A 57,671-nucleotide genomic window follows, 5' to 3' on the forward strand; every position below is an offset into this window, starting at 1 on the left:
ATTTTAAATGGTTTATCGCATAGACATTTTAATTGGGGAATAACAACAACTGTAAGCCCCAAATAGAAATGTCCGGTTTCTCCAAAGTAAAAATGTCCGCTTTTAGAATATGCGTATTTGCAATTTTCTTAGCGGACTGTTTGATATGTTGGTGTCTATGTCGGATAAGGATTAGAGTTGTGAGTTTGGTGTGGTAACTCAACTGATGGCTCTAGTCCTTCTCTTTTTCAAGTCAACTGCTTATCCGCTATTCGGGTTGTGTTTAGTTTAAATACTAAACTAAACATAGCACAGTTGAAAAATTTAATTCATATTTCTATTTGTTAAACTTCAATTCGTAATATGCTTTTAGCATATAAAACAGCTTATATTGATTAAATTCACTTGAATAATCATAGGTTTTATCGATACCAAAATGCCTTTGGATACATTGAATAAAAAGTATACCATTAATACGTTTTTGATCAAAAACTTGATTAACAATCATTGCTGCAAAATTTCCAATAGTATCGCCATTTGGAAACCTTTTATAATCTAAATTACAATCACTACAAATGATCTCTAAATCTAACTTAGAACTAGTTATACGAATTAAACAACTCTGAAATGTATTTTTCCATTCAGAATAACCAACATTTATATCAACCATACCATCTGGATAACATGCTTCCAACTTATCCTCAAAATTCATATGATTGAGAAAGGTAACACTATGATAAGGTAATATTTTCTTATATTTATCTTTTTTACTTGCTTTAAATGCACTTATCAACTCTTTGAAGATATTCGGCTTTTTCTTAACATTTTGAACATACATCTCCATTTCTACTTTAGACATATACGATGAAAGTCTATGTAAGACTACTTCATGTTTTAGAGAGTAAATGGTTGGTGGATTTTTCAAGTAATTGACTAAAGAACTACTAATAGCAATAGATGAATCTTTATACAAATAATTATCTATCTCATAAAAAAGTACATCTTCAATTTCAGCAATAGGTTTATTGCTTTGAATACAAGCAACTGAGGTGGATTTAAGATAATTTTTAGAGCCGCTTTTACTCCAAATTAACTTTCGATTTCTACTACTTAGATTGTATAAATGAAGTCCAGAAACATTAGCCAAATTAATTAAAAAAACAGAAACATATTCAATAAAATCTTCATTTATTATATAAAACAAGATTCTATCAAAAAAGTTTTGGTCGAATATTTCATTTTTTTCATCAGCAGATAATTTTGGTAGAATAATTAGCCATAATTTTAAGACAAAGTGACATAGAGGCTCTTTAGACAAGTGTGATAAATTCTCTATTAAAAATTCCCAAAATGACTCAACAAAGATAAAATGGTCTTTTTCTGCATCATCTTTTAAAAAATTCAAATATAAGCTAATAAATTTACTTGTCCCCCAAGTACTTCGAATAATCCCCTTAAACCTATCAATATTTTCTTCGCTTTTATATATTTCGTCTAGAATAAAAGGCAGCTCAATTTGATAACCATCCGCATTATGATGAACCAATAGTATAGAAAAAATTAAACTAAACTCAGACCAATTATTTTTATAGAAAACATCTTTTAAAAACAATAACTCATCTAACTTAAACTTTTTAGGATATAGAGTCACATTTTCAATTAAGCTATCTAAAACTTTCTCTCTAAATGGAGATAAAAAGCTAAACCAAAAAGTTAATCTCTCATCACTTAAGTCTTGATAGAGAGTTAGAATCAAAGAATAAATACAATCTTTTTGACTCAAGTCCAAATCGTTAATAATATCAACAATAATTTCTCTCACCCATGAGAATTTCATAGCATGAGCCAAAATCGATTTATTAAAACTCTGCCCTTTAGAGACTAACTCTTTAATTTTCACCTTTAGAGACTGTATGACTTGATTATCAATCAATTTATTTTTATCAGCAAAAATCCTTTGTAATTCAAAAAAGTTGGTTGCATGCTTAATCTCCTGCAACAATTTTTCAGAAATAATTTCATACTGGATATCAAAGAAATGTTTTGAAATATAATTATCGCAAAATAATTCATTTATATAATAGAGTGCGCTCATAAGATTAATTATCCTAACATTAACCTCATTACCACTCTCAGCAACACTTAAACTATTGAGAAAACTAGATAAGAGATGAAATTCATTCAAACTCCCATTAAAATCTCTAAAAATCACATTAGGATTACCAACAGATAAATTTTCAAATGAATTAAAATAATTAATAGAAAACTGATTGTCTTTATTACTACCTAACGGTAATACTTTCCCCAATCTTATATTCGTTTCCCATTGCGAAGTGAAATTTTCTGTAAAAATAAATCTAGTTACTTCTTTAAAAGAAATATCAATATACTTAATCAAACCTATCCAACTAAAATCTTTTCTTACAGTTGGAAGGAGTTTCATCCAAATTTCATTCAAAAGAGCTGTATATTCAATTAAGGTTTCCACCTCATCAACAGCTATAGGTATTATATTAGAACGCTTTTTAGAGTAAACATCACATATAGTTGAAATAATATTTTTTGACTTAAGAATTACTTCACCCCTAGAATGTTCATCTAAAAATGAAAAATTTGAATCATTTACAAAAATCTGGGAAGGCTGTTTAGCATCAGAAACTTCTCTTAGGTAAATGGCATCTTGGGTAAGAAATTTTAAGATACAGGAAATGTCATTTATTTTTTCGATATTTTCACTATCTAAAAATATCATGAAAGTTATATAACTTGTACGTCCATCGACTGGCAATATCTGAGTACATCCAATAGCAAATTTATTCAGTGAGTCAAACCATTTACCACTAATTAAAGGTATCTTAGGAAAATTACTAGGAATATAGAAAAAGTTTTTTAGATCAGTTTTCTGCTTTTGCTCTAAAATTAAAGAACTATTTCTATACTGATGTCCTTTAATTCTGGCACTGTCATCAGAATAAATACATGCCCAGTCTAAATACATCTTAATTACCAAGTCTTTTAAACATCCAAATAAATGGAATACTTAGATCATAATTTTTAATAGTCGGGTTATCATTCGTAACTACCCATGACTGTTTCTGTAAGTTTCTTAAAAACTTCTGTCTTGCGTCTGAAATCTTCTTTGAAGGGTCTTCGGGATACTTATCTCTAACACGTAAACTCTCTGCTAAACTACCCAATGGACTAGCGCCATAAACCTGAATATACTCCTTATCCCAATTACACATAATAAAATTATAAAACCATGGTAATACGCTTTCCAACTGGTCTTCGGGTGTAATATTTATGCTAGTTTTATCTAGTTTATCCCAAAAATTCATGATTATAACTAATGGGATTTTTTTTACTTCTTTTCTTGATATTTTTTTAAGCAAAGCTACTTGTTGAAAAAATCTAATATAATTAAAATCACTACCTACTATATTTTCAGCATCCTTTTTTTCAAATTTTTTAGTTTCAACCTGCTGCTCACATGGTTTTGCTAAATCATAAACTTCATCTTTATCAACTGGAATCATTAAAACAATTCCTTTTGAATTTATGATTCGTTCATTCCACTCTATCGTCCAATTTGCATGTTGAGTAATATCTAAAAATTCCTCACCATTGTATTCTGGTAATTCAATATTAATTTCTTGGTTTTCAAATTTTAAATCCCAAGTACCGCTTTTATAGTCACTTTGAGTTCTATCTACTACATAACCCTCAAATATATCTTGATCTAGAAGCATACTTGGTGTTTTAATTTGTTTTACTGCTGAATCAGCTAAAGTCCACTTATAGGCCAACATTCTAAGAAAATTCGACTTTCCAGATGCAGGTTCGCCTAAAATTAGAATTTCATATTTCATTAAATCCACTCTTTTAATTCTGAATAAACATCTTGAACATTATATTTAACAAGATTTAAATCTTCGTGGGTATTTTTCCCTGTTTGCGCAGCCAAACATGTGGTTATTATTTCACCAACCCCTACAGGAAACTCACCTTGTTTTGCCGTAATACTTATAGTCTTAATGTGTTTTAATATATTTTTGAATCTATCGAAAAAATATTGATTCACTTGTTCATGATATTGATAAACTTTTTTATTATTTTGGACAAGATCATATTTAGTTTCAATGAATATAATATCAACATTAGGGTTGTATTTTGCAATTATTTCTGAAACTCTATCTATAAATATTGTATGATTATCTTTTGAAAGCCATAACTTATCCGTGTAGTATTCTGAGCTATCTAAGCAAATCAGTAGTATTTTTGCTTCTGTAATCCACTGAACAATACGTTGATATTCCTGACTTTGCTCATCAGGATTGCCAATTAGGCTAGAAAAGATTTCCCCAGCTGTATCACCAAGAAAAAGATCTGAACCTTTCCCATTGTGTTTTGCTAGAAGATGTAAATATCGGGTTCCAGGCCTATCAATTGTCCTTTCAGGATGCTGTGGTGTCTCACCATGGGCATAGTGTGTTAGGTCTATTAATTGATTCCATGCATTTAATGTGGACGATCCCATAAATCCTAGATCAGCGTCATTTCCCATTCGCAATGCATAAATTATTGAAGTTAATAAACTAGTCTTACCCACATTTGGTAAACCTATGAATGTTGCAATACTTGGCTCAGCCTCAAGACTAAAAAACTTAATTTGATCATAGTTAATATGAGTATTGCATACTAAAATCTCTTTAAGATCAATATCCTTAGATTGACTATCTTCATTTTCCTCTATGTTTTCATCATTTGATACTTCATAGAAATCCTCACAATCTTCATGCGTGTTTCCTATATAACATGGAGGTATGTCTTCACATGAATTTTTTACAGGGCAGTCAGGGTTTTTACACGTATATAATGTCATTTAACCAACCCTAATTTTAAGCTTTGAACTAATGACAGCATCTGTAAACTAAATGCTGGAACTGAAACTTCTAGATCTATATCACAGAATTTTTCCAATATACTAAGAATATATCTAATGTTATCTATCTCAGGTAGTACATTGAATTCGTCTTTCTCGATTTCTTTGAATGTGCTTAATATAACTTTATCTTTTAGAACTTCTGGAAAGCACTTATATATTGACTCTAATAATAAGGCTTTAACCTTATCAGGTAATGGTAGTATTAAGGGTGAATTTAAAGATTCAATTGAACACAAATCTAAAACCATAAATGCAGAACTTACAAATGGATTTTCTATCAGCTTGTAAGAATAAAAATTTTGGTTAGGATACTTTTTTGTATGACTTACATTTAACCACCACAATAAATCCTGTTCAATATCATATTGATTTTGTTTATCTATTATTTGTTGATAAAAGTTTTTAGAGATATTTCTGAAAGAAGATAGGGCATTATACATTCCTATGATATTTGCACTACTTGCTTCTATATTTTCATTTTGAATTTGTTCAACGGGATGGTCTTCATCAGATTCCTCATCTGGATTTACGATATCCTGTAATTCAAAAAGATCTTCTATTTTAGGTGCAACTAGATTAGCATCTTTCCAGTCCTCAGAAATTATCTCTTCATGGAACTTCAGAAGAATATCGATAAAATCTTGACTAAATTCATTTTCTTCATTTCTTTTAGGATTATAAAAGCTGATAAACTTAATACTTTCACTGAGTATGAGTAGTTTACTAATATCAGTTTTTTCTAGAATTTCATTCTCAAATAGCTTAGTTATAGCTAATAATAAAATATTATTAGCAAATAATTTTGGCTTCTCACCAAAATCTGACATTCCTTGGAAAAGTAATGGGTTATTACTACTTATCTCATCAAAAACATCACCTTTTACTTTTTCTATCAATAACTTATCTTTCGGAACATAAATTATTGAAAATATAATTTCAATTAATTCAGAAGGTGCCTTAGAAAAGATTTGATTTGAATAATCTTTAGCAAAACTAACAATGATATTTGTATCATCTGTAGTTAATTCTTTTTTCCCCACCCATTTTAATAAAATTTCACGTTGAATTTTTTCAGAAATATTTTTACAAACCGTTAAGATTTCCATAAATTTTATTCTCTTATTTTCAAGATACAGAAGAAATTAATTGTGATACTACTTGTAGCCAAGCTGCCCCCCCGGCTATGGCAATCATTTCTCCCGCCTTATTAGCAAATGATTGCTTGAAAGACTGACTAATAGGATCAGCATTCCTATTATCCAAGATATTTGGCTGAATATTTTCTGTTAATGCAACTGTCACTGCTGCGGCTGCATGTTCTACAGTAATATCATTTAAAAGGACTATCGAACTTTGATTCTGATCGATAATAAAATTTTGGGCATTTTCAAGTGCACTATCTGATATCAGATTCTTTAGTTCACTTAACAAAATTTTATTAAAAGGATAAATTTCAAGAGCAACTAAAATCAATTTTATTGGTTCAACTGCACCAGCTTCCATTTTACGAAATAAATCACCCCATCGAACATTGGCATCATGAGTATCAGAAATCATGAAGGCTTTACCTCCAGCCTCTACCCACAAGTTTTTAGTTTCTTGATAAGAAGCAAAGCTTTCTTTAATAAACTCTTTAGTATTTTTTTTAAATAATCTTTCCATTTCTTACACTTATTAAAGAATTTAATTGATTCAAAGATATGGACTATAGATAGGTTTTTCAAGTATTTTTGATATATTTAACTTATTTTAGATTAAATAATATTCAAAAGACTTTTTTATTGGGTACGGATACAGACACCAATATTGCTGAATAAATACAAATAGGCAACCACCTCATTCGATTATGGCTTAAGCAACGAGGCATTCCCCCATATACCGATCATACACCGTGTAGCGGTTCAGTCATCCCTCGCCTTGGAAAAAAAGGAGATCGGATAGCGCTAGAAATTGGTGTTTCAAGCTCTACCATTGGAAAGAAACGCAGAAAAATGAGGATTGATCCGTATTATCCGGGGGAAGCCTAATTCTGATTACAAGGTGCCATTCACGAATTGGGTTAAGGTTGCCGCCATATCTTTAAAATGAAACAAAACTCTTGAGTCTAAGTTTGTGCTTTCGATGATTCTTTCCATACTAACATCGCCCTGATGGGTATTTCGAAAGTAACAGCTCATTAAGATCCATGTCATGCTTAATGATGTTAAATGCTAAAAACACCCCAAGTCTCTTTTCGTGATGCTCCTTGAATACATCGTAAAAATCTTTCCTCACCCATCGATTAAAGAAATTTATCAAGATATCTGTGCCTGCTTAGGCGGTGTGGACCGCTCCCAGTGTCCTAAACATTGAAGTAGCTGTTGGTCTCGAGAAGTTGGGATCTAAACTCAATAAACTGGCACTCAATAAGTTCTTATCCCCTTTAGATATCCTACCTTATAATGAGGATGCCTTCTGGCACTATGCTAAATTACGTCAGAAACTTTAATCTACTGGAAAAAACATTAGTAGCCCAGACATGCTTATTGCAACACATGCACTTGTCTTGGATGTCGTATTAGTCACCAAAAATACCACTGGGTTCGAACGTATTGTGGGTTTAACGTGTTAATTTGTTAGAGGGAACTGTATGAATCCGCAGTTATTTAAAGACTTAATTGCTTCGATCAAAGAGACAGGGGCAATCCAGAGTAAAAAGGTTAAAGCCAGCCGAATTACTCAACTGGAATGGCCTGATATTAAAAAATCATGCGTAAAAACAAAGAATCATAAAACTCTAAATAATAAGTGAAAAATGGGAGCTAAATGCTCCCATTTTTTATTCAATATGTTCTTTATAGTACTGATTTTTCCGCTTGGAATTGTGCTTCCAGCTCTTCGCCCATTTGTAGACGTAGGTTGGAAAATCATCCCAAACACGCGGAAGCCCCTTACCACGTGCAACACGGATATTGAGCGGATAATCTTTATATTCCATACAATGCATGAAATAAAAACTTCGCTCCTGTTGTGTACTAAACTTTTTGAAATACACACTTCTCATGCAGGGATATTGCTTCGAGAAATAATCATGAGGGCGTGTTTTGACAGATTGTTGGTACTGGTATTTCAGTTTTTTCATTGTTCCTCCTAGGTGACATTACCTAGAAGGGATCCTCTGCAAAGTAGAACATTGTCTTTAGTCCTATCTAATTCAGAATGATTTTCTACAGCATAACGTAAAATTGTATTCAGACCTATCTAATTGCCTTGTTCTTGTACTGTTAAACTTGCGAATAAATTGGCAGCAAGGCGAACAGCCGTTTGAGTTACTCCACTGGAAGATCAAATTACCCATGACCAATTGCATTGCTCTAGTCGATAACTTCAGGACTATCAGCCAAATCTAATCACTTATCTACGATTAAAATTAGCTATATAGCTAATTTTATAATTTTTATTTAATATATTTGCTATATGGCTAATAAAATGTGGTCAAGTTGACATGGCGAGTAGAGTTGAAATTGGTAAAAAAGTTCGTATAGAACGAAAAAACCTTGGCTATACACAGCAAAAACTATCCGAATTGATTCGAATCAATAAAACTACAATCTCTGAAATTGAGAATGGGAGATTTACAGGTTCTTTTGACATATTTGAACGTGTACTTGATGCAGTGGGTTTGCAGTTTAATGTATCCCCAAAGCAACATTCACTGCCTCATTGGGATGAGATTGAAAAGATGTTTGCGGAGGATGACGAGTGAGATATCAAACCAATCTTCCTGCCAAAATCAGCAATATCACGGTGTGTGCCAATCAAGCTGAATTAGGCGTATTGACCTATGGTTCCACTCATCACTATCAGCCGACACAAGAAACACGGCATGTGTCACTCACCATGACTCAACGAGGCATAGATGGTTATTCTTCTAGTGCATTACATCCAATCTTTGCTCAAAACTTACCAGAAGGCTTTAATCGACGGTTGATTACTGAAAAGCTAGCCAGATATGCTCAGGTCAATGACATGTATTTATTGGCACTGCAAGGTGAACAAGGAATAGGAATGCTCTCTTATAAAAGTGAGCTAAATTTGCCCGAAGCTGAATCTTTGAGCTTAAGTGAAATTCTATCCTACCGTAGTAAAGAACCTCTTTTCCCACAACTCTTAGATAAATACTCTCTCAGGACTTCATTGGCTGGGATGCAACCCAAGGTTAGCATTCCGAATTCGAATACTGTTCAACAGAGGGATTTGATTGTAAAGTCCTTTGATTCCGAATTTCCATTGCTTACGGTCAATGAGTTTGTCTGTATGCAAGCGGCGCAGCATTGTGGACTTGAGCCACCAAAGGCTTACTTGTCTGAAAATTTAGAAACCTATGTGGTAGAACGGTTTGATCGGTCCTGCAATGGTACAAAACTCGGCTATGAAGACTTTACGACGCTCATGAAAAAGTCAAATGATCCATGTGCAAAATATACCAGTAGCTATGAAACTCTGCTGAAAGCAACTTATCTATATACGAGTAGCGTAGCTGAAGTTGAAAAAATGTATAAATACATCGTATTCAACTGTCTAATCGGCAATGGCGATGCGCATCTTAAAAATTTTGCTCTACAATATTCCCCAGATATGAAGAACATTTTTGTCTCACCACCGTTTGATATTACGCATACCCTGATCTATGCATCGATTGATAATCAGATGGCACTCAAACTGGCGGGTAGTAAAGTATTTCCAAAACTGTCACATCTCATTAAATTGGCTGAAAGTGACCAATTTAGAATCAGAAATCCCAAAGCAATTATAGAGTTCTTGAGCGGAAATATCTTGGACTATCTTCGAACCTCAAATGAGGTTCAGCTATTCGATGGATTACGGACATCTATAGAACGTTCAATTTCAAATGTGATGACGACAGGCCTCGGTACCCAAAATTATCGACTTGATTAAAAGAAGAAATTCGAATCATTAATGAAAAATCATGTAAAAAGACTCAAAATCTTGCAATAAGTACTATAGCAACGTAAGATCAGTATTGCAGTGAAGTCATTTTAGGTTCCGTGTACGGCTATTTGCATTACATGGGACAAACCCACAATAGTGACAACTATTGTGGGTCATTAGCCCCTCTTCTTAACTAAGTTATAAGAAAAAAACCTCTATCATTCGATTGATTCTTTTATATAAATAATAAAGTAAATCTCTGTTTTCGATGAAATTTTATAAAATTCAGTATTAGACCTGTAGAGAAAACTGATCAAAAGAAGTATTGGTTAATCCTTTTCTTCAACTTCTTCCTTAAACTCAAACAAATCATTCATCGTACAGTTAAAATATTTACATAACTTATCGGCAACTGGTAATTCAATACGTACAGCACGGTCATAATACATACTTGTCAGCGTATTACGATTGATGCCTGTCGCATGTACCACATCACTTAATTTTAAAATTCTTCGATCGCCCATGAGGCTGGATAACTTACAAGTAATCATATATCAATTCATTTACAAAAAAATAACCTACTAAAAGTCATTTTAAGTTGTTGACTGAGTAATACTCTGCTAAAATTAACCTACAGCAGATCATTACAACTTATAGAAAGCATAATTTATCTATTTCAACTAAATTATAACTTTTTAAATATAAGGATTGAAGCTGCATTAGATTATTTTGTGGAGATGACCGCCGTGTTACCAAATGAGTTATTGATCAGCCAGCAAGCTCGTGACTTAGGAAATCAATTAATTAAAGAAATGAACATCAATAGAAGTTATGGAATGGCGAGTTTTCTTGGAGTCAATTCTTGCTATGATAATCATCAGGCTGTACTTATTTGGACATTTCAACTGCTTGAAAGGGAACCTGCCTTAAATGAATTAGCAGAAATTAAAAAATATTTTCTTTTAATCTTTCCAGATAGTGTTTATCAATTAGCCTAAGTTGTTTTTAAAATTAATTTATTAAATAAAAAGCACTAAATCAAAGAAAGCTTTATTTAAAAATACCTATTAATTCAAAAACATACCATTTACTGAATATATGAAGCATAAATTCTTGCTCCTGCTCTATCACTCACTCGTACTAGACATTAGTACAGACTAAAATTACATCGCTCTTTTTACTGATACTAAACAATTTATGTCCACGCCACGTTCTGCGGCTTCGAGGGCTAGTTTTTGTTGAACCATTGAGAACAAGGACAATAAACTGCCTACTATATTTTCCCGGAGAGTGGTGTAGGAACTTTTTCATTATTGCTAATCATATCAGCGACTACATCAGCAACGAGCCCCTCTATTCCTGAGAATGCTTTAGACTGATCCGCATCAAGCCAAGACAATGATGGAAACTCAGCACACAACCCAACATACTCATTATCTTCTGCTGACCATGTAACACGGTAAGTATATTGTTTGCTATCCATTTGCTACCTCACAATGTTTTAAGCTTAAGGTTTCGCTATAAAAGTACGATTTTCACTTAGCCGTACTTAAATAATTACCCCACCACTGCATCATTTCAGTCCGTTGAGCTAAATAGTCAGCGTGATTATAGCTAGCACGGGTACGGTTCTTATCAATATGTGAAAGTTGTGCCTCAATCCAATTATCCTGGAACAAACCTGAGTCATTCAAAATGGTACTAAAAGTGGAACGTAGTCCATGAGAGGATAATTGATGTTTTCCATAGCCCATCTTACGTATAGCCATATTTAATGTATTAAAATGAATTGGTTGATTGTGTTTACGTGGGCTAGCAAAAAGGTACTTTTCACCCAATGACCACTGCATGACGTCTTTTAAAATATCTAATGCCTGATCTGAAAGTGGGACTAAAAAATCTGGAATCTCATGGCCTAATATGACTTTTCGTCGAAACTGTTTAATATGCAAGGCAGGTATTTTCCAGATTTTTTCATTTAAATCAAAATGATGTGGCTCAGCCAATAACAATTCAGCCCCTCGCACGCCAGTATGTAATTTGAACAGCAGTGCTTTTTTAATAATCGGATGGGCATCCAATTTTAATAAATTTTTCTTAAAATCAGATATATCCTCTGCTTTCAAATACGGATAATTCTTCTTGATTTTACTGTTAATGGCGATTTTATTTAAACCATGCGCGATGTTGAATTCACAATAACCCATCGCTACAGCGTAGTCATAAATTTGGTTCAAATAACTACAAGCTTTCTTGACAGGTTCTTTTACTTGGCGTCCCTCTATTTTTTTAATTACTGTAACCAGGTCATAGCGCTTGATGTTTTGAAAAGGTAAATCCTGAAGGTCTGGATAAATATCTTGCTGTAAACATCTTTCTGCTAACTGTAGTACACCGCAGCGGGGTGAATCATTAAATGCATTTTTCATTTTGAACTGCAGCCACTCCTCCCCTACCTTACGAAAGGTGATGACATTAGAGACAGTATCATGCTCAAAACAATAATTATTGTCTTTAAAGTCATCTCTGACTTGTCGTGCTTTTTTCAGTGATAAATCAGGATAAAGTCCTAATTGAATGCGGCGACGTTTTTTTGTTTGTGGATCTGTATAGCGATAGCACCAAGATTTTCTTCCACTCGGCTCAATCTTCAGGCTAAGTCCATCTTCATCGGATAAAAAACAAGTTTTTTCCTTGCAATGAGCTTGGCGAACTTTAATTTCAGTAAGACTCATGAAATTTAAATGAAACCTATCAGAGGATTGATTGGATCAATTATATCAAAATAGGAGGTTTTTTATATGATGCGTAACCTACGCATCATATATATTTGTAAAATATTGTTTTATATATTTATTATTAATAGAAATCTGTAACTAGTAACCAGTTTAAGTACCACCTCTACTTTTAGTTCTCAATAACTTTGATAAAGTGTATGCATGAACAGCAACTTAAGGAAAAAGGCTAGGCTATACTGACTCAAAACAAAATCGAGTAATTACCACTCATGGTTTTAGGGCGACATTTCGTGACTGGTCTGCTGATATGACCGATTATCCTCGTGAAGTTTGTGAACATGTCCTTGCACATAAATTACCTGGTGAAGTTGAAGCCGCTTATTTACGTGGAGCTTATCTCGAAAGACGTAAAGCATTAATGGCTGATTGAGCTAAATTTTGTGAAAATAAAAAATAAATAGCATAAATTAATGCTTCTACCCTATTGGGAGAAGCATTGATAGATTAATTTCATTAGTGATGTAAACTAAATATCTCTTTCGAATTTCATCTGCATTATACTTATTTAATAATATAATAAGTTTCAGCATTCAAGGTCTGTTTAATAATACATGCCAACTGTCCTAATACTGATTCAACACGAGAGTTTAATTCAGAATAATCAAGGCTTGGTTGGACTAATACTATTTCTATAGTAACGTCATAAGTTCTATACTTTTTAATCAAAGCATCTAAATCTGACATTTCACCTAATATGAATCTACTATTTTTAGTCTTTTTATAAGTGTTATTCTCTCTAATCTTTAATTGTTTTAATGCTTTTATTGCATCAGATAATTTATCACAAGTTGAAAGGGTTTGCTGAACCAGCTCATTCACAGCTCCAATAGAAGATTTTGTACCTATAGCATATTTACAATGATATAAACGCATACATACTTTTTGCTGTTCTTCATCAATCCAAAATCCAACTAAATCTGCAAGTTCATTACTACCATCGTCATAGAACAATATGTTCGGCTTATTTTCTTGAGATTGAAGTACATCAATTATTTTACCCTGAACAGAGTTTTTCACTGCCCCAAACTTCCAACTCTCTTTATTTATCTCCACCCCATTCCAGTCCAACTCAGTTACATTATCTTTTTCTAATGTGTAAGAATATTTGTTTTTATAACCAATTTTTTCATTTAAACTAATTACTTCAAAACCTGAAGTCCAAGCAACAAGCCCAAGTTTTTTTGGAAGTTCCTTAATAAAATCTGACTCACAATTAAGTTTTATTCCATTATAAGACTCGGAAACTAGAATAAAACCATGAGTTAAATCATAGATATAATCAAGTGTACAAAAATAATCATCTTCAAAATAAATTTTTATGGAAAAACATATTTTCTCTTCAGCTTGTTTAACATTTAAAACCTCATAAAAGCTAAAATTTAATGTTTTTAAGCCCAACTCTCCTCTAATCCGTATCAAATTAACAGCCTTAGAAATTAAATCAACAGGTGAGATGCTGAGAATTTTAAAGTTAGCTAAGTTTTCAACACTAAATGGCTCAAGCATATTATTAACAAATGAATCAATAGGAATATTTTCATTATGAATTTTGTCATATAACGATTCACACCATTTGACCCATTGATAAATGTTAGCACTAGACATTGACCATGTGATACCCTTCCTAGAGCACCCCAAGCTAGCTTTCTTACCGTCAATGTAACCATGGCCAAACAAATTTGATAATGCATTATTATTTAAATCTTGCTGTGTTAATTCTTTGTAGACATCTGTACCAGTAAACATTCTAAATCTTATATTTCTAGATGTTGATAACATGCCTAAATTTGCAAACGCTGAACGTTCTAGATCATAAAACATTCTAAATAACTCAGGAAAACTAAAGTTAATATAGCCTAAATCTTTTGCTAAATTCTGGACTAAATCCTTATTACTTCCATGAATAAATAAGTCAGCACCTTTTCTCAGAAATATGAATATATCGAACAAATCAAATTGTAACTCATCACTAGACACCCACATAGGGGTAACTTTCTTTCTTGACAAGATAATTCCTAAATTTTCTTCCCTAAAAATTGCAGAAATATAATTATCCGACAACTTATTAAAATATTTTTTAAGATTAGTTTTTTCAAAAATCTCGTTAATATCATCATCAATTTCTTTATAAATTGTTGCACTATTTTTAATATAGAATGAATTTGATGAGAACAATTTTCTTATCAGTTCATGATTATATTCACCATCAATTGAAGAACTAAAAAATTCATCTGTCATTTTTTCTTTACTTAAACTCCCAATCAACAAGTTCCAATCTGCATCAGCCTGATAAAGCTCTTGAAATTGCTCTCCAATATCATCTGCAACAACATTTGAGATGATTGTTGCTTGACCTAGTTTTTTTGTTCTATTAACCCTTGTGAAACGACCCACTAATTGCATAAATATTGGTAAGCTCTTACATTTTTTATGTAAAGCTAATATTTTTAAATTAGGTAAATCATATCCTTCTCCAAACATATCAACACAAACAACTATTTGTGTTTTTCCTTCCTTTAATTTAATTTTATCTTCTTCATTTATTCCATCTTTGCTGGTTGCTAATAAAACTTCCATTTTTTCAGGGAAATATTCTTTTATTAGAGAGGTATATAATTTTTTTAATTCTTTTGCATGCTTAATAGTAGAAGTTTTAACCATAAGAACATGCTCTAGCCCTGCCAGAATATCTTTCTGTAATACTTCCAATGCTTTCCTTGCGACAACTCCATCGGATTTCTCGTCATAATATTCATTGACAGCTTCAAATTGAATTTTCTCAAAAATACCCTCATCAAATGCTTTTGCAATTGAATATTGATATATAAGTTTTCCTTCTAATTTTTTACCATCTCCTCTGTAAGGGGTTGCGGTAAATTGAAATATCTTCTTTTTTCTTTGGGTGAAATTATCACGAAGTTTTTTCCATGTTGGAGCTTCACTATGATGAGCCTCATCAAAGATCAACCTATCAAACTGATTTAAAAAAACCTTCAAATTTTCATCTTGGAATGAATTAAAAATTTGCGATGTTGCAACGACAATAAACTGTTCTTCTAAATCATGTTCAACAATTTTATCAATATCTCTTGGCTCTAACCTAGAAATAATAGGTTGTTCACTATTTTCAGGAAGAATCCCCCAATCAATATATTTTTTAAAATCAATGAGATCATCACTTATTTGTTTCCGTAAAGAGTCGGATGGAACAACGATTAGCGTCCTCTTAAATATTGCTTTAAATAACAATGATGCAATGACGCCCGTTTTTCCTGTCCCTGTAGGCATATTAATTATTACAGGTTCTTCTTCATCATTTAAATCATAGTCTAAACATTTAAGTAATGCTGACTTTTGAGGTAGCCTTAAGTCTGTTTCATGAATAGCTAGGGTAGTTTTCCACGATGAAATTATCTGCTCTTTTGACTTATCACTTCCAGCATCAACTCTAACTAGCCCCATATTTAACCTATTAAATTTATTGAAATAAATTCCATAATGATAGAATAAACCCTTTATAACAAGAGCTAATACTCCATAAAAATACATTGTTACAATCATGAAAGACCGCACCAAGCTAACAAAGGAAAGCCTCCTTTAATGGCTGCTGAAACTCTACTTTTAACTTCGGTTATTTATGGGAGGATTACCAATACACTTACTGTTTATCTAAATCTATAAAAATAAAGATAAAATAATCCAATGAGTTTGAGACAATAAAAAACTGAATAAATTTTCTATAAACTCTATAATTAACTAGAAATCATAAATTATTAAAAATCATTTTTTAAAACATATGGATATCAGACCAAATTTACTCAGCTACATCTTTGCAGATTCTACCAAGTGGCGAATCAATTATACTTTTCCTGAGCTGATACTTGAACTGGATACCAAAATCATAAAGCTTAATCCTGAACAAGTGCTAGAAACACACATTCAGAAAGGTTGGATATGGTCATCATTAACACTGGAAACGCTCGATCAAAATTTTCAGTTCAAAGGTATATTCAACTCACAAGCTGAAGAGTTTCAAATCAAACTTCATAATGATGCAGAATTCCTGAGAAATAAAAGGAATGCTGAAAAAATTAAGGAAACTTTAAAACCATTTTTAAGAGAATACCAAAATTTTATCCAACAGAATATTTACCTATCCTATCGTCTATGCAACCTGTTTAGATCAGATTTATTACAAAGATCAAAAGCCCTAGTAGAACAATTTGGCAGTCTCATTCAACGGGATAGCTCTTTTGCATTTGAGCCAGTATTACAAAACCAGTTTGAACAACTACGGCAGTTTATTGAATTATCTATTCAGGCAAACTACGCTATTGATGCCAAAAATAAGCGCTTCATTGAAAGTGAGTTAAAAGCTTTCAAGAAATTTTTCGATCAGGTAGAGAGTACTCCCCTAACTGATGAACAACGGGTTTCCTCTATCATCTTTGAAGACCGCAACCTATTGGTCGCTGCAGCAGGTTCGGGGAAAACATCAACGATTGTTGGAAAAGTAGGATATGCCCTATTAACTGGACTCTATAAACCAGAAGATATTTTGGTTCTTGCATTCAATAAAAATGCAGGCGAAGAACTAAGTGAACGTATTAGCTTTAGGCTAAAGGATATTCTCTCCAATTTTGGTACTACTGTTGAAGCACTTAATTTCCATAAATTTGGCGTTAAGGTCATTGGAAAAGCAACAGGTAAAAGCCCATCCGTATCCAACGATGCAGGAAAGCCTAAAGCCCTCCTGAATCGGATTATTCAACAATTAATCGAAACTGACCCAGACTTTCAGGAAAAGTACCTTTTATTTAAAACTGCTTATTTAAGAGCTCCGTTGTCACCTTTTGCTTTTAAGACTAGAAATGATTGGCAGAAGGCACAGAAACGATCATTTGATAGATTCAAGGATGGCTTCGAAACCTATCAGGGAGAGATTGTTAAATCACATGGTGAAAAAGCAATAGCCAACTGGTTATATAGCCAAGGAATTCCTTATCAGTACGAAAAAAACTACGAGTATGAAACAGCCGATGAAGCCCACCGCCAATATAAGCCTGATTTTTACCTGCCTGAAATAAATCTATATCTAGAACATTATGCTGTAGACCAATATGGCAAAACACCTGAACATTTTGGGCAAAAATATATGGATGACATGAAATGGAAGTCAGAAACTCATCAAAAGTATAAAACTGATTTAATCAGTACAACCTTTCATGAATTTATTACAGGTGCTATTTTTAAGAAGCTGGAACAGGAGCTAAAATCAAGAGGACAGGTATTTAAGCCACGTAGCCTTGCTGAGATTAACTCCAAGGCACAGTCTATTTATGAATTTGATGCGAATGATCTTTATGTCAGCTTTTTAAGTCATTACAAATCGAATCAAGCCAATATAGCCGACCTATTAGCCAGACCCTCACTCAGCCTTCGCGAAAGTCTTTTTTTACATCTATTTTCCAAGGTTTACCAACAATATGACCAGTTCTTGAAAATTAATAAAGAGTACGACTTTGATGACCTCCTGATTGAGTCTGCTCAGTTAACTAATGAAAAGAAATACAAAAGCCCTTTCAAGCTTATTATCGTGGATGAGTTTCAGGATACATCACAGGCTAGAGCTAGACTCATTCTGTCCTTATTGAATCAGGTACCAGAAGCAAAGCTATTTTGTGTTGGGGATGATTGGCAAGCTATATACCGCTTTGCGGGTTCAGACATCAGTATTTTCACACAGTTTGAAAGGGTCTTTGGTTATACCAAACAAACACAACTTACCCAGACCTTCCGCTCCAATCAGGGTATTGCCAATGTTGCCAGTGGCTTTATCCAAAAAAATAAATCGCAGCTTCAAAAAGTCGTCAATGCCGTTGATAAGACCAGTAGTAAAGTGGTTGAAATAAACTTTTTAACAAAGACTCAGGAAATTAATGAATACCTACTTAAAACCATTATGGCAATCAATAATGCCAATACTGGCTCAGACAAGAAAAAAACCATTTATATTTTGGGTCGCTATAAACACCACAAACCTAATTTAGACAGTATTTTGCCATTTCTTAAAAATTGTACTTTTGAGTTTAAAACTATTCACTCTTCAAAAGGCTTACAGGCAGACTATGTCATCCTTCTAGGCTTAAATAGTGGTAGTAGCGCATTCCCTGCTGAAAAAGAAGATGATCCTCTTCTCAACTTAGTCTTACCACAGCCAGAAATACATGCCTTTGCTGAAGAACGTCGCCTATTTTATGTGGCACTGACACGTGCAAAGGAAAAAGTTTATTTAATTGGCGAGCGCAGTTCAGTTTTTCTTGAAGAAATTACCAGTAATCAGATTTTTAAAGAATTCATCTATATACCTCAGGATCAAAATACATCTATTAACCATGATATTCCAGAAAAATGGCGATGTCCGAAATGCAATCAAGGACGCATTTGGAAAAAAACAGGGCCATATGGTGAATTTATGGCTTGTAACCGCTATCCAAATTGTGACTATAAAAGAAATTTAAAACAACATTAAATCTTATTCATACATAAGCATCTAGTGAAGCCCGCTTGAATTCAAGCAGGCTTCCAGTTATGCGGCAGTAGTGTTTCGATATCTTTCATTTTATGTGTTGGTAGTCTTTTTAATACATCATTCAAATAAGCATAAGGATCTAGCCCATTCAGCTTGACTCGCCACTGTACTGAGACCAGCATGCTTTTACACCATTGGGATTCAGTACTCATCCCATGCGGGGTCATGAGGGTTAGCAGCAGCCTTGACTTGATATGTCGTACAATTGACGTATCCGTGGCAGACACGAATGTGTATTGTCGCTTCAACCATCGGCGGACTGTTCATCACATTAAAACACTCATCGACGCGCTCCTTGTACTTTGAAATACCGATCTTTGATCCATCGGAGTGTTTTGTGAGGATGGCGATCATCCAGTCATGGCTGATATTATCGAAACAGCCTTGAATGTCACCCTCTAGTACCCATTCCGCATTTACTTTTCTTGACAGCACACCAAAGCACTGTGCTGCAGCATCCGCGATTGAGCATTGCGATCTGAACCCATAAGAGTTCCGATCAGCGGTGGTCTCCGCGATGGGTTCCAAAGCCAGCAGGTGGAGCGCCTGCATGGCCCGGCATTTCATCGCGGGTATTGCAAGTAGAGAGAGTTTTAATAATTAAAAAAGCACTTAACGGCGCTTTTTTCTTTCAGATTTTTTGCATGAATTCAATCATTAAATCCCAAGTATTTTGGTAATTCATTTTTGAAAAACCAACTTGAGCGGCTAGCACCCACATCACGATACTTAATATTATGAATAGATCCGCAATGGATACACTCAAATTGCTTCCATTCCGTACCGCCACTTAGATCGTCAACCCAGCCTTCTTTTACTATTGTATTCCAGCCTAACGGCATACTATCTACAGATAAAACAGTACATTTTTCACAATTATTGTTCATACCATCTTCTATAAGTAATTTCAAAAAATTCTAAAATTGTGAGACGACATCAATGAAAATAAACTCTCTAGAATGTTTAGTTGGCATTCCTACGAATGTAAATTCAACATTCCTTTCTACATCATTTCTTCGTGTTTCCGCATGAACAGTAGAAACATGACTGACATCAAAGAATCGTACCATGTTGTTTAGGCCAATGATCTCATCCTCCTCATTGGCAATTAAAACCTCTAATTCAGGATCGAACTGTTCTAATTTTTTAATTAAATCTTTAACCTTCATTCCCAACCTACTTATACATAACAGTATATTCTTTTTTATCCAATGGATGAACTATGGTCTTATTCCCCCACTCAAATCTTTGAGGAGTCGGAAAATCTATAAACCTTATAAGATCATAAGTCCAATAATCTTTGCTTTTTTCAATTGCTTGCTCTGGCGTATACTGCGAAAAAAAATGGATTTCGATTATATTTCCTTCAAGATCTCTAGCATGCAATAAACATGAATAATTAGGTATGAATCCTTCAAACATGTTAATACTCTACCTATAAATTATTTAAAAAAATTGCAGAATATAGCTTGCGAGAAAAATGGATTTTCACAGATGTTTTTTGTTGAGAAATACATAACAAGAAAGAAAATAGCACCAGCAATCATCAGAAATATGCCTGTAAATTTCCAATTTACGACATCCTGATTCCCACAACGGCCACAGTAATAATAATAACCTTTAATACGCCCACCACATTCAGGGCAATTTTTGTGATTGATTAAGTAATTAGACATATTTAATACTCCATTGTTAATTTTAGAAAGCACACAAGCACGAATGCCTGTGCACCAGATCACTTAAGTTGCACATGGAACTAGAAAAGCCCATGCCTCATAACCATACTCATGCGCATCTAACACCTTGCCAGAATTGCCTCGTACTTTACGGAATCTACAAAAGATCCATTTCATGCCTTTCGGCGGTTCTTGAGTACCTAGTTTCTTAAGCACATAGCTCACCTCCTCTCCCAAGGAGATTTGAAAAGCTGACTTAAATGATCTACAATGAAGTTCTCACGCTTTATAGTAGTCATCTGAGTAAGCCGAATAGCCCTTGGGTGTACTATCCGAAACTGATATGAGAGATAGCTTTCATATCAGTTTTTTCATTTTAAAGAACTAAATTTATTTCTAGCTGCTTTATAGCCAACTTTGAATTTTTCTTGAATGTCTTCAATAGTCAAATTAATACATGCTTGTGTTGGCATCAGTAACTCTGCCGCAAACGTATCAGCTTGCCATTCAGAATCTTCATAATGTTTATGCCTGACTGCACCACGTGCTAAGGCAAAACCCTCATGAAGAATTAAGTGCCCTATTTCATGTGCTACAGTAAATCGCGCACGGCAATGTTTTGGATCAGATACATCGCATAAAGCATCATAAGTATCTGCACGAAGAATAATAGTCATAGCATCTGGATTAGTTAAAGCCTCAACATCAGGCATATCCTCAATTTCCCAGACTTCTAAAATGACACCTAATTCATGCAATCGATGTTCTAAGCCTCGACTTAAATCTATTGACTGATTTAGTGACAGTTTAAAAATCTTGTCACGAATAATGAGTGCTTTTTGTTTTATGCTTTGTTTACTTAAAGGCGCGACTTTAACACCTCTAGGCATACATCCAGATGTCATATATCAATTCTCCTCAAGAATTTTTCTAAGTTGCGCCATATTCAAAGTATCGTCCTGAATTCGTCTAGCAAACATCAAAGCAATTTCTGCTTCTTCTGGGCTATTTGTTCGAACAGTAACATTATCAACACTTTGACTAGCAGCATGTGTAAGCAAATTTTCCTCTGCTTTACTTAAACCTAATGCGTTTGTAATTTTTGTAATTAATTCAGCACTTATTGGCTTTTTTCCTGTTTCCACAGCTGATAAGAAAGCTGAACTAACGCCAATTGAAGTCGCTAGTTCATTAAGATTGGTATCATAATCAATCCTAAGTTTCCTAATCGCTTTTCCAAAATCTGTTAGTTTAGACATTTTCGTAACCCTATTGCGTTACTCATTCATTATTGAAAGAGTAAATACTATTTACAGTATTAATCAATCATATATTAATTTCATCTTTAATTCAACACAATGGATTATAAAATCAACCTAAAGGTTAATTTATTAATATTACTACTAAGAATAGATACCGTGCCATGAAATCCAACTATACACATTTAGAATCGGAACATTTACCTCTCTTTTTGATCAAGTAAATCTGTCTAAAAAAATGTCAGAACAATTTTTATTGATTTCAATATCTTGCTTTTTGATTCATTCTATTTATGTCAAAACTTATGTCGAAATAAGTAAGATTTCTTCCTAGTTAAGCAAGCAACAAAAAGCCTAATCATGTGACTGAACTTTAGAATTTGGGTGGTGGCATTCAACTGAAACCACTAAGAATAAGAATGTTGCCATAAAAAAAGCCTGCACTACGGATAAGTACAGACCTAACTCGAGAACTACCAGAGCAAGAAATTAGTCATAATTTTTCACAAATGTGAATATTCTAGCAAGTTAAAATTTATTAAATATCAATACATAGCCAACAAAAAATAAATTCTCAATTTGCACTTCTAATGCTGCTTTTATAATATCCAACCATGCATCATAAAACCTAAATCTAATGTCAGAACCTCAGTTTTCCTTAAGCGAATATTTATCTACTATTCAGGAAGTAATTCAAGTTGCTTTCAATGAACCTGTATGGGTAAAAGCTGAGATCCGAAACCTAAGTATAAAAGGTGGTCATTACTATTTAGAGCTTGCTGAAAAAGACGAACATACGGATAAGGTAGTCGCCAGCTGTAGAGCAACCATCTGGAAATTCTCTGCAGCTAAAATTGTTCTTAAGTTTGAGCGTGAAAGCAAAGTTGAGCTTTCTAAGGATCTCAACGTACTAATCAAAGTTAAAGCTCGCTTTGATCCTCAGTACGGCTTTTCAGTCAATGTCGAAGATATTGATTCAAGTTACACATTAGGTGACATTGCACGGCGCTATCAGCAAATTATTGAAAAGCTAACCACTGAAGGATTGGTCAATAAAAACAAGAGGCTTCCAACACCCTTCGATATTCAAAATGTCCTGGTCATTGCCCCAGAGAATGCTGCTGGACTTGGAGACTTCCGAAAAGATGCCGATGTGCTAGATCGCGCTGGTGTATGTCACTTTGTCTATCATTCCGCAACATTCCAAGGTAATACAGCCCCTACAAGTATCATTGAATCTTTAAGTGCAGGTTTAAGGCAATGGGCAACTGATTTTGATTCCCCACCTGATCTGATTGTGATTATCCGTGGTGGTGGTGCGGTCAATGATCTATCCTATTTGAATGACTATGATTTGGCTGCCCTACTCTGTAAACGTTCAGTACCGATCTGGGTAGGTATTGGCCACGAAAAAGACCGTACAATTTTAGATGAAGTGGCCAACCGTTCTTTTGACACCCCGAGTAAAGTGATTGGCGGGATTCGAAATCTGATCCAGGAGCGAGTTCAGAACGTGCTTGAATCTCTACAGAAGATAAAGCTGCTCTCTCAACATCAAATCACGGCGTATCAAGGTCAGAATGATCAATACATCAAAGTGATTAAGACGCTTGCTCAAAACCAAATCAATGAAGCAAACAGAACACTCGAGTTAATGAAGAGTGATACCCAATACTTTGCTCAATCTCAATTGAAACTTGCCTCTACTCAAATTGAAGGCTTACTCCGCGAAACTCTTTTACAAAACCCTAGAAATGTAATGGCCAAAGGCTACGGGATTGTCCGTAGTGAAGGAAAAGCTATTCGTTCTATCCAACAAATATCAGGTGAAGCCATCCAAGTAGAACTACAGGATGGTCTAATCAAAGCCAATGTGACACAGGTGACTCAAAATGACTAAGAAAGAATTAAGCTTTAAAGAGGGATTCGATATTCTGCAGAAAAATGCTGAATTGCTTGAATCTCAGGAACAGCCTGATATCGATAATTTAATGAAGATTGTGGAAGAGTCAATGAATGCTTACAAAGCCTGTAAGTCACGCGTGGATGCTGTGCAACAGGCCCTAAATGATACGTTTAAAGATCAAAGCTAAAAGTAAATTACTGTTTCACTCCTCACTTAAATATTCCTGAAATGAGATCAGCTTTCATGCACTATTCACTTCTCAATCAAATAGAGAAATTATGAAAGACTGGTACTACCTTTAAATTGAATACACATTTTAAATTAGTGCTATAAAGAAACCGCCCTTTAGGCAGTTTCTTCTACAATTCTTAAAACTCTTGGTTTTCTTGGAATTTCCATACCAACCAAATTTTCTAGGAAGCCCACATTCACACCCAAAGCTTGAGCTATATCCTCTGCAAAAATTTTCTTTTTCGCAAGCATAGCAAAGCAAGCTTGGAGGAGCTCAGGCTTCTCCTTAAGGATTAAATGATCTTCTTTTTCAGTAATGCCCTCACCTGTTTTTTTCAGGTAAATCACACCACTGGTATATTGCTCTTGAGTTAATAAACCCAATTGCTTGGCACGGTACAAAATTGCAGCCTTACTGACCTTCCAAGTTTGTTTAAACTCACTCAACTTAGACCAATTATATCGACCATTCTTGTACCAAGTTGGAAAGTGCGTACGCATCATAACTTGAGGGATTAACAAAGCAGAAGCAAAGTGATTTGCTTGTGACTCAGTTAACTGATCCCCTGTAACAATACCATCATGAAGAACAAGATGACCAAGCTCATGAGCCAAGTCAAAGCGCTGACGGCATATACTTTCCTTCGCTTCATTACGCACAAAAATTGGACGCTTTGTAGCTAAAGATAAAGCATCTACTTCTTTCGAAATAGAAGGAAATGTTGTCACTATAATGCCATGAGTTTCGCAAAGCCTAACCATATTACTAATTGGTCCTAAGCCCAAGCCCCACTTTTCACGACATTCCTCAGCAATAGACTCAATTACAGGATTCTGCGTCATTGGCTCATCATCTGCAGTATGAATATCATATTTTGGTAGTCTCAATTTTGAGTCCAAATATTCAGTCAATCGATTTATATATTCACCTCTAGCAATAACAATCTGCTTAAAGGAAATTTTAGCAGTACGATTACTTCTAAAATTGATCTGCTCTTCCTGTAAAACAGGTTTTAGTTGCATAAAAAAGGACTGTGGCACATTAAAATAATGCGCCACCTTGTCAATAAATTGATCATTGGGTAGAGTCTGCCCAGTTTCAACTTTATGAAGATATTGACGTGTATAGTCAGAATCCAGCTTGCCACCTAACTCTTCTAAAGATAATTCATGAAATTGTCTAAGAAGTTTTAGTTCCAAGCCATTAAACTGTGTTGTCATGGCTAGTCATCTTACAATTAGTTGTTTACAGCTTCGGAATCGTCGTCATCCTCGTTATCCATGTCTGGATCTTCTACCAATGGTGAACCTAATTCCACAGATGTCGGAGTTTCTGGCTCATCTAAATGAATATAATTCATACCAGAGATACTACTAGAGTCCCAGTACGCAACCACTTCATTTGCCAAGTTATAACCTACAAATACCACTAATGGTTCATCATCTAACGTTTTCGGTTCATTTAAGATAAAGCGCCAATAGTGAGGTTCTTGCTCATCAAGTGGAAATAAACTCATACTTTGCAATTGCTGCATAAAGTATTTCTTTTTCTTTGGATTCTCAAAGTCATCTTTTAAGAATCGGATAGTTGCACTACCAATTTGAAAAATAAACTTTAAAGAACCATTGACCAAATGAACATCTACAGGGCACTCTTTCTTCATAATCAGGCTTAAAAAACGATTGCGTGTACGATCAAAAATACTTGTTCCACGACCATAATTTGAATCGTCTTCTGTACTTAGTACATAAAGAATATCTCGATAAATATTCAGCATATGCTGAGCAAAGAAACCTATTACTTCATCATTTAGCTGTGGTTCAAAATAAGAAGGATGACGCCAATCCATAAAATTTTATCCGCAAAAGTAGTGAAATGTTGAGTTAAAATCAATTTATTGCTAAATACGACTTATGTCAACCAATATTTATTGCTATTTAAGGAATCTGTCAACCAAATCTATTCTATTCAAATAAAGAGAGTACTTCACTTCTAAATATTCTTGTAACTTTTTCATATAGCCCTATAAACCAACATCATAAAGTCCTCATGTTCACAGAAGCAGGTATATAATTCTAAGTAATGCTTTGAGTTAAAATTATTCTATGTGCTCAAATTACCTATTTCCAAGTAAAAGAAATTTGACACTTTTGGGTGTCGATACCAGCCAGTTTGATCTTGAGCTTAAGGATCATGTGTTCCCTTCCTATCATGCCCCGATCATCTTAAATGGTTCTGATCACTTAGAGCTTGATATCGCAAAGTTCGGCTTGCTACCAAGCTGGGCGAAAGAGTTGAAGTTTAGCAGTCATACTTATAATGCGCGGACTGAGTCTGTAGCAGATAAGCCAAGTTTTCGACATGCATGGAAGTACAGCAAGTTTTGTCTTGTGCCTGTGCAAGAGTTCTACGAACCCAAATACATCAATGGTAAACCACACTGGTACACCATCAAGCGTAAAGATGATCAGCCTTTTACTGTTGCAGGGATCTATGATGATACCGTGATTGATGGGAATAAAATACGCTCATTTTCAATGTTAACCATCAATTCCGACCATCACCCTTTTATGAAGCAATTCCATGCACCGAAGGATGAGAAGCGATCCATCATCGTTATTCCAGAACAGTACAGAAAAGACTGGCTAACAGCAGATCATGAACACGCGCATGAATATTTCTTTCAAATGCCTGATGAATTCGTCACTTTTCCACGCGATGAGCAGAAACAAAACGTCTTATTCTGACGCATCCTTGTTTATCCACAACTTTTTAAATTTGAATTTTAAACGCTGTTAGTAATATCCTATTTAGACAAATTCTACTTCCAAACACGCCTCGTAGCGTAGGAGTATCTCATGTCTAAGAAGTTGCCTATCTACTTCTCTGAAGACGCATGGTCATCTTTACAAGAGCTCATGGGTCCAGAGGGTAAGCCAAGCCCCACCATCAATACTGTGCTTGAACAAATCGCTGTTCAAAATGAGCTTGTTGAGAAATTAGGGCTTACTGCAGTACTACCAAAATTCAAAGTATCAATTCCCGTCTCTTTAGAGCGTATTCCTGCTGGTCCAGCCTTCAGCACCAAGGACGAACAAGACAAAGCGCTCGATCTAAATGAGTTCCTGATTCACAATCCTATTTCTACATTCATTGCTTATGTAGACAGTGAATCTATGCTTGATGCTGGTTTTGAGATCAATGACCCAATCATTGTCGATCGTAGTATAGAGGCCAAGCATTACGATATCGTTGTTGCTCTAATTGATAATAGTGCATCAACCATTAAACGGTTGATGATTACCAATAAGATGTCCAAGTCTGAAATCAAAGAGATATTTGGAGATGAAGATTATCCGCTTCCAGAACTTTGGTTGAAGGCTGAAAATCCTAATTACAATCACATCATCCCTGATGACAGTCAGACCATATCAATCTGGGGTGTGGTGACTTTCAATTTAAAACGTATTTATCACCGCTCATAAAAAGAAGAATAACCATGCAAAGTGAAAATGAAATATTCGCGTTAGTCGACGTGAATAATTGCTACGTCTCGTGTGAACGTGTATTTAATCCATCCTTGAATGACCGCCCGACCATTGTGCTCAGTAACAATGATGGCTGTGCTGTGGCCAGAAGTCAGGAAGCGAAAGACTTAGGCATCAAGATGGGCGTTCCTGTATTCCAAATTAAAGAGCTAATCAAACAACATAACATTCAGGTGCTATCGAGTAATTTCTCCTTATATGGCGAAATGTCCAAGCGCTTTATGGAGTTGCTTGGGGACTATGTTGCACCAGGAGACCAAGAGGTCTATTCAATTGATGAATGTTTCTTGAAGCTCACAGCTTACGAGCATCTATTTGACCTGACTGAATATGCGCAGGACATGAGAGCTAAGGCTTGGCGTTGGTTGGGACTACCCTGCTGCATTGGAATTGGTCGCTCTAAAACTGAAGCCAAGATTGCCAATCATCTTGCCAAAAAGAATAAGTTCTTCAGTGGGGTGTGTAATCTGGCCCATATGGACCCTTGCTCTACAGAAACGCTACTCGCACAGGTTAATGTATCCGAAATTTGGGGCGTAGGCAGGCAGAACTGTAAGAAACTTAATGCCATGAGTGTTCAGTCTGTTCTAGATCTGATTAATGCCAATCCTAAAGAAATAAAAAAGCAGTTCAGTATCGTGATGGAAAAGACGGTGCTTGAGCTACAGGGCCTCTCTTGTATCGACCTAACTGACGATGCTGTAGCGAAGAAGCAAATCATCATCAGCCGTTCATATGGCAACCCAGTGTATGAAATGGATGAAATCAAGGCTTCTGTACGGCTTTATGTTGCGAGAGCTGTGAAGCGTATGCGAGATGATGGATCAATCTGCAAGATGATTGGGGTCTATATCCAAACCAGTCGCTTTGATAAGACTGAGCGCTACTCGCCTTACATCGTGGTTCAGATGCATGAGCATACTGATGATCTACTGCTCATCACCAAGGCTGCGATGAAGGGTATCGATCAGATATTTAAGAAGGGTTTTAAGTATAAAAAGGCAGGAATCGTACTGCTTGAAATTACGGACAAATCCAAGTTTGTGCCTGACCTATTCACGGACTATTCGCATAAGCAAGAGCGCGAAAAACTTTCAGATGCAATCGAAGCCATCAGTGAACGATTTGGGAAAAATCTAGTCACACTGGGCATTGCCAACAATCAAGAAGCCTCATGGCACATGAATCAAAACCTTAGATCACCCTCATATTTAACCAAATGGTCTGACTTACCAAGAGTAGGATAAAAACATGCACTTATTTAAATTAACCGACCAACAAATTACTCAACTCCTTATCCCGAAACGCTTTGTACCACCTACTCCTCCTGAACATGAAGGCAAGAATATGGTCTATGTTTTTGATAGTGAGGATAAGTTTGAACTGACTTATGATGAGCTGGTGGAGATCATTAGCAAAGCGAGGATGGCTAGGCCGAAGTTGATACCTGTGTTAGGAACAGTAAATTAAGTTGTGCAGTGGTCGCACACCACTTGAAACATTACTTGATTGGAAATGAATTTGGACTGAGAAAAATTTAGCTCAAATTTAACCTAACAGACCCACTAAAAAATGGGTAACTGTCAGATCGGGTTTGGACTACAACACTTTAGCTCATCGATTTACCAAAACGCTAATCTTCACACTATTGTCTAAAATTCAGTGATCAAACTGTGATGCTAAAGCTTTTAAATTCCCCTTTTTAATTTGCTTAGGCTATTTTAACCAGAGTTCATCTTCTTGCATGATTTTTAACATTAAATTAAATATAACGAGAGGAGTAACATTTTTTTTGTTAGAGCCGACAACTCTTTGAAAACTAATTTTAACTGTTCTCTCACGCGCTTCCAGATTAACTGGATAATTCTGTTTGTCTAAATTTAGGTGATCTCCAAGAATTGGCTCTATACCAGCAATAAAATTAGCAATTTGTTGCTCATCATCTTTCTTTATGCATTGAAAATGTAGAAAGTTTTTACGTAATTTTCCAAATAATAATACTGCCTTAAGTGTATTGACCACGTTCACCTCTTTAGGTATACCTTTCCCCTTATCATGTTGGTTATGTAAATCAAGGAGAGGAATTATTTCATCAGAACGTGTCAATTTCTTAGCTTTGTCGTAAAGTTCATCAAACCAACCCACATCTAAATTTTTACCACTAACATAATTCGTTTTTAAATTAAAATTTTTGGGGTCCATCCATTTAGTGCTCATAAATTGACATCGCTGCATCCATTCTTGAGCTTGAGTATCTTCGCTTAAACGACCATCTCTAAAACTTATCAAACGTTGATAAGGCGTCAGAGTACTATTCTCGATACTAAACTTCATTTCTTGTTGGCCAGCCATCGCAACTGGCTGTGTTTGCTGATAAGAATTAAACCATTTCTGCTGCTGAGTATAACGATTTAAGTTTATGTACTCTGTACTTGATTTCACTGGACCAAAATACTGTTCTAATACTTTTTTGGAAATGATACACGGCGAATTATAAATTCGATCGACTGCTAATAAATCCAAAACATGAAGGTAGTTAGAAGCCGTTTGTTCAATACTGCTATGCCCCATCCAAGAGGCAAGCACCTGCCATTTATGTTGAATAATCTCTTCTTGAGCACGCGCTTTATCACCAAACAATAAATCACGCATCTTTTTTGCTTTTACCCAAGGACAGTCTGTGTAGGTCTTGATCATTTCTTTTGAACCGAGCCAAGTTATTGCTAGATAGTTGGCAGCACTGTGGCGTAATGTATGAAAACTAAAGCCATGATGCATACCTAATATTTGGTTAAACAAATCAACTGTAATTTTGCTAATACATTGATCAGTTAATACACGATTATTAACACTAAAAAGTAGGTCATCCTGCTGATTAACAAAATATTGCTTATAACGATGTTGTATGTAACGTTGTACTACTAAAAACTCATGTTCTGATAAGGCAATTTTCAATGGTATTTGACGATTTGAACTTTTCGTTTTCAGACGGCGATAGGAGTTATCCTGAATATGAAGCGTGATATTATTAAAAGCTGTATTTTCTTTTTCTTTATAAAGTAACTCTGGGCAAATAATATCTTGTATTCTAAGACAACGAACTTCATTTAATCGAAGTCCAGTTCTATAACTCAGTAAATACATCAGCTTTAAACAACTCAGATGATCGACCCACTCTGATGCCGTTGGCTCATGACTTAAATGTTCTAATTTTCCCAAAAGCTTGCCAAATAACAAAGGACTCACTAGGCGTGCATTGCAAATTTGTAAATGCTTAAAACTTGAATTCTGTAACACCAATACCTCTGGTGCATCAAAACTCTCTATACAAAATTGATGAAAATCTTTTAGGCGACCAAAACGGTATTCTGCTGTTTGGTGCATCTTACGAGAGGTTTTTCCTTTAACAGCTTCACGTTGAGTTGCTTGTGCATCTCGTTCACTGCTATATTTCAACAACTGTCGATATAAATCTTCATAATCATCAATAGATTGTTGCTTTAAATCCAATTTATTAAGCCAAATTTCAAATATAAATTCTTTAGCAAACGATCCTAAGTAGCTTTCAATAGTTGATAATTGAAGCCCTCTTTTTTTTAAATGCACTAACCAGTGAATTAAGCGTAGTTGAGCTTCAATTAAAGACTTTTCTTCCGTATTTGCATCACGCATCTTCTCCTCTAACACCCTTCTGGTTTCTTGCCAAAAACGTAGCGTGCGTTCTTCTTTATTCCTCTTTTTATCTAAGCGCTCAACTTTTTGACCTTTACGTTTCTTTTGATCAAACAACATCAACTCATACGGAATCGTTTGTAATTTGCTTTGAGCCGTCGGAACTTCAGGATGTAACTGCTCTTGTTCAAAATGAATAGGGCGATTCTCTAGTTCCATGACTTGATTACGTTCATTACTCCATAGCAATCTAAATTCGGATGGCCGTAAGGCGACGGTATTAATTTCTTGCTGAAGTACATTACTTAAAAATATATCTAGGCTAAGGTTTGGATTAAATTCAAGTACCATTTGCACATCATTAAATGCACGAAATCCACGGCGTTTAACTTGATATTGCAGATCGCCCAAACTTTTGTTTCGTCCCATGCGACTCAAGCTTTCCAGAATACAATCTTCAATTGACTGTTGCAGACGATATTCTTTATGAGTAGCTTTCAACTTTTTTAAATATTGCAAGATGAACTGAGCATATGGGTTAAAAAAAACATGCTTCCATTGGTACAACTTTCTCTGTTCTACATCGTTGCCATATTGAGAGTTTTCAACACAATAATGTAGCAACAATGGATTAGTGATTTTTTTGTAGTCCGAATGGTATAAGCGAAAACAATTCAGATCTGTACCAAGCTCAATGGCCTCCTGCAATTGCTGCTGAATAGCAACCAGATGCTGTTCATCTGCACAGCCTGAAATATATATAAAACTTAAGCATAAGTCCCCCCACAAATATTTAGGGTCATCCCAATATCCAAGTGAAACTTTCCAATACGCTTTCAAAGCGTTGAGTACCTGAGCATGTAACTGCCCTTGTTTTAACCGTGACTCCGTACTCTCAATTTTTCTAGGCAGTACGATCCGTTTAGTATGTGGATTTAGCCTAATTCTGTATGATTTTTTATCTACATTCTGGTTGAATTGCCTCCTTCTTTTATTAAATTCATCTTCAGTAAATTGCATCAGTTTAGATTGTTCATCTCGGCTCAATTTTTGACTCAAACAATCAACACTATCTTTAATGTCATGCCATTTTTCGGCGATCTGCTGATCAAGTTTTTGCTGCATGTCTTGCGTCAATACTTCAGGTGAAGAAGGCTGTCTATCTAGCGACTTTTTCACCAATTTCTGAATATCAACAAATAGATCGTCTAGTTGTAGTTTTATTAGTTCTTTGATTTTTTGCATACAACTATTTTCGCTCTAAGTGTTTAATCGATAAAGATTTGATATTATCTTGTAATTGCTGGCGGGCTTGCTGTACATAGACATTCGGAATAAGTGAAGAATGAGGATGAAAAGCCTCTCGGTCACGTTGGTCATGACCATAGAGGGCCTGAATTAAATGAAATGCTAAAGCAGTTTTCCCTTTTTCTTCTGCATGCATCAAAAAATTCATATCAAAATGACGTAACCAGTTCGAATACATTTTTTTGGGAAAGACTCCTTGCATATATGTATTTACCCAGCTCCTTGATAACGGGATTAACTTAATCCGTTTACTCTGCCACTCTCTAATAGTCATCGGAAGATTATCTTTACTAAAAATGACCTTGCCAAAAAGATCATTTACAGTAATCTTCTTCTTTGCAAAGACTTGTCTAAAAAATAAACTGTACGCTTCAATAATTTGTTCTAAAAAGGCAGTGTAATTTTGCAGTGTTTTTATGAAAAAATCAGATAAAGGGATAAAACGACCATCTTTTCTTGCTTTACTATTTCTTTTATCGTTTACATATAAAAGCTTGAGCTCAACACAATAATCATCCAAATTCCCCAACAGGTTTTTTTTAGGCCGACTTGCCAAACTCAACAAGCTGATATGCCAAATCCAACACGCATATGCATTAAGTTGATTAATAATATGCTTATCTTTTTGGATGTTTTCGTGACAATGTCTATGTAAATTATCGAATTGCTCTTTCACAAAATCGGGTTCAAGTGCCAGTTGGCTCCCTATCCTTCCTATAGATAATGCAGATTGCACTTTGAATTGTTGTCGCAATATTTTGAGTTCAGCCGTGTCTTCAGTAAATTGCGAGGAATGTGGTGTAAGTGCTGTTTCTAAAAAGGCTAGATATGTGCTACTGAGTTGAGTTTTCGGTAGCCCTCCATAATAGATACCAGGCATGTGATGCTGACTATCCCGCCCAGCAATTACATGAGCAAGATATTCATTATATGTTTCATAATATATATGAAAATATAATTGAGCCTGCAGTTTTTCAACAGTGATCGAACCTACAAACCGATTATCAAGCCAATTCTTAAGTTTGGTATTAATGTGTGTTGAAGAAATTAGTGGATTCGATGCTTGTTCTATATAGTCAAACCAAGCAGAAGGTAAATGTAGTTGATGTGTCATCACTTCATTCCATCGCACATGATTTAAGCTCTTAATCTTCTGCTCTGTAATTTTAAGATTTAATTTGAGTAAATATTCGCGACGTCTACTTGAACCATTTTGGATCAACGTACCCTCCTGAATAAGGTCATTAAAATTCATCAGTGCAACGGGTGATAATCCCGTCAATAAAGACAATAAACAGGCAGCAGCGATCGCCGCATTCCTCGGTCGTCCTGATAATTCAGCTCTTAACACATAAACAATTTGCTTCAGTATATCTGGCGCCAAATAATGTGGATTTGTAATAAATGGCGCATGACGGCGTTGGCGATGCCGCGTGTAATACGCAGCATAATCACTAATTAAATGATTAAAATTTTTAGTTTTTTCATCTTCTGAGTATAATTCTACTTCAGTATCCAATAACTCAATTTCACCATCTTCATCTTTGTGAATAGAGGCATCATAAAAACTGATCTTTGCGTTATGTCCGATATCTTCATGCTTACCTGATTTTATTTCACGAAATTTTTTGAGTTCATTTTTAGTTGGCCATTTCAAAACTTTGCTTTTTTTTGACTGACGCTGACGATGAACAACACGACGATCATCTAGTCTTTTAAAAATTATTAATAGAGCCGATAAATACTCTATGACTTGTACTTGTTTGAAATCTTTAATATTAAAAAGTTGATTACGATCCTCTTTTTTCAAATTACGTTCGTACATGACATAACAATTTAGCAGCTTACTGCATTCATGAAATAATTCAGCATGATTAGAATCCAGCACATATCGTGAGACATAGCGTAAGAGGTCACAAACATGTTTTTGCTTATTCTCAGCTTTATCAATTTTTGCAAATTCTTGATACTGCCGATATGTTAAAAAACTCGCTTGTAGAATCAAATAGCGTTCCGATGACAGCTCTTGTGTATTACTAGTATCTGGACATGCAAAAAAACTCACAGCAGCTAAAAAAGAATACTTACCAATCTGCCTAGTGCCTGATACATAGCTATAAATTTGTTGTGCTAATTTGTATAGAGCGTAGACTTCTTCATATAAATCATCTGATAGATCGACAAATTGTGTATTCACAACATCATCATGTAATAGACAATAAGCTTGTTGAAATTTTTCTGCTAAATCTAAGAATTGCTCTTCTGTTTCAATCTTTGGCATATTCGCTTTCGCTTAATTTTTTATCAAATTGCATTGGTTAAATTCATTACGATCTGAACAATTTGGTAAAAGTTGATCTTTGATTGAACTTTTTGTCAGCTTAAAAAATCTAGCAAAAAATTTAGCATCCAGCTCTTTCTGAGCTTTTCTCTCAAAGCACAAGTGTTGCTGTGATTTTTCGATAAAATCATCAAGATTATGTATCAACTGTAAGATTGCAACATAATTAGAATGCACACGTAAGCCTGGCTCCGTTTGCATCAATAGCAAGATTTTTTGCCAAATTTTCACATAGATTACTTTGAACTTTGCTTGTACTACTACTTTCTGACTCTGTTTAATCTTTTTGATTTTCAATAATTCTGAATTGATTTTCACCATATCAAGCAGAACATCTGGTCGGTCAAAGCAAAAGGGCATGATAAATTGCCCCATAAAAATCTCTATATTTTTTACTAAATAGTCAAATTTTAACATTTTTATCGATATAAAAAATGAGCATATCTTTGTATATGAAAATTCATTTAATTTATCAACTAAATTTTCTCAAAATTACAATTATCAACAAATACATATGGTTTACTTATCATGGGTCGTCTAAATTTTAAAAATTCTTCCACTTTTTTTTAGTTTTCTGTTATTACATGAAATAATACCGTTGTATTACATTTTGAAATGCTGTGTATGCAGCATTGATCAAAAAGATTCTCTGCTATACTTACTTCACGTGTAGCATCAATGGAGTTTCGAAATGCTCAGAACCACTGAACAGAAAAAAAAATATATTCAAGCGACACGTGCGCAAAACTATCAAGCCAGCCTAAAGCTTGAAGGCATTACAACGACAGCTCAAACAACTCAACAAAGTAAAGCTGAAATCTTGCAAAAATATAAGAAGTATTCGCAACCCGAAACTTAGTCAGGTACATGTATGGATAAATATGGGGAAATGGGTGACAGCCTGTATTGTTACCCTGGCACAAATATCCTAAAGAACAAACTCAATATTCGTGATGAACAAATTTTAGAACAAGCTGAACTAGAACTGTCTGGATTGGCAAGTAACTTAATTGAATATGCTGAACCACCTTACGACTTACAATACTTAAAATCAATTCATGCGCAGCTCTTTGGCGACTTATACGACTGGGCAGGAAAGTTAAGACAAATCGATATTTCCAAAGGTGACACCCGTTTTTGTAATTTTTCCCGTATTGAAATTGAAACCAATAAATTACTTAAACCACTTCAAGAAAAAAAGTACTTTCAAGGCTTAGCACCACAACATCTGATTCCTCAACTTGCCGATTTGTATTGTGAGCTTAATGTCATACATCCATTCCGTGAAGGCAATGGACGTACACAACGGATTTTCTTTGAGCATCTGATTGCTTATTGTGGTTATGGTATTGATTGGTCTCGCATTGACTCTCAACAACAATGGATTCAAGCCAATATTGAAGGTTTTTATGGCAATTTAAATCCATTAATTCAAATTTTTGAAATATGCTTTATCCAAAATACCTAACAATTTAGGGAGCCGAAGCCCCGAATCTTTAACGACTCGCCAATTTAGCTTCAATCCACTGATTAATTTCCTAGATAGACCAACAAACACGATTCTTTGAAATATTAATACTCTTCGGAAAGTGAAGATCGTAATATGCAGATTTCTTATCCAACATTGAATATATCGTTAATTTAGATAAATTTTTAAGCAATGAAACTTGCACCATGTTAATCAACTTATGTATCAAAAAGACTGCCTATACATAAATTCATGGTGTTTAGTGATTAATCAACGTCTGATGACCAGAATGAATGTTACAGATTACATGCAAGTGAATTGCTCTGTGGCAGTATCATGGCTTTTGTGTAATCCAATCCATTTGATCCGAATGTTCTCTTTTGCAATAAAGCAGCCTCTTCTGCTTTTCTTGAACCAACGAACTATGTCATTGATTTGATTCAACTGCCAACGGTGATGCTGAATCACATTTCCAAAGAAGGGATTAAATACAAGAGATGTGGTAGGAAAAAATAGAGGTTGAAAGTTGTTGTCCGCCTAATTGGAATCAGTACATGAGTCGAGATCAGTTGAGTAAGAATCATTTTAAGTGAATAAGAGAAGGATGGCTCACCTCACTTCTCCGAATAACAACGCTATGCTTTTCAATCAAGGTTAGAAATTTGCAACTACATTTCATTCTTCATCATGCTGGTCTTATAGCATGTAGACAATTACTGAATCATTTACATTCAATGCTCAATATAGCCTGTCCACAGAACCGCAGCGATACTTTTTTCGTGCATACATGTAGTGTTTAAATCCATTCATTTTTCAATAATCCCCTGCCATTTAATCACGTTTATGGTCTATCCTTAACCTTGTTAAAAATGCACATACCGATCCATTCAAACTATCAAATTCATGCATACATGACATTTAAAGAAAATTATCCGATCATTTTTTTAGGTAAAATTCATCAAGAAAAAAGTTATTATTATTCACAACATCACTAACAACCACATAAAAACAATAATTTAATAAATTATTCTTCCAATTTTTTTAGATTTAGTGTTGTTACCCCTAAATCCATGTTTGACGTCTTCTATTACATAAATGATTTAGAAGTATCCACGATATCAATTGCTTGTCCTCACGCCTCCCCCCTCTCACGCCAAAAAAATTTATACTGAAAGGCAGATTAAGCCCGTACGAGTTACATATCGCTGCATGCTATATTGAAAGCATTAAGAAAATATCCTCAATATTTATAGGATTTTTAAAGTATGGCTACTTTTTGAAGAACCCCTGCTAAGTAATGTGACCTAGAAAGAAAAATGAAAATACTGGAATCTCCGTATCAACAATCAGTCAAAGTACATCCTGATGATTTTCAGCAACCGACACCCAAGGACCATACTTAATTTTCGATGTACAGCGCAACAAAGCTAACCTTAACTACACGATATCTGTAGAATAATTCCATTATTTTGTGTTTTAATTAAATTAATTAATCTTTAACCCCAATTTAATGGATTTATATTTTACTAAACCCGAAGAAGTTGTGACTCTTTTAGGTGAGCGTTTACGTAAGCAACGACTCTTTTTGGAGATGTCTCAAGCTGAGGTTGCAGCACGCGCTGGTGTCGGCGTGAATACGGTTTCGAATCTTGAAGCGGGACGAAATGTATCTGTTGAAAATTTAGTCCGTATTGCAATGGTCTTGGGTCGATTAAACGAACTTCAGGAGCTGTTTAAACCTCAGCTTAACAGTGTAAATGACATTCTACGCTATGAGAGTCAAAGTAAGCGCCACCGTATTAAGAGGAAGGGATAATGCTCAATAGACTTAATGTTTATTACAACGGTTGGGGCGAATCATGGTTATGGGGAACGCTGATTAGCTCAACAGCCACCACAGGTAGACCCACCATTGCTTTTGAATATAGTTCTGAAGCAATAAGTCACAGTATTGAGCTCTCTTCTTACCTATTACCGTTAAACGGTCTGCCACTGAGACAAGGATTTCCTACTCACCAGATGGGACTACCTGGTCCAATCTATGATGCTTTGCCGGATGGTTGGGGCATGTTGTTGATGGATCGATATTTTCGAAAAATTGGACTGAATCCAGCACGAATCGGCCCTTTGGAACGTCTAACTTATATTAGCACCCATGCAATGGGTGCCCTCTCCTTTGAACCCTGTGTCGCAGAGATGCAAACGTCAGAGAATATTCCCCTGCCGCAATTGGCACAGGAAGTCCAAGAAGTCCTCAAAGGAGAAGGTGGCGAATTTTTACAACATTTGCTGGTCATGGGTGGCTCCCCCCAAGGTGCCAGACCCAAAGCATTGGTTTACCGAGATCCTATTAGCCTAGAGTTTTCAACGCAAGCTTCTGATCAACATGAAGCCTGGCTGATTAAGTTTCCTGCTCAGCAAGAGCATCCTGAAGTTTGTGCCATTGAAGCCGTCTATGCTGAATGTTTACGTCTTTGTGCAATCGAGACTCCAGATACCCATTTCTTTAATTTACCCAATGGTTTAACGGCTTTTGCTTCTAAACGATTCGACCGTCAAAATGGCATGCGGATTCCAATGCAGAGTTTGGCTGCATATACTGGAGCAGACTATAAAGTTCCAGGTAGCCTAGACTATCGCAATTTTCTCCGGGCAACCTTGATGTGTACGCAAGATGTGCGAGAAAGGATGCATGCTTTTAAACGCGCTGTGTTTAATGTGCTATTCAATAATCGGGATGACCATACCAAGAACTTTTCATTTCTCATGGCAAAAAATGGTCAATGGAAATTGGCTCCAGCCTATGATGTAACCTTCTGTGAAGGTCCAGGTGGTTATCATCAAATGGACATTATGGGCGAAGCGCTCAATATTTCCCGAAATGACATACATAAACTCGGTACTTCAGAAGCTAATCTGACTACTCTAGAAGTCGATGAGATCTTCTTGGCTATGCGTGAAATTGCACTTCAATTCAGTCAAATTGCGCAGCGCCTTTATCCCAATCAAATTCGAGAATCTACCCTACAGATGATTCAATCACGGATTCAACAGAATATTGATTTTTTAACGGCAACCTAAGCGTAAATATAAACTAAGCGCCAACCATCAACTGCAAATAGACTTTGATATAGTTAGTCGCTACATAATCTGTAGAACCTGTGAATTAGCTCGCTTTATAACCACGAATATTAGATGGATCACCGCCAAGATATGTTCTGCAAACGTGAAATCACTACATCCAGATCGAAAATCACTAAGAAAAAACTGTCACCATAAAAAAAGGTCTGCACTATGGATAGATGCAGACCAAACTCTGGATAACTACCAGCACGAGAAATATGTCGCAATTTTGCATAGACATGAATTTGATAAAATCAGCCCAGAAAGCCAGAAATTCATAAAAACTATTTCATCAATCCCCTATAACTTAATCACGTTCATGGTCGATCTTAAATCTTGTGAAAAGTACTCATGCTGACCTAGCCAAACTGTAAAACTCATATATTCATAGCCTTTAAATGAATCTTTCAATCGGTATATTTAAGGTAAAAACTAGTAATCAGAAGTTATTATCACCCCCATACAAAACAAGCATCAACTTAAAAACAATAACTTAGTAAATTATTCTTCCATTTTTTTTATATTTAGTGTTATTACAACTAATATTTCATGAAATTCGATATTGGAATGTATTTTTAACATTCAGCACACTCGTCGGTTTGCCATCGACTAATCTCGGCTGATACTTAAAATTAAGTGCAGCTTGTATTGAAGGACGTACAAACATCGGGTGACAATCACCTTGTGCTTTTGGATTTTCAACTCTTCCTTTTTCATTCACGCTATAAACAACTGTACAGTCCCCTTCGATCTTTCGATCTAAAGCTGATTCAGGATATGAAGGTGCAATTTTGGAAACCGGTTGGTAGTTTTTAACATCAAAAGTCGCTGTTTCGCTGGATTGTGCTTTTGATGTTGTCGGCTTGTCATTCATAGACTGCGTTGCAAGGTTTGACTTCGGTTCAATCTCTGCTACTTTCTTAGTTTCTGTTGTTGTACTTGGTTTTTCAGTTAACACCTGCTGTGGTTTTTTATTGGCCACAGGCGCAACTTTCTCACTTTTGGATTCCACAAACTTTTTATCAGTTTTCAGCTGTATTTCTTTAGGCTGCTCAACCTGCTTTTTTTGAGGGGGCTGATCAGCAACTTTTTTCTCAACCACGGCTTCAGGCTGTTTTGTTTTTGGCTGCTCTTGGACTGGTGGTGGCAGTTGGATAAATTGCAATTGGATCGTTTTCGGCTGAGGCTCTTTGAATGTTTCATGCATTTCAACCGTACCAAGCCAGGCAATCACCGCAATATGTAAGCCTGCTGTGACTGTTAAAGCTAGCCCCTGATCACGAAAACTGATTTTTGATGCTATTGCCATCATGATTGTGGTTCCTCCGTGATTAAGCCCAAGTTGGTCACACCACTCTTCTGTAAGGCTGCAATGGCCTGTGCAACTAATTGATAGTCAGCATTCTGATCTGCACGAACATAGAATTGTAGGCTTTGATCTTTTTGGATCATGGGTATTAATTTTTGTTGCATACTGCTTAAATCGATCGCTTGATCAGTCACTTTTTCTGTATTCACTTCTGAACCAATATTCCAGTAATACTGGCCATTCGCCTGAATGGATAAAGTCACGATACGCTGCTGTTGTGACGCTGGCATGACATCGGCATCGACTTTAGGTAAATCAATTTTAATCCCTTGTGTCAGCATCGGTGCCGTCACCATAAAAATCACCAACAGCACCAGCATGACATCAATATAGGGGACTACATTCATCTCTGCATTGGGTTTCAACTTTTGAGGACGCTTGATCATGACTCTTACCCCTTAACGCGAACTGCGCTCAGTATGTCCAAGCAAACGGTAAATTCTGGTTTGTAACTCATTGGCAAAGCCGTAATAGCGACTAGATAACTTGTCAGCACGTGCCGAAAACCGGTTGTAAGCCACTACAGCAGGAATGGCTGCAAATAGGCCTATTGCGGTCGCAATCAAAGCTTCTGCAATGCCTGGTGCAACAGTATTTAAAGTCGCCTGCTCAACACCAGATAGTCCAATAAAAGCATTCATAATGCCCCAAACCGTTCCAAACAAGCCGATGTAAGGACTAACAGAGCCTACTGTTGCAAGGAAAGTCAGATTTTGCTGGAGCTTTTCTTCTTCTTCACTGATGCTACTGAGTAAACGACGTTCTACACAATCGATTACATCAGCCGTAGTGAGCTTTTCATCTTTCATCAGTTGATGATATTCATTAACCCCATGTTGAAAGATACTGACCACCCCTTTGTGCTGTTCAGACTGCTGGTATTCCTGCTGTAACTGGTTTAAATCTTTTTGCTGTCTAAAGTTCTTTAAAAAACGGTGCCAAAGTTGTTCTTGTCCACGCAGTAACATGCCGTGGCGTACAATGAGATACCAGCTCACCATGGAAGCTAAGACTAGAATCATCATCACGATTTTGACTAATACACTGGCATGACTAATCAGCATCCACACTGACATTTGATCCATTGTTGCTTGCATAACGCTCCCCAATTTTTTAATTGCTGCTTGCTGCAGCGTAGGTATTTATAAAAGTGGGCTGTGCTTTGCTACACCAGCCCATATACTGAATTAGCATTTAGTCCAAGTGCAGGGCTTGTGCTATTTTTTCCCAAGGAACGTACTTAAAGTTCTGGTTGCTTTCTGGCATACGTTTGCGTCCGTCTTGTACCACCAGCATGCCTTGTTTCCACTTACCGCCAAAATCTTGAGAACTCACATCCAAACCGTCGGTTTCTGAAACGGCATCAATCCCTTTTTCAGTGTTAATCCCTACTCGGAATGCGCCCCGAACTGTATACGGTGCTTTGCTATCCACAACCACAAAACTGTCATTGCCTTGACTAGATACCACTAGGTAACTTTTGTCTTTTGCGTTATAAAGTCCCATGCCTTCAATGTCGTCATATAAGACATCTCCCACAGCAAGTACTTGCTGCATCGGTAGCTGAGCCTTTGGATTAAGATCTTTAACCCATACTGCAACATCTTCTTCACCTAAGAAAATGCGTCCAGTGGCATCGTCGACTACACAACCTTCAGGTTGCGTTTTCACGGAAAAACGTTGGACTTCTTGAGCCTGCAATTTCTGCTGTGTTGCGGTAATGTGATACTGAATAAACGTGCCATTTTTATCGTTCGGAATGGCATAGATTTCACCTTGAGCATCGCGGTACATACAGATGCCATAGATGTCATCTAGCGTTGTTGGAAGCTCGCCAAGTACTGAAACCTTGCCTGTGTTAGGTTGGATCGCAAAGACATGCAGACTGTTATGGTCTCGGTTCGATGCCACCGCCAGATCAACAGTCTGATTACCCCACTTAAAACCATGACGGACATCGACATTGTTCAACCGACCTACAGGCAGGTACTGTACCGTTTTCCCCTGTAAGTCATTCACCTGCAAGCCTCCTTGTTTGTCTGTAGCTAAAATGCGGGATTGGCTCGGCTGTGCTGCGTTATGCCAAATGGCAGGATCATCAGCAGCATCCCCTGTGCTTGGGACACCCTCAGTCTGGACTTCTGCAGGGATCGTGACAATATTTGCTGTGCGCTGGGTTGCCTGCGTTGGCCATTCAAGCTCTGTGGTCTTGGCAGTTTTATCATCTAAAATCAGCAGTGCTTTATCGCTAGCATTGCCACGAATACTTAGACTCTCGGCTTCTTTTACTGTATCCAGCACTAAAGGAGATAATCTATTCCAGTGCTTATCTTGCTTTTGATAACGGTAAAGTAATGCTTTTTCTTCATCTAATACCGCTACCTGATCATCCACAATCGCAATGGCAGAAGGTGTACCTTGAATCGAACCAAAAGGTTCTACAAGGTCAACAGCTTGGCGTACCATGTCCGCTTCAGAATGTGCAGGATATGCCCAAACCCCCACATTCGCCTCATTAATGAATAGTTCAGCCGAAGTATCATTCACTTTACAGACACTACTCGCGGGCGGAAAACTTAAACGTCGGACCAGTTTGGGTTGCACAAGTGCTTTTTCATGATTGGCAACCAACCATTGCTCACCAATCCCCTCTTCACCCACCAGGAATGCAAAACTTAAACCTTGTGGGTCGGTGTATAAGCAGACATCCTCGGACTTAAAGGTACGTTTTGGAATAAAAACCGATTTATCCCAGCTTTTGTTCTGCAAGTTCATACTCAAGAGCTGAATTTGCTGTTGTTGCAAATTCGAGGTAGCAATCAATAAACGCTCTGCACCAATGCGATAATCAAAACGTCCAAACTGACCCTGAATTTGATGCAAGACATTTTGTTCATCGTCTAGAAACAGCAACCCTTTATTTTTACTTGTTAACACTCCAGCAACTTCAGGCCAGGTGCTCAAACTTAACCATTGCATATCTTCAGCTTTAGCATCATTGATGTCGACTTCACGTAACTGCAGCTTTGCTGCTTGCGGTTGATCCAGCTGAGGTGTTGAGGATTGAAGTGCTGAGCTACTCGGAGCCGATGCTAAAATCCCGTGTTGACTACATGCGGTCAGTAGCCAGATGCAACTGGTTAAAACCGACAACTTAAAACATGAAACATTCATAAAAATACTCAAAATTGGGTTAAACCGCCTCGGGTCTTCTCATGTAGAGAAAACCTCAGGACTAATATTTAATTCGGTTTAGAAATGGGTATAGGTCAGTGCAAGCTTGTAGGCTGGACCATATTCTTCGTATTGCGCGTTATAGGCTTTAGAACCGGAATAGTTGTAATAGACTTCATCGGTTATATTCTGTATATCAAACTTCAACTGCAGGTTTTTCGATAAATTCAAGTGACTACTGAAATCGAGAAAGACTTGGTCATCGGTATAAATGTCTTTTTCAGGCGCATCGATCTCACCCAATTCATACAAATAGCTCGATTTATAGTTTGCAGAAAGACGTACGCCAAAGCGTTCATTTTCCCAGCCCAGCATGAGATTACCCACTACATCGGACTGGTTCGGCAGATGAATACGACGACTCAGCATCTCGCCATCTTTCATCGAATCGATATCAGCCTCAGACTTACTGAAAGTCGTATTAAAGCCCAATAACATCCCATTCCATGGCGCTGCTAAGTGGTCAAACTTCTGTGAATAAGCAAATTCCATCCCATACAGTTTGGCCTGATTACCATTTTTATAAGTAATCGCTTCATCAAAGTCAGCCCATTGCCCTGTCCCAGCAATATTGGTGTTGTAAATGAAGTTATCGATATCTTTATAGAATGCATAAAAACCGACCATGCTGGCTTGACCCAAATACTTTTCAACCCCTAAATCGAAGTTCGAGGACTCCAATGGCTTTAGCATTGGATTACCAAACTCGGCCTCATCACCATCGATATATACACCTGGTGCACTTTGTGCAAAGTTCGGTCGTACTACACTATTGGTCCATGCAGCACGAAGATAGGCATTGTCTGCGAGTTGATAACGGAAATGTAAACTCGGCAACCAATGATCATAGTCATTTTCATATTGGGTGGATGTGATCACATCATCATTAAACTCAAAACCACGCGCTTTAAATTGGGTGTTCTCATAACGTAATCCGGCAATCACGCGAAGTTGGTCTAAATCGACCGTATTCATCAAATAGGCGGCTTGAATGTCTTCATTTGACTTAAAATCGTTAATGATTGAACCATCTGCCACGACATAGTCACTGGCGTTGAGACCGCTAATTTTGGCTTTAATCGCATCTACATTGAGGCTGGGACCAAACTGGCCGAGTTCATAGTCACTATTGGAGTTAAAGTCCGAACTTGAGGTACTCAAGTCTTCGTACTCCCACTCATCAGTATTGTTGGTCTTTTCACGTTGACTAATCTTGCCGCCAAACTTAAACGATGCGGCATAATTACCCAACATATAGTCTTTGAGAAAATCTAGCTTTGCGTTGTACTCTTTATCCGTGGTTTTGGATTGTTCCCAAGAAATCGAATCCAACTCATAGTTCGCAGCATCGTAAAGATCCTGATCTGCCGTAATCACTGGTTTTTGTGTACTGCTAAAACCCACATTACTTAATTCTGCCTTGTATTTTGCCCCAGAAATTCCGCCTGGATTTTCCTCTGATGCTTCGCTATAGCCCAACTGTCCTTCAACGGTCCAGGTGCCGAACCCTTGTTTACCGCCTAAAACAAAAGACTGAATTTCTTGAGTCTCCTCTCTGCTCTTCAATGAGCGAGTCACTTCTGCATCACCGCTTTGTCCAGCCAGCAATGGATCAGAAAACTCAGCGGCGACTTCCTGACGCGATTCGGTATCTTTAAAACGGCTGTATAAAGTTCTTAAATAATATTCACCCGTATCGTTAGGACGGTAATCAAAATTTAGCCCCGCACCAATGCGCTCTCGCTCGATATCATATTGACGCATTGCCGTTTCTTCGAGCGCATTACCATCCCATGCGCCACCAGTTTCAACGTTATCAGAACCAAACTTTCGATTTTGATAACTCAGGGCCAATGCCACCCCGAGGTTATCCTGACCTTCACCTACACTAAAACGGTTACTGATCGCACCTGATGCTTTAGGGCTATATTTTTCCCGTTTGTCATCATAACTGCCTTCAATTGTACTGGTATAAAACAAGCCATCATGATCAAAAGCCGATAAACTTTCGACCTGAACGGTCCCACCTAAAGAATTAGCATCCATATCTGGAGTCAGGGTTTTGACCACAGCCAACGATTGCACCAACTCCGATGGCAATACATCCAGTGCTACACCACGACGGTCACTTTCAGGTGCAGGCACGAGGGTTCCATTAATGGTGACTGAATTGAGATCCGCCCCCAAGCCCCGCACTGAAACAAAACGCCCCTCGCCTTGATCACGTTCGGTAGACACCCCAGGAATACGTTGTAAAGCTTCTGCTGCATTATCATCGGGTAATTGTCCAATCCCATCGGCATGTACCACACTGCTGATCTGGTCCGCACGTTTTTGTTCTTTTAGTGCTTTATCTATACTTGCGGCTTGTCCAATGACCTGCACGTATTCCACATTATTTTCTTCCTGCGCATAAACATGTGTCAGGCTTAACATTGACAAGACCAGTGTGCTGAGCTGAAAGCCCGCACGTTTATTTCTGACTAAACGGCTATTCAGATTGCTCATTGTATTCTTCCCCTCAGGCCAAAGTGGCATGGTTTGAGCGCACAATAAAAAGTGAATATGAACAGGATGTGACAGCAATGATTCCCTCCCTCTCCATTTGGACCTTTTGAGGGGTTTCTTGTTGCCCAATGAGCTGATTTGATCTGTCTAAATCTATTCTTTGACGAATTAAAAGGTACATATTCACTGTAAATACAGGGTTTTCCCTTACTTTCATCATTAAAAGCTCAAAATAGCCTGATCTGTTTTGACTCTAACACTTGCCATTAAACTGTCATCTAAACCTGTTTAGCTTGTGCCCAAATAGACCTTCTCTACACGTTATGCCGAAATATTTTGCTTATTACCGCAAGCCTTTCTTATTGTTAGCAACTTTCTGCGCGCTCTCATTATGGCTATTTATTCGCTTAGGGCAGATCAAATCCCTTCATGAATGGAATTGGGTTGATATTTTAGGCGAAGGTGGAGCGACTGTTTTTATCGGAATCTGGATCTTTTTTATTGTCAAAAGCCGTCCTTTGGGTCGAGTCACCCATTATATGTTTTATGGACTGTGCTTTATTTTCTTCCATATGTGGATGGATACTTTGGATGAGTTTATCCGCTTACCCAAAGAAATCATTTGGGATGCTTGGCTAGAATCCATCCCCTTTCCGATTGGTCTATGTTTACTGACCACAGGGATCTATTTCTGGCATCAAGAAGAGCTTGCCATATCCAAACAGATGCAAAAGCGTGAGCGTGTCTATAGGGACCATCGTTTATTCGATGCGCTTACTCCCTTAGCTGATGCCAACTATTTTAAGGCTCAACTTAAATCAATCATGGAACAAGATGACATCGTTAAAAGTGATGTAACCGTGCTCTTGATCGATATGCAGAATTTCAACCAAATTAACCAGCTATACGGCTTTGATGAGGGTACTTCTGTCCTACAGTATATTTCTCAATTATTGAGCCTAAATTTGCGTCCACATGATTTACTTTGCCGCTTTGCTGGGGATCGCTTTATCGTATTATTGCCCAATACCACAGCACAACAAGCTGAAAATATTGCCCATCAATTAGAACGTATGATCATAACCAATGCCTATTATCATCGCGATTTGTCTGTCCATATTCCCCTAAAAGCATTAACCACCTCCTGTTCAATTCAACACTATGATCAACCACAACAATTACTCAATGCCTTAAATCAACAACTCATGCAGTTGAAAAAGCATTATGCAGTACAACGGGTAAGCGTATGAGTTTTGAATGCGACTACTCTTTTATTCCTGCCCATCATCAGCTATCAATATTGATTGATTTGGCGGCTAGTCATGAAGTTGACCATCATGTGTTACTTCGCGGTAGTGGGCTTTTTATTGAAGATATTTTTTCTGGTCATAAGCTGATAAATCAGCAACAATTCCAGCACATCCTTAAAAATGCTGAACAGTACTTTCGTAATCAGGATATCAGCTTCTTATTTGGTCAGCGCAGTTTAACCACTCCATTCAATGATGCAATTAAAGCCATGCTTTATTCATCGACCTTAGATGATGCCTTGAATCGCTATTTAACTTTTTTTGCTTCAGTTTCGCCCTGGCTCTGTCCTCGTATCATGTATAGCTCGAACCAGATCCATCTCTATTGGCTAGACGAAAACAAAATTGAAAATCGCTTTTTTATTGAAAGTGCAATGAGTGCAATACAGGCCTTAAGCAGACAGTTGTATCAAAGCAAGTTACCTTGGACCTTTGAGTTTAACTTTAATGAGCCAGACTATATTGAGCAATATTGGACGCACCTTGGCGGAGACCTGACCTTTAACCGTCCAATGAATATGATGAGCTTACCTAGCCATTTTATTCATGAACCATTGCCTGGTGCCTCAGCAACGCTTGCGACCATCAGTCATCAGCAGGCTTTGCAATACATGAGTGCTCAGCATCTCCAACAGAGCTTTTTACTGGGTGTGCATCAGTATCTGATGCAGAATATTCAAAGTAATATCCAACTTGAACACACGGCAGAACATTTTCAAATGAGTTCTGCGACATTGAAACGTAAACTAAAGAAACACCAAACCCATTTCCAAGCACAACTGGATCAAAGCCGGTTACACACAGCCATACACTTATATCGTGTACACGGCTTTAAAACTGAACAGATTTCTCAATACTTGCAGATTAATGACACTACTAATTTTCGTCGGGCCTTTAAACGTTGGAGTGGCTTAACGGTACAAGCAGCGCAATCTTAGTCCTTTAGCTTTAACTGAACATCTCTTCTTTACTTCGTAAAATAGTCAAAAACGCGTCCTCTTTATCGATGATTCAACAGGATCAACTCTAAAACATATCAAAATGAAGAATGACCGATCCACTTTAATCACTAAAATCGGAATAATCTCGGTCACTATATTTTTCAGTCTGTATCCACGGTGTTGAAATTGGTGATTTCATTTTATGTACTGAAAATACCTTTGAATAACCTTGCGCAGGACGTCGTAACTCATAGCGTTCTACAATCTGATCTTTTTCATTCCATACGATATTCAAGGTTTGACCTGCTTGATGCATTTGATAATGCTGAACACCAGCATGACTTTGAATAGCTGGAACGTGCTTTAATAAGTCAGGCTGAATTAAGCTATATTCGCAACGCCAGCAACTACGCATGCCCAGCATTTCTTGCTCTACATCCTGCAAACGCACTCGCATTTTTTCATCAGGCAAGATATAGAAACGTTGAAAAGCCTCATCTTTGGTTTTCATTTCACTTGGCTTATCTTTTTGTAGCCATTGAATCGCATGATCAAAGCTTTGATGCTCATGCTCTCCTGCTTCAGTATGTGCATGTTCTTGAGTATTTAAACGCTCAATCCAAACATTATGTTCGTCGCGAATCATCTTATCGCTATATTGTTGAATCGTGGTCACACCATTGCTATCAAGCCGCTCAATGCGGTAATTAATGCGATATTCATCTGCTGACCACGCCAATGAACTCAGGGCATACAAAGAGAATGCAATGAGTGAACTTTGCGGCTTAAACAACTGTTGTAGCATTGTCTTCATTTAAAATCCAAACGCTTTTTTTAACTGTTCGAAGACCCAGGTATTTTCATGTGTCCCTTTGAATAGATTCGAGTTTTGGCCTTCTGCAAAAAGCATCACATCACCGCCCCCATGCGTTTCGCTTTTCTCCAACTGCACACCCACTTCTTGCTTATAGTCATCCGCAAAAGCTTGCTCATTACTGATGCTTTCACGAATATCTAACCGTGATCCTGTACCATTGCCAAACACCAATGTGGTGCCTGTAGCACCATTCACATCACGATAAGGATTATGCATCTGACCATCAGCCAGCACTTTGCTGTAGCCATTTTGCTCTTTTGCGACGTTGTAATCATAGCTGAGACCTAAAATCCCAGGATTGTCTGCTGTACTGCGCCCTGTACGTGCAGCATAACCATTGAAGGTCATGACATGATCATGGTCTGCGGTCACTACAATTAAAGTATTGCTGAGATCCACCTGATGGAACGCTGTCTGGATAGCATCATTAAAAGCCTTGGCTTCTTGTAAGGCACGTTTGGCATTATTGCCATGTAAGGCATGATCAATACGTCCGCCCTCAACCATTAAGAAATAGCCTTGCCCTTGGTTTTGCGCTTCTAGGGCATCAATTGCCTTACTGGTCATTATCGCCAAACTGGGCTCAGTATCGATCTGTTTCTTTAAGCGATCTAGGTCATAATTTAAATGCGACTGAGCAGAAAACACCGCAAAAATTTTCTGATTATTGACTGTCTGAGCAAGTTCATTCTGGGTTAATGCTATTTGATAGCCCTGTTGTTTTAACTCTGCTCGTAAATCCCGACCGTCCAAACGACCTTTAGGGTTAGCTACAGCATCAAACGCTGTCCAATGATTTAAGCCGCCCCCCATCAGCACATTAATCCCATCTAACAACTTTGGGTTATAGCCCTTGCCTTTGGGAACAGCTTGTAGGGCAATATCATACTGCGCATCACGATGGCAGATATGCGCATAGGTTGCAGCAGGGGTCGCATGGGTCAGTTCTGTCGTTGTCACCACCCCGACCGCTTTACCTTTACTTTTAGCCAACTCCAAGATAGATAATGCAGGCGTCCCTGCTGCCACACTACTCCCTTGCTCAGGACATCGGTTTACAGCTTTGGCCAGGCTTTTTCCATTCGGAAGTGATCCATCTTCAGGCTCAACGGCTACCGTACCCGTCGACATGGCTATCACTTCATTTTTATTCTTTTGCCCTGTCATATAAGCACCCATAGAAGGCGCACTATCTGTGGTTTGACCATCCTCAGAATAGGTCTTAATCCGGGCCGCATGCTTCATCGTATCCATAGCCAGTTTGCCATTTTCTCCTACAGCATAAATCCGACTTGCTGTTACCGTAGTAGGTCCCATACCATCACCTAAAAAGAAAATGATATTTTTTGTTGGACTAAAATCTGAATGATTTTCAGCACATACACCGCATGAGGTGATTGCAGTAGTTAAAAGCGTCAACAGGTAAGGGAAAGTTTTTAATGTACTGTTCATTGGATATCCCTCTACTTATAAGCCTGTGATCTTGCGAATCAGATGGTTCACTTCAACATTCTCTAAGCTACCCGAGAATTGCTCGGCTCCCTGCCCTATGGCACCTAAGAAAACATCAGCCCCACCATGTGTTTCTTTATCTTTAAAACCTGTCTGAATCACGGCTTCTTGCTGGAAGTCATCTGCAGCAGCACCCGTACACCAGCCTGTTTCACTCAAAGTATAAGTAAAACTATATTTCTCACCTTGTTTAGGTTGTGGACCCTGTACTGGATGACAGATATCACTGTCTTTCAAATTGATTACTAGGTCATCCATCCGATTTTGAGTCGGACGCTTTTTGCCCGTACCAAAACCAATAATCGGATAAGGTTGTCCATGAATATCTTTGGCAAAACCCGCACGATCATAGTTTTTAACCAAACCTAGTACACTGGTTTCCTGACCTTGTACATATTTTCCAGTACGCTTGGCATAGCCATTTAAAATTAGAGTGTGATCATGATCTGCAGTTATTACAATCAAGGTATTTTTTAACTCAGGATCACTTTCACGAAGTTTTTTAATGGTTGCATCCAAAGCCTCATTTAGGGCAATCGTATCCTGTAATGCACGCTTAGCATTGGTGTCATGTAAAGCATGGTCTATACGCCCCCCTTCAACCATCAGGAAAAAACCATTTTTATTTTGGGTTAGAATGTCCAAAGCGGCCAACGTCATTTGCTTTAAGCTAGGTTCAGGCAAGTTTTTTTTGGTTCGATCTAAGTCATAATTTAAATGGCTAGTATTAAACAAACCCAATAATTTTTCGTTCTTTCCTAACTTCATCTGGGAGAGTTGAGTTTGATCATAGACCACTCGATAGCCTGCTTGTTGCATTTCTGCGATCAAATTCCGTTGGTCTATCCGTTCTCCCCCTTGATCTTTCGGCAGAAATTGACGCTTACCCCCCCCTAGAATCACATCAACCCCATCTTTTAATTTGACGTTATAACGCTGATAGGTATCACCTTGCGAACTTGGTACTAATTGGGATGCTATGTCATTTTCAGCATCACGATGACAAATATGGGCATAAGTCGATGCTGGTGTAGCATGCGTAATGCGCGTTGTTGTGACTACCCCTGTACCCCAACCTCGTGCTTTGGCCAATTCGAGTAAAGTTTGGGTGTCTTGTTTATTCTGGTTCTGAGGATTGGTTCCACATTGATGATTTCCGGCCTGATTTGGTTCTACTGCAATTGTTCCAGTCTGCATGGATATCACTTCATTTTTCATTTTTACACCTGTCATATAGGCACCCATCGATGGTGCGCTATCTGTAACCTGTGCATCTTCTGAGAAAGTACGAACAAATGCTGACTCTGGCAATTGATCTATCGGCAGTTGGCCATCTTCACCAACAGCATAAATTCGTGCAGCTGTCAGTGTCGTGATACCCATTCCATCTCCCAAGAAAAAAACCACACGTTGAGGCTGTTTTAGTGGTTGTACTGCAGCAGAAGTTGATTGAATTAAAGCAAGACTTTGGCAACCCGTTAAAATAACTACACCTAAACTACAGCATGCCAAACTTATTGATTGTTTATTAAATTTTTTCTTATACCAAGGCATTGTATCGACTCATCTTAGGATGGTCGAAAAATACGCTTTAAATATTCAATTTACATGACAAATTTATGAAAATATTATTATGACTACTTATATAAATTTTCCTAATTGCAAAAAATAGTGTAGCAAGTTGCTACACTATTTTTTTACTTTATTTTTCTAACATTCGTTTTAGGAAAGCTTCTAATTCTAGTAAATTTTGATCATCAAATTGTCCTATTTTTAAAGATACCTTTAATGTATTATGGTCAAATTTGATATTACCAGCAACTTTCCCATCATATTCAATTTTATGTACAATTGAAGTTTGAATTACTTCTTTCGTTTCTCTTGACTTAAAGATTTTTTCAGCTAGTGATGCCAGTTTTGTCTGTTCAACTTCTTTTTTAAGCAATTTTGACCATGCTTCGAATAATGCTTCTTTAGCATTTTCATGGTTTTCTTCATGATCTGATAGAAACTTTTTCACTGCTGTAGCAGCGGTCCGTGCTAATAATGACGGCTGTTTTTCCAAATCTTCAATCAACTCTCCAGGTAATTTTTCAAAAGATAAATATTTATACATATCTTCACGATTCATACCTAATGACTTTGCTAACTTCTGCTTATTTTTTTTTAATTTTTCATCCAAAGAAGTTAATCCAACATATATTTCATAATCTGTCAGATCTTCTCGCTTTAAATTTTCAGCTAATGTTAATAAAGCAACTTCTTCATCCGATGCATCAATAATGATTACTTCAATGGTGTTCTTATTGAGAAATTGGTGGGCTTTCAATCGTCTTTCACCAGCAATCAACTCATATTTATCATTTATTCTACGAACTGCAATTGGTTGTAATAGCCCAATTTCCTCAATTGATGCTGCTAAATCTTCAATATCTTGTTGATTAAAGAGTTTTCGAGGCTGGTTAGGGCTAGCCTGAATATCTGTAATTTGTACATTACGTCTTAGCTCTTTGACATCGTTAATATGCTCCTTTTGGGCATGTTGATGCTTTTGAGTATTTTGCTGAAGACGTTTAGCCAATAGCTCTTTATTACTTGCCATAGTATTTCCAGAATTATATTATCCGACACGCTGAACAATTTCTTGTGCTAAAGTTTCAAAAGCTTTTCGAACTTTTGAGTTTTTATCAACAGATAATAAAGGTTGTTGCAAAATTGCAGCTTGATTAACCTTAGTGCTCATTGGAATTGTGGTATGCAATAATTCTCCAACTTGATTAAATGCTTCATCTTTTATTAATTTACATACATTCTGACGCTCATCATGTTTAATTAATAAAGCACCTAAGAGTTCTAATTCAGGGTTAACTCTTCTAATTTTACTTAAATGATTAATTAAATCAGTAACACCATAGAGACCGTATTGTGAACCAGATTCAATTGGAACAATAACATGTGTCGAAGCGGCTAAAGCATTGCTGGTTAGTAATTTTAAGCTTGGAGGGCAATCAATAAGAATGTAGTCATATAATCCTTCTAGAATTTCCAATTTATTTGAAAGTTCCTCGGATGGTCTTGGTGCATCATCTTTCAATTGATCTTCAGTTTTACCAAGAGTTAATGAGCCATATATTAAGGAAACATTTTTAAATTTTGTTTCTTCTTCTAATGCTTCCGATAATAGACTTATATCACCAATAAGTAATTCAGCTGATGTAGTTTCAACTTCGCTAGGGTGTTTTAATCCTATATGTAAACTTGCATTTGCTTGTGGATCCAGATCAATTACTAAGACCTTATTTCCTAATTCAGCAAGTTCTGAAGCAAGATGTACTACAGTAGTTGTTTTCCCGCAACCACCTTTATGATTAGCTACAGCAATGATTTTAGTTGACATATTTGTCTTAAGGAATTTACTTTGATTTCATTTAATATAAAGATATTTGTAGCAAGTTGCTACATTTCCTTTGTCATATTTTTATCTTTTGAATTCAAAAGATGTGGGAAAAACATTTCTTAACTTTTTTTTAAAATATAGCTAGCTAATTTTAATTAGTATTAATTAATATTAATTAGTTAATTATAATTAGACAGATTTTATTTGTTTAAAAACAAATATATAGAGTTTTTAAAGTGGAAGGCGTGTCACTAATAAGTGGAAAGCCTGTCATTGATAAGTGGAAGGCCTGTCACTGATAAGTGGAAGGTTTGTCACTAATAAGTGGAAGGTCTGTCACCGATAAGTGGAAGGTTTGTCACTATGGTGGAAGACTTGTCATTGTGATTTATTTTAACGTGGATTTTTTAATTTAAAGTAATATAATTCAATTACTTATAATGTTGATAAGTTTGTTTTTCTTAAAATAAAGGTGGAAGACTTGTCATTAGATGTTTTTTATTCTGTGGATAAACTATTTGTATAAAATTTAATTGATAACATGATGTTTGATAGTCAAGAATACCGGAATGGTGGAAGGTTTGTCATTTTAATAGTGGAATATGTGTTGAGTAATTCCACTTTAGTGGTGTTGTAGGCTATTCCTACTTTCAAATTGATTGCTTTAACGACGCGGATGAATTATCAAAGGTGGAAGAATTGTCACTTAAAAGTGTTTAATTTTATATTTATTCCACTATAAGGCTGAATAGTATCAAAATTGCACTTTAATAGTGACACTTCTTCCACTCTTAAGGTGTTTGATGGGCATAAACTGAGTTAATTTAATGTAAGCAAGAGAAAATAGTGAGCGGTTTGCATCTTCTTCCACTTTTGTGTATAACATGTAGAAAATATTTTAATCTTTCCACTTATGAGCAATCACAACGAACCAGAAGAATTAGAACATCTACCTTATTGTATTGGTAATATTCGACATAATGGAGTAGTCAGCACTAGTAACCGTCTGATTAGACCAATTGAATTATCATCTAATGAGTATAAAGCTCTACTTTATGCAATGGCTGTTGCGAATTATGGTGAGAAGAATAATCAAGATCGTGAAATTACAGAGCAAACTTATATTTATTTGCATAAAGATGATTTAGGCGAACTATTAGGATTAGATAAAAAGAATTCCATTAATGTTGCTATTGATCGTATTTATAAAGAATTATCATCACGAGTAGCTCATTTTGTAATTGAAGAGCCCGTGGATGATAATAAGCGTAAAGTTAAAAAAGTACACTCAGTAGTACCAATTATTCGTGAACTCCGTTGGGAAGATGATGCTAAAAATGCTTTGCAGATACGTTTCACCAGTGAAGTACTTCCATATTTTACTCGTTTAGCAAATGGAAATTTTACGACCTATCAATTAAAAGATTTATTTGCTTTGGACTCTGTAACTAGTATGAGTTTGTATTCATACTTTATCAAAAATGAATTTAAGTATGCTAATCAAGATTCTTATGAGGTTGAACTTTCACTTGAGAATATCAAAGCATTAATTGATATTGGGGAGAAAAAATACGATCGTTGGGTTGATTTTAGACGATACGTTTTAGATAAAATTATTGAAGAAATTAATGAAAGGACTAGTCTTCAATTAGAATACGATACCATCAAGAAAGGTCGACCTATTGTCGGAGTTCGATTTAAAATTCTTAATAGGCATGCCACTGAAGTTGTTGTATCTAATACTAATGATAAGACTCAAATCTATTTAGATGTCAATTTTGATGATAATGCGCTTGTTAAAGAATTAGGTGCGAAGTTCGATATGACCGTAAGGTCTTGGTACATCTATGCAAACGACCCAAATTATAAACAGTTTAGTAAGTGGTTTAAGACAGAAGGGTGCTTAACTGAATCTCAAGCAAATGTGATAGTGAATGATATTATGTTCCAAATGGATTTTGCTGTAGCTGGCAGTTCAATGAGTGAATTTAAGAAAGAAATGAAATATAAATTAAAAAATAATCCAAATTTTGTAAAAGAAAATAGAAAACGATTGAATGAAATATTTGGAAAAGACGTTATATGACTGTGTAGCAACTTGCTACACTTTTCACTATAAGGTGTAAAATAAGCTGGATATCAGTTTACGTCATATTTTGATAGCTAAATAATAGACCTATGAACTAATTATTCATCCATTAAGGTAGAACATGAAAACTAATCATTACATTCCTAACCACACACTTACGAAGACAGATCAAGGTTATGTTGTTAATTTTATCGTTGAACAAAATAAACCGATACCTGTATTTGAGAATATGTCACTTGAACAGGCATGCCAGGCAATGCTTATACAGGAACAGATCTTGTTACAACCTACAGATGATGAGCATCTTATTATTTATAAGGCAGATGATCAACAAGAAACCATGTTATATAAATCCTTTGATGATGCTCTGATTGCCTTTAATACAATGATGCAGGTCTATATAAAAGGTTATCTCTATCTTTCAAGTATTTTACTTTTTGCTAAGAATGTTGATAACCAATACTCTGCGCCTGAAATGAATGAGCTATTTGAAGAAGCGGCTAAGATGTATCCGCAAAATTTAAAAGAAATAATGGAATTGAAGCAGTCTTCTCTAGAGCATTTAAAAATACTAGAAGAAAATAAATGAGCAGAATATAACATTATAGGGTAGGGGTTTAATACACGCCTATCCCATTATGATTTTCAAATAATA

At 36.4% G+C, this 57,671-nt stretch carries 52 protein-coding genes and 2 pseudogenes; 20 read left to right on the forward strand and 34 right to left on the reverse strand.

What is annotated here, in order from left to right; genetic code table 11:
- Positions 1 to 316 precede the first annotated feature (316 nt).
- From LVY74_RS14270 to LVY74_RS14290, 5 genes are read right to left on the reverse strand one after another with little or no spacing between them, the layout of a single operon-like run.
- Positions 317 to 2,977, reverse strand: coding sequence for a hypothetical protein (locus LVY74_RS14270; protein ID WP_237815611.1), 2,661 nt, complete (start codon positions 2,975 to 2,977; stop codon positions 317 to 319).
- 1 nt (position 2,978) lies between these two features.
- The gene (locus tag LVY74_RS14275) at positions 2,979 to 3,848 is read right to left on the reverse strand and encodes a hypothetical protein (RefSeq protein WP_237815612.1); all 870 of its coding nucleotides are present in this window, start codon (positions 3,846 to 3,848) and stop codon (positions 2,979 to 2,981) included.
- Positions 3,848 to 4,861, reverse strand: coding sequence for a TRAFAC clade GTPase domain-containing protein (locus LVY74_RS14280; protein WP_237815613.1), 1,014 nt, complete (start codon positions 4,859 to 4,861; stop codon positions 3,848 to 3,850). Before LVY74_RS14280 ends, LVY74_RS14275 begins: the two co-directional genes overlap by 1 nt.
- The gene (locus LVY74_RS14285; RefSeq protein ID WP_237815614.1) at positions 4,858 to 6,030 is read right to left on the reverse strand and encodes a hypothetical protein; all 1,173 of its coding nucleotides are present in this window, start codon (positions 6,028 to 6,030) and stop codon (positions 4,858 to 4,860) included. Before LVY74_RS14285 ends, LVY74_RS14280 begins: the two co-directional genes overlap by 4 nt.
- Positions 6,031 to 6,049: 19 nt before the next feature.
- Entirely contained in the window at positions 6,050 to 6,586 is a 537-nt protein-coding gene (locus LVY74_RS14290) for a hypothetical protein (RefSeq protein WP_237815615.1), read from the reverse strand.
- 967 nt (positions 6,587 to 7,553) lie between these two features.
- Between LVY74_RS14290 and LVY74_RS14295 the strand changes: the two genes are divergently transcribed.
- The gene (locus LVY74_RS14295; RefSeq protein WP_237815616.1) at positions 7,554 to 7,715 is read left to right on the forward strand and encodes a hypothetical protein; all 162 of its coding nucleotides are present in this window, start codon (positions 7,554 to 7,556) and stop codon (positions 7,713 to 7,715) included.
- Positions 7,716 to 7,742: 27 nt separating this feature from the next.
- Here the strand turns inward: LVY74_RS14295 and LVY74_RS14300 are convergent, their stop codons facing one another.
- A complete protein-coding gene (locus LVY74_RS14300) occupies positions 7,743 to 8,045 on the reverse strand; it encodes a hypothetical protein (protein ID WP_237815617.1) in 303 nt (100 codons plus the stop codon).
- A 363-nt stretch (positions 8,046 to 8,408) separates the two neighbouring features.
- On the opposite strand from LVY74_RS14300, the gene LVY74_RS14305 reads away from it, so the two are divergent.
- Both LVY74_RS14305 and LVY74_RS14310 read left to right on the forward strand, forming a co-directional pair.
- The gene (locus LVY74_RS14305) at positions 8,409 to 8,669 is read left to right on the forward strand and encodes a helix-turn-helix domain-containing protein (RefSeq protein ID WP_237815618.1); all 261 of its coding nucleotides are present in this window, start codon (positions 8,409 to 8,411) and stop codon (positions 8,667 to 8,669) included.
- The gene (locus LVY74_RS14310) at positions 8,666 to 9,862 is read left to right on the forward strand and encodes a type II toxin-antitoxin system HipA family toxin (protein WP_237815619.1); all 1,197 of its coding nucleotides are present in this window, start codon (positions 8,666 to 8,668) and stop codon (positions 9,860 to 9,862) included. Before LVY74_RS14305 ends, LVY74_RS14310 begins: the two co-directional genes overlap by 4 nt.
- A gap of 323 nt (positions 9,863 to 10,185) precedes the next feature.
- On the opposite strand, the gene LVY74_RS14315 is transcribed toward LVY74_RS14310, so the two are convergent.
- Entirely contained in the window at positions 10,186 to 10,407 is a 222-nt protein-coding gene (locus tag LVY74_RS14315; RefSeq protein ID WP_077165846.1) for a helix-turn-helix domain-containing protein, read from the reverse strand.
- A 195-nt stretch (positions 10,408 to 10,602) separates the two neighbouring features.
- Between LVY74_RS14315 and LVY74_RS14320 the strand changes: the two genes are divergently transcribed.
- Complete coding sequence (locus LVY74_RS14320; RefSeq protein WP_237815620.1) at positions 10,603 to 10,854, forward strand: hypothetical protein; 252 nt, start codon at positions 10,603 to 10,605, stop codon at positions 10,852 to 10,854.
- A gap of 275 nt (positions 10,855 to 11,129) precedes the next feature.
- On the opposite strand, the gene LVY74_RS14325 is transcribed toward LVY74_RS14320, so the two are convergent.
- On the reverse strand, positions 11,130 to 11,339 hold the full coding sequence (locus LVY74_RS14325) for an antitoxin HicB (protein ID WP_237815621.1): 210 nt from the start codon (positions 11,337 to 11,339) through the stop codon (positions 11,130 to 11,132).
- A 52-nt stretch (positions 11,340 to 11,391) separates the two neighbouring features.
- Positions 11,392 to 12,591 (reverse strand): tyrosine-type recombinase/integrase, encoded by a 1,200-nt coding sequence (locus LVY74_RS14330; RefSeq protein ID WP_237815622.1) that lies wholly within the window; start codon positions 12,589 to 12,591, stop codon positions 11,392 to 11,394.
- A 185-nt stretch (positions 12,592 to 12,776) separates the two neighbouring features.
- On the opposite strand from LVY74_RS14330, the pseudogene LVY74_RS14335 reads away from it, so the two are divergent.
- Positions 12,777 to 13,024, forward strand: a pseudogene (locus LVY74_RS14335) (tyrosine-type recombinase/integrase); the annotation flags it as partial.
- A gap of 131 nt (positions 13,025 to 13,155) precedes the next feature.
- Here LVY74_RS14335 and LVY74_RS14340 read toward each other — a convergent pair.
- On the reverse strand, positions 13,156 to 16,215 hold the full coding sequence (locus tag LVY74_RS14340; RefSeq protein ID WP_237815623.1) for a DEAD/DEAH box helicase: 3,060 nt from the start codon (positions 16,213 to 16,215) through the stop codon (positions 13,156 to 13,158).
- A gap of 235 nt (positions 16,216 to 16,450) precedes the next feature.
- Between LVY74_RS14340 and LVY74_RS14345 the strand changes: the two genes are divergently transcribed.
- Positions 16,451 to 19,186, forward strand: coding sequence for a UvrD-helicase domain-containing protein (locus tag LVY74_RS14345; RefSeq protein WP_237815624.1), 2,736 nt, complete (start codon positions 16,451 to 16,453; stop codon positions 19,184 to 19,186).
- 41 nt (positions 19,187 to 19,227) lie between these two features.
- Here the strand turns inward: LVY74_RS14345 and LVY74_RS14350 are convergent.
- From LVY74_RS14350 to LVY74_RS14385, 8 genes and pseudogenes are all read right to left on the reverse strand, one after another.
- Positions 19,228 to 19,341, reverse strand: a pseudogene (locus LVY74_RS14350) (transposase domain-containing protein); the annotation flags it as partial.
- A 46-nt stretch (positions 19,342 to 19,387) separates the two neighbouring features.
- Entirely contained in the window at positions 19,388 to 19,798 is a 411-nt protein-coding gene (locus LVY74_RS17780; RefSeq protein ID WP_269091419.1) for a reverse transcriptase domain-containing protein, read from the reverse strand.
- A gap of 98 nt (positions 19,799 to 19,896) precedes the next feature.
- On the reverse strand, positions 19,897 to 20,133 hold the full coding sequence (locus tag LVY74_RS14360; protein ID WP_237815625.1) for a hypothetical protein: 237 nt from the start codon (positions 20,131 to 20,133) through the stop codon (positions 19,897 to 19,899).
- A gap of 30 nt (positions 20,134 to 20,163) precedes the next feature.
- Entirely contained in the window at positions 20,164 to 20,415 is a 252-nt protein-coding gene (locus LVY74_RS14365) for a hypothetical protein (RefSeq protein ID WP_237815626.1), read from the reverse strand.
- 7 nt (positions 20,416 to 20,422) lie between these two features.
- On the reverse strand, positions 20,423 to 20,668 hold the full coding sequence (locus tag LVY74_RS14370) for a hypothetical protein (protein WP_237815627.1): 246 nt from the start codon (positions 20,666 to 20,668) through the stop codon (positions 20,423 to 20,425).
- A 20-nt stretch (positions 20,669 to 20,688) separates the two neighbouring features.
- On the reverse strand, positions 20,689 to 20,922 hold the full coding sequence (locus LVY74_RS14375; protein WP_237815628.1) for a hypothetical protein: 234 nt from the start codon (positions 20,920 to 20,922) through the stop codon (positions 20,689 to 20,691).
- A gap of 371 nt (positions 20,923 to 21,293) precedes the next feature.
- Positions 21,294 to 21,827: an ImmA/IrrE family metallo-endopeptidase gene (locus LVY74_RS14380; protein ID WP_237815629.1), complete on the reverse strand. Its 534-nt coding sequence runs from the start codon at positions 21,825 to 21,827 to the stop codon at positions 21,294 to 21,296.
- A gap of 3 nt (positions 21,828 to 21,830) precedes the next feature.
- Positions 21,831 to 22,181 carry a helix-turn-helix domain-containing protein gene (locus LVY74_RS14385; protein WP_016165486.1) on the reverse strand — a complete coding sequence of 117 codons (351 nt, stop codon included), beginning with the start codon at positions 22,179 to 22,181 and terminating at the stop codon, positions 21,831 to 21,833.
- 637 nt (positions 22,182 to 22,818) lie between these two features.
- Here LVY74_RS14385 and xseA point away from each other — a divergent pair.
- Both xseA and xseB read left to right on the forward strand, forming a co-directional pair.
- The gene (xseA, locus tag LVY74_RS14390; protein WP_237815630.1) at positions 22,819 to 24,081 is read left to right on the forward strand and encodes an exodeoxyribonuclease VII large subunit; all 1,263 of its coding nucleotides are present in this window, start codon (positions 22,819 to 22,821) and stop codon (positions 24,079 to 24,081) included.
- Entirely contained in the window at positions 24,074 to 24,274 is a 201-nt protein-coding gene (gene xseB, locus LVY74_RS14395; protein WP_237815631.1) for an exodeoxyribonuclease VII small subunit, read from the forward strand. Before xseA ends, xseB begins: the two co-directional genes overlap by 8 nt.
- Positions 24,275 to 24,432: 158 nt before the next feature.
- On the opposite strand, the gene LVY74_RS14400 is transcribed toward xseB, so the two are convergent.
- Together LVY74_RS14400 and LVY74_RS14405 are read right to left on the reverse strand one after the other, a co-directional pair.
- Positions 24,433 to 25,539 carry an XRE family transcriptional regulator gene (locus tag LVY74_RS14400; protein ID WP_237815632.1) on the reverse strand — a complete coding sequence of 369 codons (1,107 nt, stop codon included), beginning with the start codon at positions 25,537 to 25,539 and terminating at the stop codon, positions 24,433 to 24,435.
- 17 nt (positions 25,540 to 25,556) lie between these two features.
- Positions 25,557 to 26,168: a hypothetical protein gene (locus LVY74_RS14405; RefSeq protein ID WP_237815633.1), complete on the reverse strand. Its 612-nt coding sequence runs from the start codon at positions 26,166 to 26,168 to the stop codon at positions 25,557 to 25,559.
- A gap of 256 nt (positions 26,169 to 26,424) precedes the next feature.
- Here LVY74_RS14405 and LVY74_RS14410 point away from each other — a divergent pair, with 256 nt between their 5' ends.
- The 4 genes from LVY74_RS14410 (at position 26,425) to LVY74_RS14425 (ending at position 29,337) form a co-directional block, all read left to right on the forward strand.
- Entirely contained in the window at positions 26,425 to 27,066 is a 642-nt protein-coding gene (locus LVY74_RS14410; protein ID WP_237815634.1) for an SOS response-associated peptidase, read from the forward strand.
- Positions 27,067 to 27,177: 111 nt separating this feature from the next.
- A complete protein-coding gene (locus LVY74_RS14415; protein ID WP_237815635.1) occupies positions 27,178 to 27,804 on the forward strand; it encodes a LexA family protein in 627 nt (208 codons plus the stop codon).
- Positions 27,805 to 27,818: 14 nt separating this feature from the next.
- Positions 27,819 to 29,114, forward strand: coding sequence for a Y-family DNA polymerase (locus LVY74_RS14420; protein ID WP_237815636.1), 1,296 nt, complete (start codon positions 27,819 to 27,821; stop codon positions 29,112 to 29,114).
- 4 nt (positions 29,115 to 29,118) lie between these two features.
- On the forward strand, positions 29,119 to 29,337 hold the full coding sequence (locus LVY74_RS14425) for a hypothetical protein (RefSeq protein ID WP_237815637.1): 219 nt from the start codon (positions 29,119 to 29,121) through the stop codon (positions 29,335 to 29,337).
- 246 nt (positions 29,338 to 29,583) lie between these two features.
- Here LVY74_RS14425 and LVY74_RS14430 read toward each other — a convergent pair whose 3' ends face one another.
- The 3 genes from LVY74_RS14430 to LVY74_RS14440 are packed head-to-tail and all read right to left on the reverse strand — an operon-like array spanning position 29,584 to position 35,605.
- Positions 29,584 to 32,784 carry a site-specific integrase gene (locus LVY74_RS14430; RefSeq protein ID WP_237815638.1) on the reverse strand — a complete coding sequence of 1,067 codons (3,201 nt, stop codon included), beginning with the start codon at positions 32,782 to 32,784 and terminating at the stop codon, positions 29,584 to 29,586.
- A 4-nt stretch (positions 32,785 to 32,788) separates the two neighbouring features.
- Positions 32,789 to 35,128: a hypothetical protein gene (locus tag LVY74_RS14435; RefSeq protein ID WP_237815639.1), complete on the reverse strand. Its 2,340-nt coding sequence runs from the start codon at positions 35,126 to 35,128 to the stop codon at positions 32,789 to 32,791.
- A gap of 12 nt (positions 35,129 to 35,140) precedes the next feature.
- Positions 35,141 to 35,605 carry a hypothetical protein gene (locus LVY74_RS14440; RefSeq protein ID WP_237815640.1) on the reverse strand — a complete coding sequence of 155 codons (465 nt, stop codon included), beginning with the start codon at positions 35,603 to 35,605 and terminating at the stop codon, positions 35,141 to 35,143.
- Positions 35,606 to 35,879: 274 nt separating this feature from the next.
- Here LVY74_RS14440 and LVY74_RS14445 point away from each other — a divergent pair, with 274 nt between their 5' ends.
- Together LVY74_RS14445 and LVY74_RS14450 are read left to right on the forward strand one after the other, a co-directional pair.
- Positions 35,880 to 36,047 carry a YhfG family protein gene (locus LVY74_RS14445; RefSeq protein ID WP_002125865.1) on the forward strand — a complete coding sequence of 56 codons (168 nt, stop codon included), beginning with the start codon at positions 35,880 to 35,882 and terminating at the stop codon, positions 36,045 to 36,047.
- Between the two features lie 12 nt (positions 36,048 to 36,059).
- On the forward strand, positions 36,060 to 36,656 hold the full coding sequence (locus LVY74_RS14450) for a putative adenosine monophosphate-protein transferase Fic (RefSeq protein ID WP_237815641.1): 597 nt from the start codon (positions 36,060 to 36,062) through the stop codon (positions 36,654 to 36,656).
- Between the two features lie 70 nt (positions 36,657 to 36,726).
- Here LVY74_RS14450 and LVY74_RS14455 read toward each other — a convergent pair whose 3' ends face one another.
- A complete protein-coding gene (locus tag LVY74_RS14455) occupies positions 36,727 to 36,864 on the reverse strand; it encodes an AlpA family phage regulatory protein (protein ID WP_237815642.1) in 138 nt (45 codons plus the stop codon).
- 1,302 nt (positions 36,865 to 38,166) lie between these two features.
- Between LVY74_RS14455 and LVY74_RS14460 the strand changes: the two genes are divergently transcribed.
- Complete coding sequence (locus tag LVY74_RS14460) at positions 38,167 to 38,472, forward strand: helix-turn-helix domain-containing protein (protein WP_000366814.1); 306 nt, start codon at positions 38,167 to 38,169, stop codon at positions 38,470 to 38,472.
- Positions 38,472 to 39,737 (forward strand): type II toxin-antitoxin system HipA family toxin, encoded by a 1,266-nt coding sequence (locus LVY74_RS14465; protein ID WP_237815643.1) that lies wholly within the window; start codon positions 38,472 to 38,474, stop codon positions 39,735 to 39,737. The genes LVY74_RS14460 and LVY74_RS14465 overlap by 1 nt, the downstream gene beginning before the upstream one ends.
- A gap of 589 nt (positions 39,738 to 40,326) precedes the next feature.
- Here the strand turns inward: LVY74_RS14465 and LVY74_RS14470 are convergent.
- The 5 genes from LVY74_RS14470 to LVY74_RS14490 all read right to left on the reverse strand — a co-directional run bounded on the left by LVY74_RS14470 (position 40,327) and on the right by LVY74_RS14490 (position 46,890).
- Positions 40,327 to 40,935 (reverse strand): energy transducer TonB, encoded by a 609-nt coding sequence (locus LVY74_RS14470; RefSeq protein ID WP_442862804.1) that lies wholly within the window; start codon positions 40,933 to 40,935, stop codon positions 40,327 to 40,329.
- Positions 40,936 to 41,087: 152 nt separating this feature from the next.
- Positions 41,088 to 41,534 (reverse strand): protein TolR, encoded by a 447-nt coding sequence (gene tolR, locus LVY74_RS14475; protein ID WP_237815645.1) that lies wholly within the window; start codon positions 41,532 to 41,534, stop codon positions 41,088 to 41,090.
- Positions 41,535 to 41,546: 12 nt separating this feature from the next.
- Complete coding sequence (gene tolQ, locus LVY74_RS14480; protein WP_237815646.1) at positions 41,547 to 42,245, reverse strand: protein TolQ; 699 nt, start codon at positions 42,243 to 42,245, stop codon at positions 41,547 to 41,549.
- 97 nt (positions 42,246 to 42,342) lie between these two features.
- Positions 42,343 to 44,322 carry a phytase gene (locus LVY74_RS14485; protein ID WP_237815647.1) on the reverse strand — a complete coding sequence of 660 codons (1,980 nt, stop codon included), beginning with the start codon at positions 44,320 to 44,322 and terminating at the stop codon, positions 42,343 to 42,345.
- 78 nt (positions 44,323 to 44,400) lie between these two features.
- A complete protein-coding gene (locus LVY74_RS14490) occupies positions 44,401 to 46,890 on the reverse strand; it encodes a TonB-dependent receptor (RefSeq protein WP_237815648.1) in 2,490 nt (829 codons plus the stop codon).
- A 323-nt stretch (positions 46,891 to 47,213) separates the two neighbouring features.
- Between LVY74_RS14490 and LVY74_RS14495 the strand changes: the two genes are divergently transcribed.
- Together LVY74_RS14495 and LVY74_RS14500 are read left to right on the forward strand one after the other, a co-directional pair.
- A complete protein-coding gene (locus tag LVY74_RS14495; protein ID WP_237815649.1) occupies positions 47,214 to 48,140 on the forward strand; it encodes a diguanylate cyclase domain-containing protein in 927 nt (308 codons plus the stop codon).
- Entirely contained in the window at positions 48,137 to 49,138 is a 1,002-nt protein-coding gene (locus tag LVY74_RS14500) for an AraC family transcriptional regulator ligand-binding domain-containing protein (RefSeq protein WP_237815650.1), read from the forward strand. The genes LVY74_RS14495 and LVY74_RS14500 overlap by 4 nt, the downstream gene beginning before the upstream one ends.
- A 124-nt stretch (positions 49,139 to 49,262) precedes the next feature.
- Here the strand turns inward: LVY74_RS14500 and LVY74_RS14505 are convergent, their stop codons facing one another.
- The 5 genes from LVY74_RS14505 to LVY74_RS14525 form a co-directional block, all read right to left on the reverse strand.
- Positions 49,263 to 49,955: a hypothetical protein gene (locus LVY74_RS14505; RefSeq protein WP_237815651.1), complete on the reverse strand. Its 693-nt coding sequence runs from the start codon at positions 49,953 to 49,955 to the stop codon at positions 49,263 to 49,265.
- Entirely contained in the window at positions 49,956 to 51,470 is a 1,515-nt protein-coding gene (locus tag LVY74_RS14510; RefSeq protein ID WP_237815652.1) for an alkaline phosphatase, read from the reverse strand. It abuts the gene before it with no gap.
- 15 nt (positions 51,471 to 51,485) lie between these two features.
- Positions 51,486 to 53,084, reverse strand: a complete 1,599-nt coding sequence (locus tag LVY74_RS14515) for an alkaline phosphatase (RefSeq protein ID WP_237815653.1) — start codon at positions 53,082 to 53,084, stop codon at positions 51,486 to 51,488.
- A 148-nt stretch (positions 53,085 to 53,232) separates the two neighbouring features.
- Positions 53,233 to 54,132 carry a ParB/RepB/Spo0J family partition protein gene (locus LVY74_RS14520; protein WP_237815654.1) on the reverse strand — a complete coding sequence of 300 codons (900 nt, stop codon included), beginning with the start codon at positions 54,130 to 54,132 and terminating at the stop codon, positions 53,233 to 53,235.
- Between the two features lie 18 nt (positions 54,133 to 54,150).
- Positions 54,151 to 54,927, reverse strand: a complete 777-nt coding sequence (locus LVY74_RS14525; protein WP_237815655.1) for a ParA family protein — start codon at positions 54,925 to 54,927, stop codon at positions 54,151 to 54,153.
- A 913-nt stretch (positions 54,928 to 55,840) separates the two neighbouring features.
- Between LVY74_RS14525 and LVY74_RS14530 the strand changes: the two genes are divergently transcribed.
- Complete coding sequence (locus LVY74_RS14530; RefSeq protein WP_000064928.1) at positions 55,841 to 57,013, forward strand: replication initiation protein; 1,173 nt, start codon at positions 55,841 to 55,843, stop codon at positions 57,011 to 57,013.
- 124 nt (positions 57,014 to 57,137) lie between these two features.
- On the forward strand, positions 57,138 to 57,605 hold the full coding sequence (locus tag LVY74_RS14535; protein WP_237815656.1) for a hypothetical protein: 468 nt from the start codon (positions 57,138 to 57,140) through the stop codon (positions 57,603 to 57,605).
- Positions 57,606 to 57,671 lie beyond the last annotated feature (66 nt).

The organism is Acinetobacter sp. ME22, assembly GCF_022012315.1.
GTDB lineage: Bacteria > Pseudomonadota > Gammaproteobacteria > Pseudomonadales > Moraxellaceae > Acinetobacter > Acinetobacter brisouii_A.

Excerpts from the sequence above, each read along its gene's own strand:
- LVY74_RS14270 (WP_237815611.1), bottom strand. The coding sequence starts at position 2,977 with ATGTATTTAGACTGGGCATGTATTTATTCTGATGACAGTGCCAGAATT.
- LVY74_RS14275 (WP_237815612.1), bottom strand. The coding sequence starts at position 3,848 with ATGAAATATGAAATTCTAATTTTAGGCGAACCTGCATCTGGAAAGTCG.
- LVY74_RS14280 (WP_237815613.1), bottom strand. The coding sequence starts at position 4,861 with ATGACATTATATACGTGTAAAAACCCTGACTGCCCTGTAAAAAATTCA.
- LVY74_RS14285 (WP_237815614.1), bottom strand. The coding sequence starts at position 6,030 with ATGGAAATCTTAACGGTTTGTAAAAATATTTCTGAAAAAATTCAACGT.
- LVY74_RS14290 (WP_237815615.1), bottom strand. The coding sequence starts at position 6,586 with ATGGAAAGATTATTTAAAAAAAATACTAAAGAGTTTATTAAAGAAAGC.
- LVY74_RS14295 (WP_237815616.1), top strand. The coding sequence starts at position 7,554 with ATGAATCCGCAGTTATTTAAAGACTTAATTGCTTCGATCAAAGAGACA.
- LVY74_RS14300 (WP_237815617.1), bottom strand. The coding sequence starts at position 8,045 with ATGAAAAAACTGAAATACCAGTACCAACAATCTGTCAAAACACGCCCT.
- LVY74_RS14305 (WP_237815618.1), top strand. The coding sequence starts at position 8,409 with ATGGCGAGTAGAGTTGAAATTGGTAAAAAAGTTCGTATAGAACGAAAA.
- LVY74_RS14315 (WP_077165846.1), bottom strand. The coding sequence starts at position 10,407 with ATGATTACTTGTAAGTTATCCAGCCTCATGGGCGATCGAAGAATTTTA.
- LVY74_RS14325 (WP_237815621.1), bottom strand. The coding sequence starts at position 11,339 with ATGGATAGCAAACAATATACTTACCGTGTTACATGGTCAGCAGAAGAT.
- LVY74_RS14330 (WP_237815622.1), bottom strand. The coding sequence starts at position 12,591 with ATGAGTCTTACTGAAATTAAAGTTCGCCAAGCTCATTGCAAGGAAAAA.
- LVY74_RS14340 (WP_237815623.1), bottom strand. The coding sequence starts at position 16,215 with ATGATTGTAACAATGTATTTTTATGGAGTATTAGCTCTTGTTATAAAG.
- LVY74_RS14345 (WP_237815624.1), top strand. The coding sequence starts at position 16,451 with ATGGATATCAGACCAAATTTACTCAGCTACATCTTTGCAGATTCTACC.
- LVY74_RS17780 (WP_269091419.1), bottom strand. The coding sequence starts at position 19,798 with ATGCAGGCGCTCCACCTGCTGGCTTTGGAACCCATCGCGGAGACCACC.
- LVY74_RS14360 (WP_237815625.1), bottom strand. The coding sequence starts at position 20,133 with ATGAACAATAATTGTGAAAAATGTACTGTTTTATCTGTAGATAGTATG.
- LVY74_RS14365 (WP_237815626.1), bottom strand. The coding sequence starts at position 20,415 with ATGAAGGTTAAAGATTTAATTAAAAAATTAGAACAGTTCGATCCTGAA.
- LVY74_RS14370 (WP_237815627.1), bottom strand. The coding sequence starts at position 20,668 with ATGTTTGAAGGATTCATACCTAATTATTCATGTTTATTGCATGCTAGA.
- LVY74_RS14375 (WP_237815628.1), bottom strand. The coding sequence starts at position 20,922 with ATGTCTAATTACTTAATCAATCACAAAAATTGCCCTGAATGTGGTGGG.
- LVY74_RS14380 (WP_237815629.1), bottom strand. The coding sequence starts at position 21,827 with ATGACATCTGGATGTATGCCTAGAGGTGTTAAAGTCGCGCCTTTAAGT.
- LVY74_RS14385 (WP_016165486.1), bottom strand. The coding sequence starts at position 22,181 with ATGTCTAAACTAACAGATTTTGGAAAAGCGATTAGGAAACTTAGGATT.
- xseA (WP_237815630.1), top strand. The coding sequence starts at position 22,819 with ATGTCAGAACCTCAGTTTTCCTTAAGCGAATATTTATCTACTATTCAG.
- xseB (WP_237815631.1), top strand. The coding sequence starts at position 24,074 with ATGACTAAGAAAGAATTAAGCTTTAAAGAGGGATTCGATATTCTGCAG.
- LVY74_RS14400 (WP_237815632.1), bottom strand. The coding sequence starts at position 25,539 with ATGACAACACAGTTTAATGGCTTGGAACTAAAACTTCTTAGACAATTT.
- LVY74_RS14405 (WP_237815633.1), bottom strand. The coding sequence starts at position 26,168 with ATGGATTGGCGTCATCCTTCTTATTTTGAACCACAGCTAAATGATGAA.
- LVY74_RS14410 (WP_237815634.1), top strand. The coding sequence starts at position 26,425 with ATGTGCTCAAATTACCTATTTCCAAGTAAAAGAAATTTGACACTTTTG.
- LVY74_RS14415 (WP_237815635.1), top strand. The coding sequence starts at position 27,178 with ATGTCTAAGAAGTTGCCTATCTACTTCTCTGAAGACGCATGGTCATCT.
- LVY74_RS14420 (WP_237815636.1), top strand. The coding sequence starts at position 27,819 with ATGCAAAGTGAAAATGAAATATTCGCGTTAGTCGACGTGAATAATTGC.
- LVY74_RS14425 (WP_237815637.1), top strand. The coding sequence starts at position 29,119 with ATGCACTTATTTAAATTAACCGACCAACAAATTACTCAACTCCTTATC.
- LVY74_RS14430 (WP_237815638.1), bottom strand. The coding sequence starts at position 32,784 with ATGCAAAAAATCAAAGAACTAATAAAACTACAACTAGACGATCTATTT.
- LVY74_RS14435 (WP_237815639.1), bottom strand. The coding sequence starts at position 35,128 with ATGCCAAAGATTGAAACAGAAGAGCAATTCTTAGATTTAGCAGAAAAA.
- LVY74_RS14440 (WP_237815640.1), bottom strand. The coding sequence starts at position 35,605 with ATGTTAAAATTTGACTATTTAGTAAAAAATATAGAGATTTTTATGGGG.
- LVY74_RS14445 (WP_002125865.1), top strand. The coding sequence starts at position 35,880 with ATGCTCAGAACCACTGAACAGAAAAAAAAATATATTCAAGCGACACGT.
- LVY74_RS14450 (WP_237815641.1), top strand. The coding sequence starts at position 36,060 with ATGGATAAATATGGGGAAATGGGTGACAGCCTGTATTGTTACCCTGGC.
- LVY74_RS14455 (WP_237815642.1), bottom strand. The coding sequence starts at position 36,864 with ATGGTGCAAGTTTCATTGCTTAAAAATTTATCTAAATTAACGATATAT.
- LVY74_RS14460 (WP_000366814.1), top strand. The coding sequence starts at position 38,167 with ATGGATTTATATTTTACTAAACCCGAAGAAGTTGTGACTCTTTTAGGT.
- LVY74_RS14465 (WP_237815643.1), top strand. The coding sequence starts at position 38,472 with ATGCTCAATAGACTTAATGTTTATTACAACGGTTGGGGCGAATCATGG.
- tolR (WP_237815645.1), bottom strand. The coding sequence starts at position 41,534 with ATGATCAAGCGTCCTCAAAAGTTGAAACCCAATGCAGAGATGAATGTA.
- tolQ (WP_237815646.1), bottom strand. The coding sequence starts at position 42,245 with ATGCAAGCAACAATGGATCAAATGTCAGTGTGGATGCTGATTAGTCAT.
- LVY74_RS14485 (WP_237815647.1), bottom strand. The coding sequence starts at position 44,322 with ATGAATGTTTCATGTTTTAAGTTGTCGGTTTTAACCAGTTGCATCTGG.
- LVY74_RS14490 (WP_237815648.1), bottom strand. The coding sequence starts at position 46,890 with ATGAGCAATCTGAATAGCCGTTTAGTCAGAAATAAACGTGCGGGCTTT.
- LVY74_RS14495 (WP_237815649.1), top strand. The coding sequence starts at position 47,214 with ATGCCGAAATATTTTGCTTATTACCGCAAGCCTTTCTTATTGTTAGCA.
- LVY74_RS14500 (WP_237815650.1), top strand. The coding sequence starts at position 48,137 with ATGAGTTTTGAATGCGACTACTCTTTTATTCCTGCCCATCATCAGCTA.
- LVY74_RS14505 (WP_237815651.1), bottom strand. The coding sequence starts at position 49,955 with ATGAAGACAATGCTACAACAGTTGTTTAAGCCGCAAAGTTCACTCATT.
- LVY74_RS14510 (WP_237815652.1), bottom strand. The coding sequence starts at position 51,470 with ATGAACAGTACATTAAAAACTTTCCCTTACCTGTTGACGCTTTTAACT.
- LVY74_RS14515 (WP_237815653.1), bottom strand. The coding sequence starts at position 53,084 with ATGCCTTGGTATAAGAAAAAATTTAATAAACAATCAATAAGTTTGGCA.
- LVY74_RS14520 (WP_237815654.1), bottom strand. The coding sequence starts at position 54,132 with ATGGCAAGTAATAAAGAGCTATTGGCTAAACGTCTTCAGCAAAATACT.
- LVY74_RS14525 (WP_237815655.1), bottom strand. The coding sequence starts at position 54,927 with ATGTCAACTAAAATCATTGCTGTAGCTAATCATAAAGGTGGTTGCGGG.
- LVY74_RS14530 (WP_000064928.1), top strand. The coding sequence starts at position 55,841 with ATGAGCAATCACAACGAACCAGAAGAATTAGAACATCTACCTTATTGT.
- LVY74_RS14535 (WP_237815656.1), top strand. The coding sequence starts at position 57,138 with ATGAAAACTAATCATTACATTCCTAACCACACACTTACGAAGACAGAT.